This is a genomic window from Skermanella rosea (assembly GCF_016806835.2).
Classification (GTDB): Bacteria; Pseudomonadota; Alphaproteobacteria; order Azospirillales; family Azospirillaceae; genus Skermanella; species Skermanella rosea.
In genome coordinates, this window is the sequence record NZ_CP086111.1 from 2763583 (window position 1) to 2821253 (window position 57671).

Genomic DNA, 57671 nt, shown 5'->3' on the forward strand with positions numbered 1-57671 from the left:
ACCGGCCGGCATCATCATCCTGGTGACGGGTGCCGGCGGCGTGTTCAAGCAGGTCCTGATCGACAGCGGCGTCGGCCAGGTGCTGGGCGACATGATGTCGGCGTCCGGCCTGCCTTACCTGGTCCTGGCCTTCGTGGTGGCCGCGCTGATCCGGGTGGCCCAGGGGTCCGCGACGGTCGCCATGGTGACGGCGGCCGGTCTCGTCGGCCCGATCCTTCAGCAGAACAATGTCGAAGGCTCGCAACTCGCGCTAGCGACCATCGCCATCGCGGCGGGCGGCACGATCCTGAGCCACGTCAACGACAGCGGCTTCTGGCTGGTCAACCGCTTCTTCGGCCTGACCGAGAAGGAAACCCTCCAGTCCTGGACCGTCGCCGTGACCATCGTGTCGCTGGTCGGCTTCGCCATGGTCCTGCTGCTCGGCGCCATCGTCGGGTGATCCATCGCCGGCCGATGGCGTTTTCCGAGCCGTCATGTCGCCTGAGGTCAGGCGCATGACGGTTCCGGTCAAGCGGGCCGCCGCCGTTGCCGCAGACTGGGGCTCCGGTCCGGGACCGTTCCCGGCCCGGAGCCCCAGCAACGCCGAGCAGCGGTACCCGCCATGGCCTCATCGACAGAGATCAACCGCCGGGTCGTCATCACCTGCGCCGTGACCGGCGCCGGCGATACGGTCGGCAAACATCCCGCCATCCCGGTCACCCCGGAGCAGATCGCGGACGCCGCGATCGAGGCCGCATCGGCAGGCGCCGCGGTCGCCCATATCCATGTCCGCGATCCCGGAACCGGCAAGCCCAGCCGCGATCCGGCCCTGTACCGGGAGGTCATGGAGCGGATCCGGGCCAGCGGGACCGATGTCATCGTCAACCTGACCGCCGGCATGGGCGGCGACCTGGTGATCGGTCCGGACCATGACCCGGCGCGGTTCGGTCCCGGCACCGATCTCGTCGGAGCCGAGGCGCGGGCGGCCCATGTGGCCGAACTGCTGCCCGAGATCTGCACGCTGGACTGCGGCTCGCTCAATTTCGGCGACGGCTCGCTGGTCTATGTCTCGACGCCCGACATGCTGCGCCGCCAGGCCGCGATCATCCAGCGGCTGGGCGTCAAGCCGGAGCTGGAGATCTTCGATACCGGGAACCTGTGGTTCGCCAAGCGGATGCTGGACGAGGGGCTGCTCGACGCGCCGCCCCTGTTCCAGTTCTGCATGGGGATTCCCTGGGGCCTGCCGCCCGAGCCGAGGATGATGCTGGCGCTCCGCGACATGCTGCCGGCCGGCAGCGTCTGGGCCGGTTTCGGCATCGGCAGGATGCAGATGCCCATGGCGGCGCAGGCCGTCCTGCTCGGCGGCAACGTCCGCGTCGGGCTGGAGGACAACCTGTACCTGGACCGCGGAGTCCACGCCAGCAACGGCAGCCTGGTCGATCGTGCCGTGACGATCGTCGAGGCGCTGGGCTCGCACGTGGCCGGCCCGGCCGAGGCCCGCGAGATCCTGGGCCTTCCCGTTCCCCGCCGATAAGCGATTTTCCAGGAAGAAACCGAAATGACCGATTCTCTCCCAATTCGCATTCTCGGCCTGATCGGCGGCGGCGTCATCGGCAGCGGCTGGGCGGCCCGCGCCCTCGCCCACGGGCTCGACGTGGTCGCCTTCGACCCGGCGCCGGGGGCCGAGGACGCCCTGCGGGCCGCGGTCGCGAATGCCTGGCCGGCCCTGGAACGGATGGGCCTCGCTCAGGGCGCCCGACGGGACCGGCTGCGCTTCGTCCGTTCCGTCGCGGAAGTCGCCGCGGAAGCCGACTTCGTCCAGGAGAACGCGCCGGAGCGCGAGGACCTGAAGCGCGGGTTGCTGGCGGAGATCGACGCGGGCTGCGCCCCTGGCACCGTCATCGCGTCCAGCTCCTCCGGGCTGCTGCCGTCGCGGATCCAGGCCGATTGCCGGCATCCCGAAAGGGTGGTGATCGGCCACCCGTTCAACCCGGTCTACCTGCTGCCCCTGGTCGAGATCGTGCCCGGCGGGCTTACGTCCCCCGATGCCGTGGACCGGGCCGCCGCCTTCTACCGCTCCATCGGCATGCGGCCGCTGAAGATCCGCAAGGAGATCGAAGGCTACCTGTCCGACCGCCTCCAGGAGGCGATGTGGCGCGAGGCGCTCCACCTGGTAGACCAGGGCATCGCCACCACCGAGGATATCGACGATGCGATCATCTACGGTCCCGGCCTGCGCTACGCCTTCATGGGGACCTGCCTGACCTTCCATCTGGCCGGCGGCGAGGGCGGCATGGCCCACATGCTGGACCAGTTCGGCCCGGCCCTGAAGCTGCCCTGGACGAAGCTGGTGGCCCCGGAGCTGACGCGGGAACTCCGCGACCGCATGGTGGAGGGAACGGCGGCCCAGGCCGACGGCCGGACCGTCAAGGAACTGGAGCGCTGGCGCGACGACTGCCTGGTCCGCCTGATCGAGGTCCTGGCCCCCCTGCGGCACGAGCGCCGGGCGGAGCCCGCGGATCCGGTCGCGCCATGAGCGGCGCGGGGCCGCTGCGCCTCCACCGCGCCCGCGTCGTTCCGGAATGGATCGACTACAACGGCCATCTCAGCGAAGCCTACTACGTGCTGATCTTCGGCCATGCGACGGATGCCCTGCTGGACGCCGTCGGCATGGACGGGGAGTTCCGGGCCCGGACCGGCCGCTCCGTCTATACGGTGGACGCCCGCATCCGCTACCTGGGCGAGGTCGCCTGCGGCGAGGAGGTGGAGATCCGCACCTGGATCGCCGGTGCCGATCCGAAGCGCATGCTGGTCCACCACGCCATGCACCGTGCCGGATCCGACGAGCCGGCGGCGCAGGCGGAGCTGGTGCTGCTCTCCGTGGCGAAGCCGGGGCCGCGCGCCGCACCGTTCGATCCCGCGGTGTTCCGGTCCGTCCTGTCGCTCGCCGAAGCCGGCGGGGACGACTGCCCCGTCCTGCCGGATCGCTGGGTTCCGCCTTCACGTCAACGCACTCAAGAACAGGGAGAATGAACATGCCTCCGAGAACCGCCCGCCTGATGGCCGCCGCCGGCATCGCCCTTTGCGGCGCCTCCCTCTGGCCCGCCGCGGCCCCGGCCGCCGAGCCCGCCGAATGCAGGACGGTCAGGATGTCCGATCCGGGCTGGACCGACATCACCTCCACGACCACCACGGCCTCGGTCATCCTGTCCGCCCTGGGATACCAGCCGTCCGTCGTGAACCTCTCGGTCGCCGTTTCCATCGAGGGACTGCGCTCCGGGAACATCGACGCGTTCCTGGGCAACTGGATGCCGGCGCAGGAGGAAATGACCCGCAAATACATCGACGGCGGCCAGATCGACGTCGCGACCGTCAACCTCGAAGGCGCCACCACGACGCTGGCGGTCAACAAGGCGGCGGCCGATGCCGGGGTGAAGACCTTCGCCGACCTCGACAAGCACGGTGACAGGTTCAACCGCACCATCAGCAGCATCGAGCCGGGATCGTCGGCCAATGCGAAGATCCACAAGATGATCGAGGACGACGCCTACGGGCTGGGCGACTGGAAGCTGATCGAATCCAGCGAGGCGGCGATGCTGGCTGCGGTGGACCGGGCCGTCCGCCGCGACGACTGGGCGGTGTTCCTGGGCTGGGCGCCCCATCCGATGAACGTCAAGCTGCCGATGGGCTACCTGGACGGCGGCGAGGAGTATTTCGGCCCCAACCGCGGCAGCGCCACCGTCCGGACCCTGACCAGGGCCGGGCTGGGTGAGGCCTGCCCCAATCTCGGCACGCTCCTGAAGCAGCTCGTGTTCTCAGTCCCGATGGAGAACGAGATGATGGTCATGATCCTGAACGACCGGATGGACCCGAAGGAGGCCGTCGAAACCTGGATGCGCGGGAATCCGCAGGTGCTGGATACCTGGCTGGCCGGGGTCACCGGTTTCGACGGAAAGCCCGCCCTGCCCGCCGTGAAGTCGGCCCTTGGCATTGCCTCCTGACCGGTTCGCCCCCGGGGTCGCCGAGGCGCTGCGGATCGCCGCGGCGCGCACGCCCGCCACGGGCGGCGGGATCGCGGCCCTGCGCGACGCCTACGAGACTGAACGATCCTGGTGGAACCGGCCGGTCATCGACCTGCATTCGGTGACCGACACGGTTCTGGACCTGGAGGCCGGACCGACCGGCGTCCGGGTGTACCGCCCGGATGCCGGCGAGTCCCTGCCGGGGCTGGTGTTCCTCCACGGCGGCGGCTTCGTCGTCGGTTCGCTCGATTCCCACGACCGGATCATGCGGCAGCTCTGCCGCCGGTCCGGGGCGGTGGTGGTCGGGCTGGACTACCCGCTCTCCCCGGAGCATCGGTACCCGGCGGCGCTCGACACGGTCGAACAGGCCGTCGTCGCCCTCGCGGAAGGTCTGCCTGTTGCCGGCATCGATCCCGGCCGGCTGGGCATAGGCGGCGATTCCGCCGGCGCCCACCTGGCGCTGGCCGCGGCGCTCCGCCTGCGGGACCGGCGGCCGGACGCCGTCAGGTTCATGCTGCTGTACTACGGCCTCTACGGGCTGGAGGAGTCGGAGTCGCGGCGGCGCTACACCGACCCGGTCTACGGCCTGCCCCCCGACGAACTGCGGTTCTACGAAGCCTGCTACCTGGGCCCGGGAGCGCCCCCCGGCGGTGATGCGATGGATCTCCTAGCGGCCGACCTCGCTGGCCTGCCGCCCGCCTTCGTGGGCGCGGCGGCCCTGGATCCCCTGCGCGACGACAGCCTCGCCCTTGCCGATTCCTTGCGGAGGGCCGGCGGACGCGCCGAGTTGCGCGTCTACGACGGCGTTCCCCACGGTTTCCTGCACTGGAGCCGGCTGGTTCCGACTGCCGTCCAGGCGCTGGAGGACGGCGCGCGCGCCGCCGCGGCCACGCTGTTCAGGCTCCCATCCTGACCATCGTGGCGACGGGCGCGGGCTGAAGCCGTGCCGTCGCCCGGTCCCGGCTGGGACTGGCCCCGGCGTGGCGCCGGTATGTCCGGGAGAACCCCTCGTAGCTGCCGAAGCCGCAGGCGACCGCGATCTCCGCCAGTGAATGGCCGGAATACAGCACCAGCGACCGCGCCCGCTCGACCCTCAACCAGAGATAGTAGCTGGTGGGCGACTGGCCGAGTGCTCCGTGGAACAGCCGCTCCATCTGCCGGAGCGACAGCCCGGCCCGGTCGGCCAGAGTCTGGAGCGCCAGGGGTTCCTCCAGGTTCCGCTCCATGATGCGGACGGCGGCGGCCAGCTTGGGATGGCAGACGCCCAGGCGCTGGGGCACGTCGGCCCGCTGGCTGGACCCGGCGTCCCGGATGGCGGGATGGATGAACTGATCCGAGACGCCGACGGCGACGCGGTGGCCGCAATCGATGCGGATCAGGTGGAGCATCATGTCCAGGGCCGCCGTGCCGCCGGCGCAGGTCAGCCGCCTGCGGTCGATGACGAAGATCGACGGCTTGACCTCCACCCGGGGATACTGCTCGGCCAGGCTGTCCAGGCACTCCCAATGGGTCGTGGCGGCATGCCCGTCGAGCAGGCCGGTGCGGGCCAGCAGAAGGCTCCCGCTGTCGATGGCGCCCAGGATGGTGCCCTGCCGGTCGAACCGGCGCAGCGGAGCGGCCAGGGCGTCGCTGAAGGAATCCTGGGGATCGAAACCGGCGCACAGGATCAGCATGCCGGGCGTGCCGACCTCCTCCAGCCGCCGGTCGGGGACCAGGGTCATGCCGTTGCTCGCCATCACCGTGCCGCCGTCCGCCGAAGCCGTGCTCCAGCGATAGCAGGACCGGCCCATCAACTGGTTGGCGACCCTCAGCGGCTCCACGGCGCAGGTGAAGGCCAGCATCGAGAACTTGGGAAACAGCAGGAAGGCGATGTCCCGGCCGGTCTCGTCGAGGGATGGCGCGCTGGTGACGGACGGCATCGCGTTCAGGCCCGGAACCGGAAGAATGGTCGAAGCATCGTCCATTCTGCCGGCAAGCCTGGGCGGTCACGCAAGGGGTTTTCAGGGGGTTCTACGCCTGTCCCGCCTTGCCGGCCCGGGGAAGCCGGATCAGGCGCGACGGCCGCAGCAGGTTGTTGCGTTCCAGCAGCGGATGGGCGATCGCCGCGAAATGGGCATCGATCCGCTTCAGGTCGCGCACGGCGTCGAGATGCAGGCTGCTCGTCTCGGCCTGCAGACCCATGTCCGGCGTATGGGCGAACTCGTTCTCGGCGGCGGCCCGCTCCAGGTCGCGGAACCTTTCCTTTCCCTCGACGAGCCTCAGGGCCGATTGCAGGTCCTCGCCCATGAAGACGGCCACCGCCAGCCGGAGCTGGGCCAACAGGTGGTCGTGCATGGCCTCCGCTTCCTCGACCTGCTGTTCCGTCAGGCACAGGCGCCGACGCATGCGCTTGGCGGCGAGGTCCAGGACCCCCTTGTCGATGATGTCCCCGGCATGCTCCAGGTTGAGGGCGACGGTCTGCACATGGGCCAGCCTCGAGCATTCCTCGCCGCCGAGCTCGCGCTGGCTGAGTTCCGACAGGAAGCGCTTCAACGCCCCGTGCAGCCGGTCGAGGACGTCGTCCTTGCGCCGCAGTTCGTCGAGCAGCCGGTAGTCGTCGCGGCGCAGCAGCTCCCGCGATCCCCTCAGCATCTCCTCGACGGTGTCTGCCATGCGGAAGGCTTCCCGGGCGGCGTTGGCGAGCGCGACCCGCGGCGTGGCGAGCGAGCCGGGGTCCAGGTATCGGGCGCTCCCGGCATCCTCCGGCACCGGGCGGTCCGGCAGGACCCGTTCCAGCAGCCTGGCCTGAAGCGACAAGGCAGGGAGGGAGAGGGCCGCCAGGGCGAGGTTGAAGACGAGATGGAACGTCACCGCGAGCCAGGCGGGATCCTGGCCCGCCACAAGCGGGTGACCCGCCAGGGCGGGCAGCAGGGGCAGGACGAGGATGCAGCCCACGATCCGGTTGGCGATGTTGCCGACCGGCAGGCGCAGCGCGCTGCGCTCGCCCGATGCCGCTGCCAGCAGGGGATTCAGCGCGCTGCCGAGATTCGCGCCCAGCACCATGACCAGGGCGGCGTAGGGCGTGACGAGCCCCGCGCCGGCCAGCGAGGCGATCACCAGGATGGCGGCGACGCTGGAGTGCATCGCCCACGCGATCAGCGCCGCCGCGGCCAACACGGGCAGGGGCTCGCGGGTCAGGGCGGCGATCAGCTCCTTCGCCTCGGGGGAAACGCCGGTCGGCACGATGGTCTGGACCAGCAGGTGCAGCGACAGCAGGACGAACCCCAGGCCGATCGTGATCCGGCCCAGGTTGCGGCTGCGCGTCCTGGTCCCGGTCCTGAAGACGACGAGTCCGGCGAAGATCAGCACGGGATAGACGACGGTGATGTCGAACGACAGGGCCCAGGCGACCAGCGCGGTGCCCACGTTGGCCCCCAGCATCACGGCCAGCGCCGGGACCAGCTCGATCAACCCGCCGCCCAGGAAGGAGGTCGTCATGAAGGCGGTGGCGGTGCTGCTCTGGAGCGCCAGCGTGACGCCGGTCCCGGCGAGGCAGGCGGCCAGACGGTTCCGCAGCGCCCGGCCGAGCAGGCGGCGGAGGTCGCCGCCGAAGGCGCGCATCACGCCGCTCCGCACCATGTGGACGCCCCAGAGCAGGAGCGCCACCTCGCCCAGAAGCTCCATCAACGCATGGGTGGCGGGCATGGCGGACATCCTGGACTCCCTACCCCGCTCCCGATCGGCGGGTTCCTGTTCGTTGCTTAGAACTCAATCGGCCATGCGCCCCTGTTGTTCCACCCCGTCGCCGTCCCGGCGGCGATCAGCCCTACAGTCCGAACCGGGTCGGGCTCAGGTTCAGGGTTTCGCAGACCTGGCGCGCGGCGGCGACCTGCGCCGGCGCCAACTCCCCCTCCGGCTTCCCGCCGCCGAGCAGCGCTTCCATGAGCTCCGTCGCCGCCCGGGCGTCACCCTTGACCGGATGCAGGGCCTGCAAGGCGGCCACCTCGCCTTTCTCCCGGTCTTCCCGGAGATGGGCGAGATACCGGTCGAACGCCTCGGCGGCGCCGTTTCCGGCCTTCGCCACCCGCGACCGGACGGCCCCGGCGTCGGCTCCCTCGGCCACTCCCAGCAAGGCCCCTGCTGCGGCCAGCGCGGCGCCGCTCCTGTCGTCCGTCATTTGTCCCCCGTCCAAAGCCGGCCAGCGATGCCTGGCCCGCTGCCTGCAACAGGGCAGCCGGGAAATCGGCGCATGTCACCGGCGGGCCGGGACGGTCCGGCGCTTTTCCCTGTTGCATCGGCGATGGAAGAAACAATGCCCGATCCCTGGCCGACCACCGAGGCCGAGGCGCGCGTCGTGCAGGAGGACCTGCGCGGCCGTGTCGTGACCCACGACGATTTCCCTCCGCTCCGCCGCATCGCGGCCGTCGACGCGCATTACAGCGACTCCGACGGCCTGACCTGGGCGGCGGTGGCCGAACTCGACCCGGAGACGCTGGAGCTGATAAGGTCCGTCCTGCTGGCCCGGCCGACGGTCTTTCCCTACGTGCCGGGATACCTGTCGTTCCGCGAGGTTCCGGCCATGGCGGCGGCGGTCGGCCTGCTGCCGGAGCCTCCCGACCTCCTGGTCGTCGATGGGCAGGGCTTGGCGCACCCGCGCCGTTTCGGGCTCGCTTGCCACCTGGGCGTGGTGACGGGGCTGCCGGCGATCGGCGTCGCCAAGTCGCGGCTGGTCGGCCGCTACGAGGAACCGGGGCGCGTGCGCGGCTCCTCCTCGCCCATGTTCCACCGGCGGGAGCTGGTCGGGGTGGCGCTGCGCACCCGAGACGGCACCAATCCGCTCTTCGTGTCCGTCGGCCACCGGGTAAGCCTGCCCACCGCCGTGGACCTGGTGCTCCGCTTCGCGCCGAAATGGCGCCTGCCGGAGCCGATCCGCCTCGCCGACGCCATCTCGCGCATGCACCGGTGAGCCGGACCAGCCGCCGGCCGGCGAATACGACCTTGAATAACAATGAATAACAAAGGGAATACCGCCACAAAGAGCGCTTGCGGCGCAGGGGTGATACTTTATCTTGGCATCGGATTTCTGGCACGGTGCGCATCAAGGGTACGGTGATCCAGGCCAGACTTGCCGAAGCGAGGGGCTCTCCGATGGCGCTCATCAAGAAATCGACATACGACAACCGGCGCCCCGCCGAGCCGGCGGAGAACGCGACCGCCCGCCCCGGAGCGGCCCAGCCGCTTCCCCATGCGACGCCGCAACGAGCGCGTGCCCGGACCTATGCACGCCAGCAGAAGATCGCGGAGCGGATCGCCGCCGCCAGCACGGAGATCGCCTCCTCCACGTCCGAGGCCGCCTCCGCGGCGGAAGAGCTCCGCCGCAGCATGGAGCAGATCGCGGGCGGCGCGCAGCAGGCCTCCAGCGCCGCCCAGGAGTCGCTCTCCGCGGTCAGCAGCATCGCCGCGCTCCTGGCGAGCGCCCGCACCATGGCGACCGCGTCGCGCCAGAGGACGGAAGCCCTGCAGGTCCTGCTGGGAGAAACGGGCGCCCAGATTACCGCCTCGGTCGGAGGCATCGCCGCAGCGGCCCGGCGCCAGGCGGCTGCCGTCACGCTGATCGAGGAGTTGAAGGAGCTGGCCTCCAGCATCGGGTCGATCGTCCGTACCGTCGGCTACATCGCCGACCAGACGGACCTGCTGGCGCTCAACGCGGCGATCGAGGCGGCCCGTGCCGGTCAGGCGGGCAATGGTTTCGCCGTCGTCGCCGACGAGGTCCGGGCCCTTGCAGAAGTCGCGGAGAAGAGCGCCAGGGAAATCGTCGACCTGGTCGGGGAGATCCAGACGGAGATCGCGTCGCTGGCCGAGGCGATCACCGCGACGGCCGAAACGTCGATGCGCGAGGTCGAGAACGGCACCAAGGTCGTCGCCACGATCGAGCAGGTCCGGACGGACATGGGCGAGCTGGCCGCGCTCAGCCTCGACATGGTGGCGGCATCCCAGGAGGCGGAACGGGCATCGGTGGAGGTCCAGCGCGGCGCCGAGCAGATCGCCGCGGCGGCCGAGGAGCAGGCGGCGGCCACGGAGGAATCCCTGCGCAGCCTGGCCGAACAGAGCCTCGCCCTGGAGCAGGCCCAGCTGGCGGCACAGGAGCTGTCCTTGCTGTCCGACGAGCTGCGCCAGACCAGCGACCTGATCCGCAACGCGGAACAGGTCGCCTCCGCCTCGGAGGAACTGTCCGCGACCGTCCAGGAACTGTCGGGAGCCGCCGTCCAGATCATGGCCGCGGTCGACCAGATCAGCCGGGGCTCGGGGCAGCAAGCCGCCGCGACGCATCAGTCCAGCGCGGCGCTCCGCCAGATCGAGGCCGCGGCGCGGCGCACCCGCGCCAGCACCGGCGGCGCGGTCGAGCGGGCCGCGGCCATGTCGGCGCTCCTGGCCGAGGGGCGGCGGAACATCACCTCCCTGATCGACGGCGTCGGACAGGCCGTCACCCATACCCGCGACAGCCTGAACCGCATTGGGTCGCTCGAGCAGATGGTGCGGCGTATCGAAAAGATCGTGGACGGCATCAACTCCGTCTCGATCCAGACCAACATGCTTGCGATCAGCGGCTCGGTGGAAGCCGCGCGCAGCGGCGACGCGGGACGCGGGTTCTCCCTCGTCTCCTCGGACATCCGGAGCCTGGCGCGGGACTCGGCCGAGAACGGCGACCGGATCAAGGATACGGTCCGCGCGATCCAGGACCAGGTCCAGGCAGTCAGGCGCGAACTCGAACTGACCCTGGTTGCCAACGAGGTCGAGGTGCAGAAGAACCGCGACATCGTCGCAACCTTCTCCGGCGTGGAGGCCGACATGGCAACGGTCCGGAAGAGCAACGAGGCGATATTCCGGGATTCCGACGTCATCCTGCAGGCGGCGCAACAGGCCGCTGCCGGCACGCAGGAGGTGGCCGCCGCGGCGGAGCAGGCCAGCCGGGCCACCGCCCAGGCGGCAACGGCATCGCGGCAGCAGGCGCGCGGAGCCGAGGACCTGGCCGCGGCCATCGAGGAAATGGCGTCCCTCGCTGACGAACTCCAGAACTCGGCCGGCTGACGTCGAGCCGGAAGGACCCCATGTCCCCGCCCTCCTCCGCACAGGCGCTCGCGCCCGCCCCGTCGGTTCCGGAGCCCCCTGACCGCCGGCCGCACCTGGTGTTCCGCGTCGGCGGCCTGCGCGCCGCCCTGCCGCTCCAGGAGATCCGGGAGATCGTCCGCCGCCCGGACGTGCTGGACGTCCCCTTGAGCCCCCCGACCATCGAGGGGCTGATCAACCTGCGCGGCACCGTCACCGTCCTGCTCAACATGCAGCGCCTGCTTGGACAGCCTGCCAGCCCTCCGGACGACGGGGGCCGGGTCGTCGTCCTGGACGCCGGCACGCGTGTGGGGCTCCAGGTCGATCAGGTCGCCGGCATCGTCGATTTGGCCAGCGGGCAAGTCGAGCGGACCGACTTGGCCGATGAGCGCGACCTGTTCTCCGGCACGGTCCCGGGTGACGGGGACGAACCGGCGGTCTCCGTGCTGGCGCTCGAACGGGTCCTGCGGCGGGTCTCGGCGGCGGTCGCCCGTCCCGCCGCGGCGCCGGCCGGCAGGACCGCGCCGGCCGGCACCGCGGCGGGGACGCGGCCCGTGCCGGAACCGACATCCGGGACGGCGGCCGCAACCCGCATGCTGGTCAGCTTCGAAGCCGACGGCGAGGAATACGCGGTGCCGGTTTCCGCGGTGGACGAGGTGGTCCGCACCCAGGCCCGGACGGTGCGCATGCCCCACGCCGACGGCAACCTGCTGGGCGTCGTCACGGTGCGCGGGCGGCTGATCCCCCTGTTCGACCTGGGGACGCTCCTGGGGTTGGACCGGGCGCGCCCGGGGGGCGGAGAAGCCGACGCGGCCCGGGTCATCGTCCTGTCGTTCGGCGGGATGCGGGCCGGACTGCTGGTGGACAGGGCCTGCGAGATCCTGCGCGTGCACCCCGGCCAGATCGACCCGGTGCCTGCGCTGCTCCGCCAGGATGCCGGGGAGATCGAGGGGATCTGCCGGCTCGATCAGGGCCGCAGGCTCGTTTCCATCCTCGATCCCGACCGCCTCTTCCGGTCGGAGGGAGCGCGGCGCGGCCTCACGGCCCATTCCGATCAACCAGACGCCGACACACCGGAGGAAGGCATGGCCGATCGCGCCGCCGTCACGGAATCTTTCGTGATCTTCCGGCTCGGAACCGTCGAATACGGTCTTCCCTCGTCCTGCGTCGAGCAGGTCGCGGCGGTGCCTGACCAGCTGACCCCGGTCCCGAAGGCGCCGGACTTCATCGAGGGGGTCATCAATCATAGGGGCAGCGTGCTGCCGGTAATCGACCAGCGGCGGCGTTTCGCCCTGTCCGGAACGGCCCCGGAGCGCAGCCGGCGCATCGTCGTCACCCTCATGGAGGCGGCCCGCGCCGGGATCCTGGTGGATGCGGTGACCGGCGTCCTCAGGATAGCGGCCGATGCGATCGAGCCGGCGCCCGACCTTTCCGCCGAGCAGGTGGCCCTGATCTCCCGCGTGGCCAACCTTGGCGGGCGGATGATCCTGCTGCTGGAGCCCGGGCACCTGCTGGCCCGGCACGAGGCGGACCAGCTCTCCGACCTCGACGGCGCGGCGCCCGCCCAGGCGTCCGTCTGACGCGCCGCCATGATCCGTCTGCTCATCATCGACGATTCGGCCCTGATGCGGAAACTGCTGGCCGGCATCTTCGAACAGGAAGGCGACTTCGAGATCCGGACGGCCCGCAACGGCGCCGAGGCGCTGGATCTGGCCCGGAGCTTCGCTCCCCAGGTCGCGACTCTCGACATCAACATGCCGGTGATGGACGGACTGACCTGCCTGAGCCGCCTGATGGTCGAAACGCCGCTTCCGGTCGTGGTCGTGTCGTCGCAGACGCCCGAGGGGGCGGAGACCACGCTGGAGGCACTGGCGCTCGGCGCGGTCGACGTGATCGCCAAGCCGGAAGGCACGGTTTCGCTGAGCATCGACCGGATCCGCCCGATGCTGGTCGAGACGGTGCGGGCCGCGGCGGGCGCCCGTCTGCGGCCGACGCTGCGGCTCGCCGACCGGATCCGTCACCGGATGAGCCTGACGGCCGCGCCGGACCGGCCGCCGCCGCCGGCCTTGCCGAGGCGCCATACCGGGCAACCCGAGCCGACGGCCGGTCTCATCCTGATCGGCGCGTCGACCGGCGGGCCGCAGGCGCTCGAGACGATCCTGACCGGCTTTCCCGAGGACCTGCCCTGGCCGGTCCTGGTGGCCCAGCACATGCCGGCCAGCTTCACAGGAGCCTTCGCCCAGCGGCTGGACCGGATCTGCCCGCTGCCCGTCGAAGAGGTCCGGCAATCCATGCCCCTGCTGCCCGGCCGCGTCCATGTCGCGCGGGGCGACGCCGACCTGATCGTCGCCCGGCGGCCCGCCGGGCTGATCGCCACGCCGGTCCCCTCCTCGCCGACCCACCGCTGGCACCCGTCGGTCGACCGGATGGTGACCAGCGCGCTCAACCATGTGCCGGCCGGCCTGCTGGTCGGCGTGCTGGTCACCGGCATGGGCGACGACGGTGCCGTCGCCATGGCGCGGCTGAGCGCGGAAGGCGGCCACACCATCGCCCAGGACGAGGAGACCGCGGTGGTCTGGGGAATGCCGGGCGCCCTGGTCAGGCTCGGAGGCGCCGACACAGTCGCCCCGCTGCCGGAAATCGCGCGGGCCGTCGCCAGGGCGGTCGCCCGGGCCGGTTCGCGCGGGAGCGAGGCGCCATGCCGCTGATCCGCCGCGGCCCGCCCGGCCCCGCCGGGGAAACGCCGGCGTCGCCCGACGCGGCCCGGCAAGACCTGCTGAGCGGGGATCCGCTGGTCCGCAGGCGCGGCGTCCGCAGTCTCGGCGACGGTCCGGAGGCCGTGCCGACGCTGATGGAGGCGCTGCGACGCGAAGGGGATCCCGCCGTCCGCGAGGCGATCTTCACGGCCCTCGCCGCCCTTCCGGAGGCCGCGGAACCGTTGGCCTCGCTGCTTCGGTCGCAGGATGCCGGCCTGCGCAACGGCGCGATCGAGGCGCTGCAAGCCCTCCCCGGCCGAGCGCGTTCCCTGCTCCCGGGACTGCTCGCCGACCGCGACGCGGACGTGCGCCTGCTGTCCGCCGAGATCGCCCGCGGCCTTCCGGCCGCCGAGGCCACGGCGCTGCTGTGCGGTCTGCTGGAGCGGGAGAACGACGTGAACGTCTGCACGACCGCCGTCGAGATCCTGGCCGAGATCGGCACTCCGGATGCCGTGCCGGTCCTGCGCGGATTGCCCCGGCGGTTCCCGGGAGCCCCGATCGTGGCCTTCGCGGTGGATGTCGCGACCAAGCGCATCGCGGGCGCGCAGAACTGACAACCATGCCCGCCGACAAGCCCGACCAGCCGGGCAGCCCCGACATCCGGATCGCCGATCACGAGTTCCGGCGGTTCCGCGACTTCCTCTACCGCCGCACGGGCATCGTCTTCGGCGATGCCCAGCGGGCCTATGTGGAACGCCGCCTGGCCGACCGGATCCTCGCCGCCGGCTCGCGCGGCTTTTCCGAGCATTTCGCCCGCCTGCTGGTCGAACCGGACGAACTGGAGCGCCTGATCTCCGCCTTCACGGTCAACGAGACCTATTTCTACCGGGAGGATTACCAGCTCCGTTGCCTGACCTCCACGCTGCTCGACCGGATCACGGCGCGAAAGCGCCGCGGCCAGCCGATCCGCCTGTGGTCGGTCCCGTGCTCGACCGGGGAGGAACCCTATTCGATCGCCATCTGGCTGCTGGAGAACTGGCCCCATGTCGATTCCTGGGATATCGAGATCGTCGGCTCCGACATCGACGTCCAGGCCTTGAAGACCGCCCAGGACGGCGTCTATTCGGAACGGTCGCTGATGCGCCTGTCCCGTCCGCTGGTCGCCAAGTATTTCACGGCCCTGGACGACGGGCGGTATCGCATCGACGAGGCGCTGCGGGGATCGGTCCAGTTCAGCCAGGTCAACATCATCGACCAGGGCGACACGGGACTGTGGCGCGACATGGACGTGATCTTCTGCCGCAATGTGCTGATCTATTTCGACGACATGGCCCGGCGCACCGCCGCGAACAATCTTTACGACAGCCTGACGCCGGGTGGATACATCTGCCTGGGCCATACCGAGTCCATGAGCCGGATATCGCCCCTGTTCCATGTCTGCCGGTTTCCGGAGGCCATCGTGTACCAGAAGCCCGGGGAGGGCGGCCATGATTGACCGGCCCGCGCGGCCGCGCGTCCTCGTCGTCGACGATGGCGCCCTGATCCGTCTCTATTACCGCGAGACGCTGGAGGCCGCCGGCTTCGAGGTGGCCGAGGCCCTCAACGGGATCGAGGCGCTGGAAAAGGTGCTGTCCGAGCCGTTCGACCTGCTGGTGGTCGACATCAACATGCCGAAAATGGACGGCATGTCGTTCCTGCGGAACCTGCGCGGCGAGACCGCTTCCGCGGCGGCCGTCCCCGCCCTGGTGATCTCCAGCGAAGCGGGCGAGCAGGACGCCGACGACGCGCGGGCGGCGGGGGCGAACTACTATCTGGTCAAGCCGGTCTCCGCAGCCGACCTCGTCCTTCACGTCGCCGTGCTGACCGGGGTGACGGCATGAACGCACTGCTCGAACAGTTCCTGTCCGAAGGCCGCGAGCTCATCCAGGAAGCGACCCACGGGCTGATCGCGCTCGAACGGACGCCCACCGGCGACGGGGTCGCCCTGGTGTTCCGCGCCTTCCATACGCTGAAAGGCTCGTCCGGCGTCTTCGACGTCCCGCCGATGACCCGGATGCTCCATGTGGCGGAGGATGCCCTGTCCGCCGTTCGCGCGGGTCGTGCCGCGATCAATGCGGCGCTCATCGACCTGCTGCTGGAGAGCCTGGACCGGACAGCCGCGTGGCTGGATGCCCTGGAAGCGCAGGGCGCGCTGCCGGCCGATGCAGACGCGGCGGCGTCGGACCTGGCCGACCGAATCCGCCGGCTCGTCGTGGGGAACACGGACACGGCGGAAGCACCGGACGCCCCGCCCCCGGACGACCTGCCGGTCTTCACGGGGGTCGAGCGGTCCACCGCCCTCGACCTGCTGCGGCAGGGGGGTGGCGGTACCGGCGTGTTCAGGATCGTCTACGACCCCGATCCAGGCTGCTTCTTCAACGGCGAGGACCCGCTGAAGCTGGTCAGCCGCCTGCCCGGCCTGGCCGCCCTGCGGATCTCCCCGCGCGAGGACTGGCCGGCGCCCGAGACCCTCGACCCCTTCCTGTGCAATCTGCGGATCGACCTGCTGGCCGTCGGCGAGGAGGCGGCGATACGTCATGTGTTCCGCCTGGTCGCCGACCAGATCCGTGTTTCCGCAATCGATCCCGAAATCCTCGACCCTGGACCCGCTCTCCCGCACCCGCCCGCCGACATCGTTGAGGCCGTGCTGGACGAGCAGCGCCGCCTGCTTGCCGCCGCGACGCCGGAGAACGAGATGGCCGGACGCTGGGGATCGGCGGCGACCGCTGCGGCCAACGCGCTACGGCATGGGGGCCGGGCCGATCTGGCGGACGCCGTCGGGGCGGCGCTCGTCCGATCGATGGAATGGCGCGACCCCGCCCCTCTGGCCGAGGCCTTCGACCATGCCATCCGCGCCCGTCGACCCGCCGCCCGCGACCGGGATGTTCCCTCCTCCCCGGCGCCACCTCCCTCATCGCGCCTGCTGAGGGTGGACGAAGCGCGCATCGACCGCCTCTTCGCCCTGGTCGGGGAGATGATCGTGGCGAAGAATTCTCTGGGCTGGCTGGCCGGACAGGCCGAGCAGCCAATCGGATCGAAAGACATCGTGCGGCCGCTCCGGGATCTGCACGGCACGATGGACCGGCTGGTGCGCGACATGCACGACGCCATGGTGCGGATCAGGATGGTGCCGGTCGGCCAGGTCTTCGACCGCTTCCCCCGGTTCGTCCGCGACCAGTCCCTTCGCCTCGGGAAACCGGTCGACCTGGTGATCGAGGGGGAAGAGACCAGCGCCGACAAGACCGTGGTCGAGACGCTTTACGAACCGCTGCTGCACCTCGTCCGCAACAGCCTGGACCACGGGATCGAGTCGCCGGAGGAACGACGCCGCCACTCCAAGCCGGACCGCGCCACCCTGACTTTGCGGGCCTTCCACTCCAACGACCGCATCGTGGTCGAGGTCGGGGACGACGGCCGCGGGATCGATCTCGCCGGGGTCGGCCGGAAGGCCGTCCAGGCCGACGTGATCGACGAGGCGCAGCTTGCCGCCCTGGAGGATGCCGAGGCCTCCCGCCTGATCTTCACGCCGGGCCTGTCGACGGCGGAGGAATCATCCGACCTGTCGGGCCGCGGCATGGGCATGTTCGCGGTCCGCATGGCGGTCGAGCGGCTCGGTGGCGGCATCGCGGTGGAAACCACCCGTCATCGCGGGACGAACATCCGGCTGGAACTGCCGTTGACCCTGGCGCTGCTGCGGATCGTAACGGTCGAGGCGGGCGGAAGGCGGTTCGGCGTTCCGCTCGATGGCGTCGCGGAAATGATCAGGCTGCCCAGGGACCGGGTCCAGCGGATCAAGGCGCAGTCGGCCTTCGCATGGCGCGACCAGGTTGTCCCGCTGCATTCCCTCGCCGGCCTGCTTGACCTGGAAGATGATCCGTCCGCACCCCCGGAGGCAAGAATGGTGCTGGTCGTCAGGACCGATGACGGAGACTTCGGCCTCGCGATCGACGGGATCGGTGATCGGCTGGAAGTGGTCCTCCGCCCGATGGACGGCGTTCTGGCCGGCATTCCAGCCTATCTCGGAACGACCCTGCAAGGCGACGGCCGGGTGCTGCTCATCCTGAACCTGAAGGAGATCCTGCCATGAGCGTCCGGCTCGCCGACGGGATCATCATCCTTGAAGGGGAGTGCCAGGTCGACGAGGCCGAACCGCTGCTCGAATTCCTGCTGGCGGACCCGGGCGCCGCAGTCGACTGGTCCGGCTGCACCCATCTTCATACTTCGCTGGTCCAGGTGCTTCTTGCCATTCGGCCTAGGATGATCGATTCCCCTGAATCGGAGTTCGTCCGGAAGTGGATACTCCCGACATTAAATTACCGCTGATCAAGAATATCCGTTCGTCTTGGGACGAATGTGGCAACCATCCCGCTGCACTGCCATATTCATCTGGAATCCCACCGGGCGGGGTTGCATTATTTGGCATCAATGTGGCGCGCCGGGCACGCCGAGTTCCGAGGTAGAATTGGGCGGCATTTTTCTCTCCGAAAAGACGCATTACCGGAGAGGCGGGGCTAATTGGTCATTTTGGAGAAATCATAGTATGGCGCGAACCGTATTGGTTGTGGATGACAGCAAGCTGGCCCGTATGGTGGTCAAGCGCATCCTCGAAAAAACCCGATCGGACTGGCTGATCGCGGAGGCCGCCAACGCGCAGGAAGCCCTCGGCCTTCTGGCCGAAACGAACGTCGACATCGCCCTGATAGACTTCAACATGCCGGACCGCGACGGCCTGTCGCTGGCCGAGGAGATGCGCGCCGCCAATCCCGACATGCCCATGGCGATCATCTCGGCCAACGCGCAGGACGCGATCCTCGCCCGCGCGCGGGAACTGGATACCGCCTTCGTGGAGAAGCCGCTGACCGAGGAGACGCTGGCCAGTTTCCTGTCGGGAGCCGCCCTCAAGCTCAGGCGCGCCGGCAAATGACGCTGGAATTCGACGGCGACCGGATCGCGCTGACCGACCTGGAACGCGACGCGCTGACGGAGATCATCAATATCGGCGTCAGCCGGGCCGCCAAGAACCTCGGTCGGATGGTCAAGGACCAGGTCCACCTGTCCGTCCCCCGCACCGAGATCATGAGCCGCGACCAGGCCGTCGGCTGGCTTTCCCATAGGGAGAACAGCAGCCTTGTCGCCGTGGGGCAGAACTTCCGCGGATCCTTCTCCGGCCAAGCCCTGCTCATCTTCCCCGAAGCGAAGAGCCTGGAGTTGGTCCGCACCATCCTGGACGATGGCTTGTCGCTCGAGGAGATCGTGGACCTGGAGCAGGAGGCGCTTGCCGAAGTCGGCAACGTGGTGCTGAACGGGTGTCTGGTCGTCATGGCCAACATGCTCAAGCAGGCGCTCGACATGTCCCTTCCGCGCGTCATGCGCGGCAGCAGCCAGGTCGTGCTCCTGGGAAGCAACGTGGACGATCCGGGCGAACTGGTCCTTTTCCTGACGATCGATTTCGCCGTACGTGCCCGCAACATCAACGGCTATATCGCCCTCTTCATGGATTTTCCGTCGCTCAGCGCGATCAAGTCGCTGATCAGCGACTACATCGACGGGTTCGAAGACAAAGAATGAGTCCCTCGTCCGACTCCATCCAGCACAAGAACCTGGTCCTGGATGCGCTCGACTCCGGAATCATCATCCTGGGCGGCGACCACCGGGTCCTGACCTGGAACGTCTGGATGGAACGCACCACCGACGTGGCCCAGACGACCCTTATCGGACGATCCATCTGGGACGCGTTCCCGGCGCTGCTCGACACCCGATTCGGTGACGCGATCAGCGACGCGCTCGACGCCGGGGCGTCCAGCATCCTCACCCACTCGCTGCACGCAAGGCTTCTTCCCCTGCACCTGCCGGACGGCCGGCCGCTGCTTCACGACCTGATCATACGCCCCCTGCCGTCGCAGTCCGGCCGGCACTGCCTCATCCAGGTCAAGGACGTGACCGTGACCGTCGAGCGGGAACGCCTGCTGCGCGAGAGGCGCGACGCAAAGTACAGGGCCGTCGTGGACACCGCGCAGGACGCCATCGTCACGACCGATGCAGGGGGCACGGTGCAATGGATGAACTCGGCCGCGGAGCGCACCTTCGGCCTGGCCTCGCAGGACGCGGTCGGACAAGACATCGCCCATCTGCTCTCGCCGGGCGGGGAAGTCCCATGGCCGCGCAACCTGGAGGCCCTGGCACTGCGGGAATCGTCCGCGCAGCCGGTCGAGCTGACGGTTGAGCGCCATGACGGAACGGTGCTCAACCTGGAACTCTCGCTTGCCCGCTGGCAGAGCGAGAACCGCAACTTCGTGACCGGCATCCTGCGGGACGTGACGGAGCGGCGACGCGTCCGGGACGCGCTGGAACAGGCCGTGACCGACAAGACGGTGCTCCTCCGGGAAATCAACCACCGGGTCAAGAACAGCCTGCAACTGGTGTCCGGGCTGCTGAACCTCCAGATGGCAAGCCTCATCGACCAGTCCGCCCGCTCGCTGCTCAGGGAAGCGTCCGACCGGATTTCCGCGGTGGCACGGGTGCACCACCGTCTCTACCAGACCGACAGATTCCGCACCCTGGACTTCGCGGCCTTCCTGGAGGAGATGTGCGACGACCTGATCAAGGCGTCGGGCGAGCGCGTCTGCGACATCGATCTCGCGACCGAGCCGCTGGAGGTCAGCATCGATCACGCCGCCCCGCTCGGCCTGATCACCAACGAGCTGATCACCAACGCCATCAAGCATCGCGGCGCCGATCCCGCCGTCATCAAGGTAACCCTGGAATGCTGGCCGGACGGCTACGCCCTGACGGTGAGCGACCAGGGGCCGGGGCTTCCCCCCGGTTTCGATGCCGCCAAGTCCCGGACCCTCGGCATGCGAATCGTGACGGCCCTGACCCGCCAGATCGGCGGCATGATGGAAATCCCGCCGGTAGACCGCGGCGCTACCTTCCGCATCACCGTCTCCGGCCACCAGCACTCCTGCACCGATCCGGAGGACGGCGCCCCCTGACGATCGGCCCGCCCGGCAGGGCGGTTGCCGTCGTCACGCACCGGCGTCCCGGCAACGACGGCCATGGCGGACTGTTCATCAGAACCGCAACAACGAGCCCGTCATGATCGTCCGCAACCGTCCGTCGGCCTTTCAACTGTTCTTCATCATGAAGGGGTCGATCGTCCCGCGCATAAAGTGGCAGGTACTCTCCACCGTGGCCGTGGCCATCCTGGTGACGCTGGCACACGGCACCTTGTTCAATCACAAGGTGACGCTGACCCCGATCCCGTTCAGCCTTATCGGACTGGCGCTCGCCATCTTCCTCGGATTCCGAAACACCGCGAGCTACGACCGCTGGTGGGAAGGGCGCAAGCTCTGGGGTGAACTGCTGATCAGCGCCCGCTCCGCGACGCGGCTGATCGTCAACCATGCGCGGCCGACAGGGCAGGATGCCGAGAAGATCCGGATCATAGTCCGGCGGCTGATCGCATTCGCCTACGCCCTGAAGCACCATCTGCGCGGAACCCGCGACGACCAGAGCAGGCGCTACCTGCCCGAGGCGGATGCCCGGTCCATTGCGTCGTCGGCCAACGGCCCGGACCATCTCCTGCACCTCCTCAGCCGGGATGTCGCAGCACTCGGCGCGGCAGGCCACATGGACCCCATGCTGGTGGCGCAGCTGGAGCAGAACTTGACCGCCCTGGCGGGTGTCCAAGCGGGCTGCGAACGCATCCGGCACACGCCTCTGCCGTTCTCCTATGCCCTGCTGCTCCACCGGACCGCTTACCTGTACTGTTTCGCCCTGCCCTTCGGGCTTCAGGACACGACCGGCTTCATGACTCCCTTCGTCGTCGGGCTGGTCTCCTACACCTTCTTCGGGCTCGACGCGATCGGGGACGAGATCGAGGAGCCGTTCGGCCTCCTGCCAAACGATCTCCCCCTCGAGTCGATGTGCCGGCGGATCGAGATCGACCTGCTGGCCGCACTGGGCGAAACCGAACTGCCGCCCCCGCTGAAACCGGTCGACTATTGGCTGGCGTGACTCGGCCCCGGTATCGGAACGATCCTCACATTCGTCGATTGTAAAAGAAGAGACGAAGGGATGGCCCGGCACGATGAATGCGAGGACAGGATCAGGCGCCGCCTCCAAGGATGGCGGAAATCGGTCGAAGCCCTGTCGGGGAACATTGGTCACATTCCCGACCACGGCCGACCGGAGCCGGCATGAGGCGGAGACGGGCACGCTGATCGCCCGCAAATTGGCGGCAATCAAAGGCTTCCGGTTCGCGGGAGACTTCGAGGCGTCCCGGCGCCACGCTCCGCCGGTCTACTATGTCCCCGACGACACCCTGGTCGGTGCCGGCATCGCGGACGAGCTCGGCATAGCGACCGAGAACGACCTGTTCGGCGGCATCGTGCCCTACGCCTTCGTCGCCACCAAGGCCATCTCCCATCCGACGGTGGAACCCTCCGCCACGGCGCCCGAGGGCTGGTCGCATGAATTCGGGCAAAGGACACGGGATGCCGTCCTGTCCGGCTTCACGGTCTTCACCGCAGGCGACGCGGACGTCGCGTGCCGCCGCCTGCTGGCCGACGGGCCGGTCCGGATCAAGCCCGTCCGGGAAAAGGGCGGCAGGGGCCAGACCGTCGTGCGCACCGCGGACGAGCTGGCTCCCGCGATCTCGGCCATCGATCCGCAGGAGCTCGCGGCCTGCGGGCTGGTGCTGGAAGAGAACCTGGAGAGGGTCGAAACCCACAGCGTCGGCCAGGTCCGGGTCGCCGACCTGTTGGTCAGCTATTTCGGAACCCAGCGGCTCACCCGCGACAACCGGGGGAACCTTGTCTACGGCGGCACCGACTTGCTGGCCGCACCGGGCGGTTTCGACAGCCTGCTGTCGCTGGCACTGCCGGAGGGAGGACCGGAGGCAGTCCGCCAGGCCGGCACCTACGACACCGCCGCCATGGAATGCTTCCCCGGAATGGTCGTCTCGCGCCGGAACTATGACGTCGCGATCGGATGGGACGCCAGGGGCCGACGCCGGACCGGCGTGCTGGAGCAATCCTGGCGCATGGGGGGAGCCACCGGTGCAGAACTGGCGGTGTTCGAAGGCTTCCGCGCCGACCCGTCCGCCCGTTCCTTGCGAGCCGCGACCGTGGAACTCTATGGCGAAGGGCATTCGCCGCCGCCATGCGCGACCGTCTATTTCAGCGGAACCGACGAGCGCGTCGGGCCTCTCCTCAAATACAGCATGTTGGGACGCCATGACGACGACCAATGAAGCGATCGACATCCATGTCGACGGCCAGAGCATTGCCGGAACCCTCGTCGCCCCCGCCTCCTCCTTGCCCGCCGTCCTGTTCGTTCATGGCTGGGGCGGGACGCAGGAGCAGTATCTGGCGCGGGCGCGGGAGATAGCGACGCTGGGGTGCGTCTGCTTGACGGTGGATCTTCGCGGGCACGGGCGGACCGAAGGGCAGTACGAGACAGTGACACGCGAAGACAACCTGACCGACCTGCTGGCCGCCTACGACGCGCTAACACGCCACCCCCACGTCGACCCGTCGGCGATCGCGGTGGTGGGCAGCAGCTACGGCGGTTACCTCGCCACGATCCTCAGTTCCCTGCGGCCGGTCCGCTGGTTGGCCCTGCGCGCGCCGGCTCTCTACCGGGACGAGGACTGGAATCTTCCCAAGGAGCGGCTGAACCGCGACGAGATCGCCGCCTATCGCCGGACGCGGGTACGGCCGGAGGACAACCGCGCCCTGGCGTCCTGCGCCGCCTTCCAAGGCGACGTGCTGGTGGTCGAGTGCGAGCACGATGCCATCATCCCGCATCCGGTCATCGCCAACTACCGCGCCGCCTTCGATAGAAGCCGCTCCCTGACCTATCGCGTGATCGAGGGTGCCGACCACGCGCTGTCGAACCAGACCTGGCAGGCGGCTTACACCTCCCTTTTGGTCTCCTGGGCAGCCGAGATGATCCTGGGATCGCGCACCAATGGCGGGGCTCCTCCGGCACGGGCTCGGGCCTAGTGGTCCCGCGCAGTGTGCGGCGTGCCGTAGGTCGGCCTTCGGCCGAGGCCGACCTACGATGAATCAATCAAAAAACACTGTGCCGAGCCACCAGCCCTCTTGGCAGCCTGTTGGTGCCGACGATGATGTCATCTTATGGCAAAGCTTGATTTACCACCCATCGACCGAAGTCGCAGCATAACAATCGGTCATGACTCTCATTAAGTGGCAAATGCCGCTCCAGCATCAGGCACGTACTTGTTCCGGATCAGGGTGTTTTTCACGTTCGCCAGTTCGGAGACAAATCAAGTTGAGTTTCACAAAACTAAACATTGTCCAGTCGCCCTGGCGAACTACTTCCATTCGCGACCGAGAAATACCGGGCCAGTGCGTAAGAGGGAGCAGTGAAGAGATCCGTATATGAGTCGACGCCAAGGCAGGTCCGCACGGAAATGGATGCACTGCCGACCGACGAGCGGTTGGCCATCATGCTGGTTTGCGTCGAAGGCCTGAGCTACCAGGAAGCGGCGGCGCAGCTCTTCACGTCGGTCGAGGAAATCAAGATCCGCCTGCTTCGCGGCCGCTTGGCATTGATGGGAAAACTGGCGGTCAAGGAGCGATGACTTACCCGATCCGGCAACGTCCGCCATCCTGGAGATTGCCGAGGACAGGAGATCTCAGATATCCCCGCTCCGGACGGCGCCCGAGAAGAACGGGGAGAGCCTGAAAGCGGGCGCGAGTCCGTACAAGGCTCTTTCGCGATGGCCGGCTGCGGGCCGTCGTTCTTGGATGCGTGCCGGCCATTTCGATCCGACATGGCGAAAAAGGATGACCGGGAATATCGTGTTGCCCGAACCGTCATGTATACGGGCGGTAGATCAGTGGGAGGGACGAACCGGAATGAGGAGCCGGCAACGACGCGTATGAAGACAGGGACAGCGACGCCCATCCGGTTCAGGCCTTCCCCCGACAGGTTAGCAAGAAAGATACTGTCCCTGATGGACTCATACGACGTCCGGCACAAGCGGCGCATTAGAAACAGTCTTTGATTTATCTACCGGCCAACAAAGCCGTAGAGCTCGTTGACTTGACCATTGAAGCGTCGGTGTAGAATTGAATGGAAGATCAAAATGGATACTCGGCGATCAAGTGATCACGGAAGCGGAGCAAGGTGCCGTCGGCGCCTGCTTGCCGGAGCCGTTGCCGGCGGGTCCCGGCAATGACAAATTTTCGTACGAAGTGGGGAAAAAGTTGCATTCTGAATCGTCATAAGACTAGGGTCCGATACGCTGGACCAACGTCGCCGGAAGGCCTGACTTGATGGTTTGTCTTCGTTGCGCCTTACCCTTTGGGGAATGGCACGCTTCCCCGACCAGGGAAACGGTGGTTCGGGATCGTGCCAGCCGATTGCCGGAACATCCATGCAGACCACATGTTGAACTGAATTCAAGGAGATGATTGCGGCGCTGGCCAATCGAACAGCCTTGGTACCTTGCAGTGCCCAATCCGCAGGAGAATTTTTATGCACGATCTGCTTGTCGCTGGACAGCTCTACAGCACCGTAGAGGGCAGCCTTGATGAAGGTCTGATCATGGCTTACGTCGATGGTGAGTTGGACCAGGATGGGCGAAGCTATGTGGAAGCCTTGCTTGCGGGCAATGCCGAGGCGAGGGAAATGGCGGAACTCCTGCGACTGAGTTCCACCCTTGTAAGATCCGCCTTCGTCGAAGAACCGGAGACGCCCACGGCCCGCCTTTCCGTCGTTCCATCGCACACCTCCGGCGCCTCGAGGCCGTCGGTGCCGAGCAGACGCATGCAAAGAAATGCTTGATTGAGGCCGGCTGTCCGGCGCCCTTCCGTCGCCACGGTGGCGCCACCGTCCGCTCATGGCTCGAGCCCGCATCGCGGAAAAAGGAATCTGGAGACCCGCCAAGCCCTTGCGTAGTTTTCGACGCAAGGGCTTTTTTCACTTTCCATGCACGGCTGAAGGCGGCGCGCCAAAGGCAAGCCAACCGAGCCGGCCTCCCATCGAACCGTCGCAGAGGTCTACAACTTACCAGTCACCGACTTAAGTAATATTCAAACTGGCGTGCGGACTTACCTCTCCGCCCTTCGTATATGACCTATCGCAACCTGCCCACTGCCGGCAAAGCACTTGATTCCGCAACACCGAATGTGTTTTCCATTTTATGGATTTTTTCTCGAATAGCTGGATGGTGCCGTGTCACAAGGAAATTCGCTCTTCTGCGAAAAATGGGTAGCTCTGAAATCCCTCCAGAAGAATCCCCAAATTTATCATAACATTTTCCCATTAAGCGTCTGCCGAGACCGAAAAGGCCAAGTTGCCGCGGCGATCTCGCATAATAATTCCGATTGGTACTGGAACTGGGTGGCGGGACCGTGAGAGACAAGATTGTTGCCATTCTGCCGAAGTTGCAGCGCTTCGCACGGGTCCTGACGGGGTCGCGGGATGCCGGCGACGAGTTGGTGCAACGGGCATGCGAACGTCTCCTGCGCAAGCCGGAGGCTTACGACGGCATTCTTTGCCTGGAAAGCTGGATGTACCGCGTGATCAACAATGCCTGGATCGACGAGAAGCGCAGCGCGCGCAACAAGCTGTCGGATCCGATAGAAGCCGGCCTGGAGATCGTCGGGGAGAACGGCGAGAACACGGTCGATGTCCGATCCACCCTGGCCCGGGTACGCCTGGAGATGGCACGGCTGCCAGCGGAACAGCGGGCCGCCCTGATGCTCGTCTGCGTCGACGGGTTGAGCTACCAGGAAGCGGCCAACGTGCTTGGAATCCCGATCGGCACGCTGATGAGCCGCCTTGCCCGCGCCCGCCTTGCCCTGGCGGAACGGATGCGGCAGGCCCATTCAGACAGGGCTTGCACCCCTGTGGGCAAAGTTGGCTGACCCTCTAAAGAATCCAGCAGCCTTTCTGAGCCTATGAGCGAATATCGAGTTCGAGTATCGCCTGAATCGGCGACCATGGAGGGGGTAACCGGCTGACCGCCAAGCTCCGGCTATTTTATGGAACTGGCTCCCGGCGGCGCTCCTGCGTACGGAATGTCCATGATAGAACTGACAGATGAAATCCTCGTCGCGTATGTCGACGAGGAATTGCCCCTAGAGGCGAGGTTGGCCGTAGAGGCCGCCATTGCCCGCGACCCCGTCGCGCAGTCCAAGGTCAGGGACATGCGCGAAACCGCGGCCCTGCTGCGGTCCGCCTTCCCGGAAGAGGAGCCGAGGGACGGCACGGACAATGTCGTCCTGCTCAAGCCCAGGCCCAAGTCGCACCTGGCAAGGAACCCGATCATCCTGGCGGGCCTCGCGGCGGCCGCCATGGTCGCCCTCGTCATCGGCACCGGTCTCTCGGCTTATCCGTCGCACGGCGGGCGCGCCGACTTCATGGCCGACGTCGCGGCCTATCATTCCGTTTACGCAGCGGAAACAGAACATCTGGCCGAAGTCCCCGCATCGCGGAAGGACCATATCGAGGAATGGCTGGGTGCCCGCATCGGACTCCAGTTCACCGTTCCCGACCTGTCGTCCGAAGGCTGGATGTTCGAGGGCGGCAGACTGCTGGCGGAAGCCGATCAGCCGATCGCGCAGCTGCTCTATTCCGCCCCGCACCGGCAGCCAATCGCCCTGTGCATCACCAGGTCCGACCAGACCGAGAGCAGCAATCCGGTCCAGTACGATCCGGGGAAAGGACTGAAGGTTGCCGCGTGGGACGATAGCGGGTACCTATACATTGTAGTGGGCGCCCTTGCTCCGACCGAACTCGACCGACTTACGCAGGAGGTCAGGGATCACTTCCAGCATGCCTGATAAGCGAATTCGAGTTTCCGGTCTCTTTGGTGGCATCCCGGCGGAAACGGTCTGTCCTCAGGAATACGCCGCCGGCCGGATCGTCATCGCATCGAGGGCACTGCCTGGTCAAAAGCTGGAGGAAGTCATGGGGAATCCCCGCCAAGAGGCTCATAGCCTGAAAGCAATCCGTCCGATTGCCGGACGCCGGATACCCGACCGCCGCACGGGCAACCGCAAGCGTCCCTCCGCGGCCGCAGGCTTCACCCTCCTGGAACTGCTGGTCGTGCTCGTCATCCTGGGGCTGCTGGCCTCGGTCACCGCACCGGCCGTCGCGCGTTATCTCAGCGGGGCCAAGGTGGACGCCGCAAAGCTGCAGATCCAGAATCTGTCGACCACTCTCGACATGTACCGGCTGGATACGGGAAGCTATCCGTCCCAGCAGGACGGCTTGAAGGCCCTGGTCGAGCGCCCGTCGAGCACGCAGCGCTGGAACGGCCCCTATCTGCGGAAGGCCGACATGATCAAGGATCCCTGGGGTCAGGAATACAAGTACCGGACTCCGGGAGAGCGCGCCGAGGTCGAGGTGTTCACGCTGGGCGCGGACAAGGCGGTCGGCGGCACCGGGGAAAACCAGGACCTGGGCAGCTGGTGATCCAGTCACCGGTCCCCGTCCCCTTCCGATCATGAAACGACCCGCCGGCTTCACCCTGCTCGAACTGCTCGTCGTCATAACGATAGCCGGGCTGGTGATGCTGGCGGCCCCGCGCCTGGGGGGATCATGGGCCGAGGGCGCGAAGGAAAGGGCCGCCGTACGGGAATTGGGGTCGGCGATGTCCCGCGCGCGCTACATGGCGACGGCGACGCGAAGCCCGGTCGAAGTGCAGTTCGACCTGAAAGCCCGGGAATGGCGAGTCCAGCCCGGCGGAAAAGGGGGCCGCCTGCCCGGTTCCGGTGTCCAGGTTCTCGGAATCGACGGCGGCGCGCCGGGCGACGCCGCGACGGCCGCGATCCGGTTCTATCCCGACGGGGGTTCCTCGGGCGGGACCGTCCTCCTGGATCTGCCCAGCGCCAGCCGCGGGCAGGCGCGGATCGCGGCGGACTGGCTGAGCGGCAGGATCCAGGTCGATGACTGACGTCCTTCCCGTCCGCCGGCAGCCCCGGGCCCTCGGCCGCCGCGCCGGATTCAGCCTGATCGAGGTCCTCGTCGCGCTTGCGATCCTGGGCATCGCGCTGGGTGCCATGCTCCCGCGCCTTTCCTTCGGAAGCCTTGCGTCCGAACGCGCCGAACGCACCGAGGAAGCGGTGATGCTGGCGGAAAGGCTCCTGGCCGAGGTGGGGCGGACCATGGCGATGCCGTCCGGAACGCCCCTCGACGGCACCAGCCCCGACGGGTTCTCCTGGCGCATCGAGACTTGCTGCGTGCGGGCGCTGAGGGACGCCACCGGACGGAACACCACCGGCATCGCCGATGTCCGGGTGGAAGTGTCCTGGCTATCGATGCGGGGCAGCAGGAACATCTCGATGGTGACACGCCGGATGATGCCGGGAGAGGCGAGATGACCCGTCGCCCCGGATTCACGCTCCTGGAGATGCTGGTGGCGATGACGCTCATCGCCTTCATCATGGTCGCCGGCCAGCAGGTGATCGCCCTGGCGGCCCGCGCCGCGGCGCCCCGGGGCGACGGCGGCCATATGTTCCTGACGCAGCGCCAGATCGCCGATTGGCTGGAAACGGCCCTGCCGGTCCGATCGGACCGGCGTGACCGCGCGCCGCTGATCTTCGCCGGAGACCAGACTTCGCTGCGCTTCGTGACCGTCCTTCCACAACGCTTCGGCGTCGCGGGGCCGAACGTCGTCACCCTGGGCGGTGCTCCCGGCGGCCTGCTTGCAAGATGGCAACCGCTCCGCCTCAGCGGTGAGCAGCAGGGGAACGAGCGGCTGATCCTGGAAGGTGTCGAACGGGTCTCGTTTCGCTATTGGGACGGCACCGGCGGGTGGCGTAACGCCTGGCCCGCCGGCCAGCGCCTGCCCGATCTGGTCGAACTGAGCGTGAGCGGCGGTCCCGCCGAGGAGTGGCCGCCGATCGTCGTGGCTCCGCGCAACCGCTGACGTCTAACCGTCTATGGAACGCCAGCCGTACCAGGCGACGGGCTGGCGCGTGTCGCCGGTTATCCTGAAGGATGCCGCGCGCGTCATCTTGATCCCGCTGGGCAGCGCCGCCTCGGCCGTCACCGAGAACATGCGCCGTCGCGAGGGCGCCACCCCGCTGAGCAGCCCGGCAGCCTCGACGGCGCTGCCCAGCCGCTGAAGCCCCGGCGGACTGACGACCGGATCGAACTGTGCCCGTCCGCTGTGCACCGTAAGGAACGGTGCCGCCGCCGCAGCCAGTTCCGGCGTCATGCCAAGGACCTGTTCCAGCTCGCCCACCGTGTCGAAGACGCTGTCCTTCGCGCCCGCCGCCAGTCCGGCCGCGGCATATTCCGGGTCCTCGGCACCGTTGGCCCGGCGCAGATTGTCGATGTCGCGGAAGTCGGCGATGCGTTCGGAAAGCTCCACCGGATCCCCGACGGCGAGGTCCGGGTCGTCCCGTGCCAAGGCTTCGAACAGAAGCGCCAGCAGTTCGGGCTGGGCGCCGTTGAGGTCGATCTTGCCGTCCTCGTCCTGGATCGTCACGTGGATCGGGATATCGTCGATGCGCAGGTCCAATTCCTGCACGCCGGCGAGGTCGGTCACCGGCTGCCCCGAACCGAGGCGTTCCACCATCCGGAACGCCGCCTCCTCAACGGCACCGTCGGCGGCGGCCCGGACCCTGCCCATGTCCAGCGCCCACCTGCTCCGATCGATGTCGAAGCCGGTACGCGACGCCACGATCGCGGTGAACAACCCGACCACCATGACGATCCAGAATACCGCGATCAGGGCAAAACCGGGTCTGCGCATACCATTGCCTCGACGATGCCGACGGGATCCTGAGGTGCCGGCCGTCGTTCGGCCATGGCGAAGCGGCCCCCGGCAAGCAGACGCGCCGATGCCGGGGGCCGCTTCGCTTATCCCACCCGCAGGTGGCGGAACTTTGACGGGACGATGCCGAACACTGCCGGCATCATTCCCGATCAGCTCTTCTTCTGGCGGAAATCGTCGTGGCAGCCGCCGCATGCCTGTCCGACCTGGGAGAACTGCTTGGCGATCGCCGCCCGGTCTTCACCCTGGGACGCCGTCGAGAGCCCGTCGCTTGCCGTCACCAGCCGGTCGGCGGCCTGCTCGAACCGGCCCCACTGCTGCCAGATCTCCGGTTTGGCTTCGCTGTCCTCGATATTGCCGATGCCGGTCGCCGCCGGGAACAGGCTCGGCACGATCTTGTGGGAAGCCTGCGAGATGGCCGCGGCCCCCTCGCGCACTCCCTCGATGCTGCCGCCCTCGTTCTTGACGTAGGCCGAGATCTTCTTCATGGCGTCGCCCATGGACTTCATGGCCGACTCCCGCTCCTTCACGACCGCCTGAGGGTCGGCGGATACGGGCCGGGGCGACTGGGCGGCGGCCTGCCCGGCTGCGGCCGAGATCAAGCCTGCCGCCATGGCGGACAACACCACCTTGCGAAGGCTGCGGCTGCCCGTTTCAAACCTGGTCAATACGACTCTCCTTGTGTTGAACCAACTGCAGGACGATCGTCCCCGGGCCGTTCATCCGTCGGCAGGCGTGATAATCCGTCCTGGTGCACGCGTCGCTTCACTGGACCGGAAGCCCCTGCCGGGTGCCCTGGATAGGCTCCCGGTGGACGACCGGCAGCAAAGCCTGCATACGCGCCCGCAGTTCGTTGGTCATGTCGCGCGCATCCTGGGTCGACTGGACGATCCGGGGGCGCAGCAGGATCAGCAGTTCGGTGCGCCTGACGTCGGTCGCCCTGGTGCCGAACAGCGGCCCGACGACCGGCAGCCTGGACAGGTAGGGGACGCCGTCCATGCCGGCGGTGGCGCCGTCGCGGATCAGGCCGCCCAAGCCGATGGTCTCGCCGCTCCTGACCGCCACCGTGCTTGCGATCCGGCGCTGGGCGATGGTCGGGGCGTCGATCTCGGACGTGGTGGTCACCGTCGCCTCGGAGACGTTCTGCTCGATCTCCATCCTGACCATGCCGCCCTCATTGACCCGCGGGACAACCTGGAGCGTGACGCCGGTGTCCACGTACTGGACCGAATTGACGATCGGCGCGTCGGGATTGACGACGCTGACCGCCTGCTGGACGGGGATCGGCACGCTGTCGCCGACCTGGAGCAGCGCGGTCTGGTTGGTCAGCGCCAGGACCTGCGGCGACGAGATCACCCGCACGTCCGTGACCGATTCCAGCGCGCGCAGGACGACCCGCGCGTCCGGCGTGTTGAAGGCGACGGCGAAGCCCGGCAGCGCGGGCTGCGGCGTGGCACTCGCGCTCTGGCTCAGCAGGGCCTGGAAGTTGCCGCTGTTGAAGAACCATTGCAGGCCGTACTGGAGCGTATCGTTCAGGGTCACCTCGGCGATGGTCGCCTCGATCAGCACCTGGAGCGGCTGGGTGTCGAGCTGGCGGAGCGCGTTCTCGATGCGGCGGTATTGCTGCCGGGTACCCTGGACGATCAGTGCGTTGCGGCTGTCGTCGGCGATGATCCGCAGGCCCGGTGCCGCCACGGCCGTGAAGCCGCTGCCCTGCCCGCCGACACCGCCGTCGACCCCGCCGCCGAAGCCCGTGCCACCCTGGCCGCCGATGCCGCCGCCGCCCAGGGGATCGCTGCCGAACCCTCCCTGGCCGCCCTGTCCCAGTCCTCCCTGACCCAATCCACCTTGCCCCAGGCCGCCCTGGCCCAATCCTCCCTGCCCAAGCCCTCCCTGCCCCAGCCCTCCCTGGCCGGAGAATCCGCCCTGCCCGCGCCGGGTCAGGCTGGACTGCGTGAGTTGGCGCGACTGGAGCCCGGGAGCCACCCCGCCGATCTGCTGCCCGGTCGGTTCGGCACCGAAGATCTGCCCCAACGCCGTGGCGAGATCGGCGGCCCTGCCGTTCTGGACGGGATAGACGAAGAGTTCCGGGTCGGACCCGCCGCCCTCCTGGTCCAGCCGCTCGGCCCAGTTCAGCATGCGGTCGATCATGTCGGCGTTGCGCGTCACGATGACCAGGGCGCTCATGCGCTCGACCGGCACGAAGCGGACCTCCTGGTTCCCCTCCTCCGACCCGAAGATCGCCGTCAGCTCCTCGGCCATCGCCGCGGGAGCCGCGTAGCGGAGCGGCTTGAGCGCGAAGGACATGCCCTGAAGCTGGTCCAGGTCGATCGCCTGCACGGTCGCTTCCATCAGGTCGAGCTGCGGCCCCGATCCGGCGAGCACCAGCAGGTTCCGCTTGGGATCGACCGACACCACGGCCCCCCGGGGCGTCAGCGGCGCCAGCAGCTCGGACGCCTTCGAGGCCTCGATATGCCGCAGCGGCAGGACCCGGATTCCCATGCCCGGACCGCCGGTCAGGGTCGGGCCGTTGGTCAGGGCCGACTCCGCCGGAACGACCTGATAGCCGTTGGGGAACGGGACCAGCGCGACGCCGTGCATCTGGAGCACGCGCTCGACCAGCGGCAGGACGTCGGCCCGCGGGATCGCCCCCCGGGTATCGACGCTCACGGTTCCCTCGATCCTCGGATCGACCGCATAGGTCAGCCCGAGGATGTCGCCGAGCACGGCGCGCGCGAACTCCCTGATGTCGGTGTCCGGAAAATTCAGCTCCACGCTCTCGCCGGTCGGCGTCGGGCGCGTCGCGGTCGCCGGCATCTGGATGCGCAGCCCGCCCCGCTCGACATAGGTCGGCCGCCTCGGCGGTTCTTCCCGGCCGCCGGGAGCGGGTCCGAGACCGCCGGGCGGAACGAGCGACGTCGGCTGACCCGATGTCCCGCCGTCCGGGCGCATCAATTCGGACATCCGTTCGTCCAGGTTGTTCCGCGCCGTGCCCTGCGCGCATCCAGCCAGAAGGGCCAGGACGGCACAGGCGGAAATTCCCAGTCGGAGACCGGATGGAGCGGGTCTTTGCTGTGTCGTCATCGATCGTTCACCGACTAAAAGCAACCAGGGTTCAAGGGAAGACCTGTGTCGGAAACCGAAACTTCCGTCGGTCACCGAGCCTTACACTCGCCGATGGAACCGGCTCATTTGTTCTATCACTCATGATCCGGTTACGAGAAAAGCTCATCGGAAGGGTAGTGGAGGTAGGTTCCGTCACTCTTGTTCGGAAATCCCAAGCGTCGACCGGGAACCAAAGATATCCATCATTCGAGTGAACGGGCGAAAAAGGAGTAGATCCAGACTGGTCTCCCGGGCTCAACGTCTTGCGCAGCTTGGCTTGCAAGCGGCGCGTACTTCATCTGCTCTCCTCCGGTTCAGCAATGTTTTCCCATTGCATTCAGCCGGAAGTATCCTGGACAGTGCCGCCCCGAATCGGTGCGGCAACTCCCCGGCAGGTGGAAAATGCATGCCGGCGTTCTGCATGACCAGTACATCTTTAGGCACATTTGGGGGATCGAGGTCCCGACGGCCCGCCACGATGCAGCGCAGCCACAAGGCAAAAGGGCGTAGTGCGGGAATAAATTCGACCGCTGCCCGTCACCACACGGGTATCATCGCGCCGATGCAGTGATCCTGCACGTCCACGAAAACGGACCGGAATAAGCAGGTGGAAGGGTTGGAGTTACTTCTGATTGCGTCAGCCCCGCTGTGCGGCGGTATCGTCGGCGTGCTGGTCGACCGCTATCCCGCTCCGCCGGGCGGGGATGACGCATGCCCGGAGGGTGCCGAGGGAGAGCCCGCCGCCCTGCGCAGCCTTCATCCTTCCATCGAGGCGGCCTGCACCCTGGCGGCCATCGTGGCCGCCGTCCTCCTGCCGACGCCCCTGTCGGTCTTCGCGGCCATCCTGGGCTGGGCCCTGCTCGGCCTGGCGCTGATCGACCTCCGCTACCTCGAAGTCCCGGACGCGGTTTCCCTGCCACTCATTCCCGCCGGTTTGGCGGTCACCTGGTGGGTGGAGCCGCAGGCGGTTCCGGCACATGCCGCCGCCGCCGCCATCGGTGCCGGCGTCATCTGGCTGCTGGGCGCGGCCTACCGCACCATCCGGGGGCACGAGGGCATCGGCGGCGGGGATGTCCGCCTGTTCGCCGTGGCCGGTGCCTGGGTCGGGCTGGTGGCCCTGCCGGGCGTCCTGTTCCTGTCCGGCGTCTTCGGCCTGCTCGCCGCGGCGTTGCTTGTCCGCGGCGGCCGGGTGGAGCCGGACGGCCGCATTCCATTCGTCCCTGCATTGTCCGCCGCATTGTGGGTGGTTTTCCTCGTTCCCGAACTGGTGCAGCCATGATGAGCCTCGCAGACAGCCCGATCGCCATGCCCTCCGCGGGGATTCCCGCGGACGCTCCCCAGGATGCGTTCGCGGCCGACCTGCTCGCGTCCGGACATCTGTCGCCGGCATCGCTGGAGCGTGCCCGCCGGGCGGCGTCGGAAAGCGGGATCGGTCTGCCGACCGCGGTCGTCAACCTGGGCATCGTCCCGGAGACCATCGTCGCCGAGGCGCTGGGCCGTGCGCTCTCGCTCCCCCTGGTCGAACCCCACGAGTGGCCCGACGAGGCGGTGGGCGAGGCCAGTCCGCGCTGGATGGAGCAGGCCCGGATCCTCCCTCTCCGGGTGGAGGAGGATCATGTCGTGGTGGCGTCGGCCGACCCGACGGATTCCGGCGCGCTCCAAGCGGCGGGACTGCTGTTCGACCTGCCCGTCAGGATCCGGATCGCGACCCAGTCCGATATCCGGAAGGCGGTGGCCAAGCTGCGCGACGGAGCCCCCTCGGACACCCACGTCACGACCGTGGCCGGCGACGACGATCTCCAGCGCCTGAAGGACTTGGCGAGCGAGGCGCCGGTCGTCCGGTTCGTCAACCACATGATCGTCCAGGCGGTGGAGAGCCGCGCGTCCGACCTCCATCTGGAAAGCCACGAGGGCGGACCGGTGCAGTGGCTCCGCATCGACGGCGACCTCACCCAGACCGAGGCGCCCGCGCCGGTCCTTCACCGGGCCGTCGTGTCCCGCATCAAGATCCTGGCCGGCATCGACATCGCCGAACGCCGCCTGCCCCAGGACGGCCGCATCAAGATGACCGTCGGCGGCCGTCAGGTCGACCTGCGCGTCGGCATCGTCCCGACGCTTCACGGCGAGAGCGTCGCCATCCGCGTGCTCGACCGCAGCTCCGTGGCGCTCGATTTCGGAAAGCTCGGCTTCACCGGACCGGTCCTCGACAAGTGGCTGGAGGCGGCGAACCGGCCCTACGGAATCGTCCTGGTGACGGGGCCGACCGGCAGCGGCAAGACGACCACGCTCTACAGCTCGCTGCTCCGCGTCTTCGTGCCGTCCCGCAAGTACTTCACCATCGAGGACCCGATCGAGTACCAGCTGCCGGGGGTCAACCAGACCGAGGTCAAACCCGGGATCAAGCTGACCTTCGCCTCGATCCTGCGGGCCTTGCTGCGGCAAAATCCGAACGTCATCCTGGTCGGCGAGATCCGCGACCGCGAGACGGCGCAGACCGCGATCGAGGCGTCGCTCACCGGCCACCTGATCATGTCGACGCTGCACACCAACGACGCGCCCGGCGCCATAACGCGCATGCTGGAGATGGGCGTCGAGGATTACCTCCTGGCGTCCACCCTCAACGCCGTGCTGGCGCAGCGGCTCGTGCGGACCCTGTGCCCGGACTGCCGCGAGCCCCATCCCTACGCGGACGCGATCGTCCAGCGGTTCGATCTCGGCCGCTTCGCCGACGGCGGGCGGGCGCAGCCGATGCACGCGCCCGGATGCCCGACCTGCCGCGGCACGGGCTGGCGCGGCAGAACCATGATCACCGAGCTGATGGTCATGACCGACCGGATGCGCGCCGCGGCCATGGCCCGCGGCGAGGCTTCCCGGCTGGCCGAGATCGCGCGGGAGGAGGGCATGGAGACGCTGTTCGAGAGCGGCCTGCGCAAGGTCGCGGATGGCTCCACGACGGTGGAGGAGGTCCTGCGGGCGACCCTGCAGGGGGCCTCCTGATGCCCGTCTTCCAGTTCGAGGCGGTCGAGCGCGACGGCAAGGTCGCCGTCGGCACCCTCAGCGCCGCGGACAGCGAGGCGGTCGCGCGCCAGCTCCAGGAACGGGGCGCCGTGCCGCTCCGCATCGAGACGGGCCAGGCCGCCGCCTCCGGATTCGCCATCAGCCGCAAGTCCCTGCCGGCAGCCAAGCTGTCGCGCTTCGCCCGCGAACTGGCGCTCCTGCTCGATGCCGGCCTGCGGCTCGACCAGGCGCTGGCGTCGGTCGCCCGGTCGCGCGACCTCAAGCCCATGGCTCCGGCCCTGGCCGTCGTGCTGGAGCAGGTCCGGTCGGGCATCCCTTTCAGCGAAGCCCTGGAGCAGCGGCCGGAGATCGCGCCCCCTTACGCCATCGGCATGATCCGCGCCGGGGAGGCGGCCGGCGCGCTCGCCACCATCCTGCGCAGCCTCGCCGATCTCGCCGATCGGCGCGCGAGGTCCGCCAAGGCCGTGCGGGCCGCCCTGACCTATCCGGCGATCCTGGCGGTCACGGCCGCCGTCTCCATCGCCACCCTGTTCACCGTCGTGCTGCCCCAGCTCGAGCCTCTGTTCGAGGGGGCCGGCGACCGCCTGCCGACCATGACCGTCGTGGTGCTGGAGGCCAGCCGCCTGTTCCGCGAATACGGGCTCTATGCGCTGGGCGCGCTGGTCGCGGCGGCGATCGCCATCCGCGTCTCGCTGAACGCTCCGGAGACGCGCCGCGCGCTGCACGGGGTGCTGCTGCGGGCGCCGGTGGCCGGCAGCCTGATTCGCCGGATCGAGGGCGGCCGGTTCGCCCGGCTGTTCTCCACCCTGGTCGGCGCCGGCCTGACGGCGGCCAACGCGCTCGAACTGGCCCGCGGCGGCGCCACCAACATGGCGTTCGCCGATGCGCTGAAGGATGTCCGCGGCGCCCTGGTCGAGGGCCGCGGCATCGCCGAGCCGCTGGCCGCCACGCGGATCTTCCCGGCCGTCCTGCTCGACCTGGCCCGCGTCGGCGAGGAGAGCGGACGGCTCGGCGAGGTCCTGGGACACGCCGCCAACATCCTGGAGGAGGAGGCCGAGAGCGAGATCCAGCGCGGCATCGCCCTGCTGGCGCCGCTGCTGACCATCGGCCTGGGCGGCGTGATCGCCTTCGTCATCGCGTCCGTCGTGATGGCGATCCTCAGCATGAACTCGATCGCCATGTAAGGGGACGCGGCGGAACGGCGGACAGGTCGGACCCGCCGCCCGCCGCTCCGGGTCAGGCCGCTCGCGGCCGTCGCCTGCCGGCGACCAGCAGGTAGTCCAGGACGGCCATCACGACCAGCGAGATCCCAACCAGGGGGAACAGGATTCCGCCGATCATCAGGATCGCCAGGACGCCACGCAGGACACCCCGTTCCGCGGGCATGGGCGGGACGCCGAGCGAGCGGGCCGGCCGGCGCTTCCACCACATGACGCCGGCGGAGACCGACAGCAGGACGATCGCGACGCAGACCAGCAGCATCACGACCTGGTTGGCGACGCCGAACTCCTGCCCCATGTGGACGTTGATGCCCCATTCCAGCGCGCGGCCGAGCGGGCCGTAGTCGGCATAGCTCATGTCGATCAGCGGCTTGCCCGAGTACTGGTCCAGGTGGACCACCCGCTGCTGCGACAGGTCGTCCGGGTAGGCCGACCCGGTATAGACTCCCGTAGGGCCGCCGGGCAGGCCGACCGCGTATCCCGGCGCCATGCCGAGCCGGTCGAACGCCGCGACCGCGCCGTCCAGCCCGATCGGCCCGCCGCCCGCCGGGGCGGACTCCGGCATGCGGGCCTGCTCCAGCGACCAGCTCGTCGGTCCCGACGCGTGCGCCAGATGCTCGTCGGACATCGGCACGGCGACCCGCACGCCCGCGGGATAGCCGAAATTGGAGCCGTTGGCCCATCGGTTCACATAATCGCCCCAATAGGCCGACCACGGCATCCCGGTGACCGCCAGGAACACGATGAAGCCGCCGACGAAAATCCCGGTCACGGCGTGCAGGTCACGCTAGAATACCCGCTGGTGCCGTGTGCCGCGGACCGTCACGACGCCGCCTTCCCGTTTGCGCGGCCACCAGAGATAGATCCCGGTACCGACCAGCAGGATGGTCCAGCCGCCGGCGATCTCGATGGCCGCATTGGCCACGGGTCCGAACCAAGCGAGGCTGTGCAGCTGGCGGACCACCCACATCACCGAGCCCTTGTCGGGGATATCGCCGAGTACCCGCCCGGAGTAGGGATCGACGAAGACCGACAGCTTTCCTGCCGCCGTCTTGACGCCGACCTCGGCGGAGGACTGCGGATCGGCCGGCGGCGTGTACTTGACCGCGGTGCCAGGATAGGCCGCCAGTGCGGCGTTCACCAGGACCGATGGCGCCGCCCGCTCCGCGGCCGTGACTTCCACCTGCTCGAGATCGCGGTAGAGGAAACCATCGATCTCGTCCCGGAACAGGTAGGCCGCTCCCGTCACCGCGAGAAGGATGAGGAACGGCAGCACCAGCAGGCCGGCATAGAAGTGCCAGCGCCAGACGGCGCGGTAAACGCTCGAAGAGGAGATGGATACCGGCCGCGACGGGACGGATCCGAGGGAAGTTTCTGTCATGGTCGAATTCCGATGGCATGACGCGCGCGGGCAGGCTCACCGCCACGCGGGGCGTCCTTGTAATTCTCGAGTCAGCTGGTTCGCGATCAAGCCATCGGAGGGGGAGCCCGCGGGCGCAGCGCCGTCAGGAAGTGTCTTGCCGCCTGCGTCCCGTCGCGCCGGGCATCGTCCACCGCTGCGGGCTGCGGGCAAGGTGCTGCGGGTTGGTCGTCCGTCGGCGGCAGGGGCGGAGCGGTTCCCGAGCAGACGGCGCACAGATTGCAGATTTGCCCGGATTGACCATGTCCCGGCTTCTCCTGCGAAGCCGGCTTGAGGCCGTGCTCCGCGTGCCGGTGTGCCGACGGCGCATCGGCCGTCCGGGCTGCGGCGCGGTGGTCGCCGGACAGGAGCGGTGCCGCCGCATGGCGGTCGCCCATCGGCACGTGGCCGGCCAGGATCAGCTGGACGGCTGCGGCGAACAGCGCGAGCAGAACGATGGCGACGCGCGAGCGATTCCTGCCGGCAACGGACCGAACTCCGCCATGCCTTGGAACAAGCCTCGAAGCTTTGCCGCGGGATCTCGCCATCGATCCGTCTGCCTGACGATCCGCCGATAGGGTGGATTAACAGGTGCAGGACGAGTGGTCTAGCGAACTTATTCCGTCCCTACGACCAAGTTCGGGCGCCGACGCGGAAAGCGCTCGGCCGAGCCGCCTAAGTCGCGCACCGCGAATGTCCAGGACCCGAAAGTAGGGGGTCCAACCACATGAAGGGACATGCCCCTATAACCGTCGGAAGGAACTATCTCCTGGAGCGGTAATCCCTGGAATAACGGGAATATGGACTCACGCGGTTCGTCATCACCACGAACACGGCAGAGAAATGGCGAGGCCGACGTGTCCGGAAGTCAGAAAGACATCGGGTTCATCGGCGTCCTTATCCGGAGGAATGATAAAAGTTCAAGAACCCGGCTTTCATTTTTGACTATGTAGTATAAGTTGCTGTAACTGGCCAAATTCACAGTCTGCAGCGGCAAACCAAGCATACATCACCAGCACAATCCTGACGGAGCAAAGGGATTCCTTTTGTCCGATCGTCCGAACGCGTGCCGTTCTGAGCAGAATTCAAGGAGTGAGAACTAATGCGCAGGCGCGAATTCCTCAAGTACGGCGGTGCCTTTGCGGCGTTTGCCACGACCTCCACCTCCCTTCCGACGATCCTTTCGGCGCAGACGTCCGAAGATGCACCGACCGGCGAAGAAGCCGATTTCGATCTGGAGATCGTCGACGTCGACGTCGAACTGATCGACGGCAGCATTGTCCCGATGTACGCCTTCTGCCACGCCGGAAAGCCCCCGACCATCCCCGGCCCCATCCTCCGGGTGACCCAGGGCGACACCGTCCGCATCGACATCCGCAACTCCAGCGCCCAGTCCCACGGCTTCCAGATCATGGGCCAGAGCAATGCCGTAGTCTCCGGATTGGCTCCCAGCGACGGCGACGGCGAGGACAAGGCGCGGATCGAGTTCGTCGCGACGAAGCCGGGAACCTATTTCTACGTCGATTGCGACAACTCCCCGATCAACCGCGTGCTGGGACTTCACGGGGCGCTGATCGTGGAGCCGAAGAACGGCTATGCCGACGGTGCGGCCCGAAAGAAGCCGATGCCCTATGCTCCGGGCGCGGCCACGCCCGCCATGAAGTCGCTGTTCACGGCGTTGGGTGAAGCGACGATCGACGGCAAGCCCGCCCGCTTCCCCGGCAAGCCGTGGCAGAAGGGACGGGAATATGTCTGGATCTTCAACCAGATCGACCCGGTCATGTGCCGGCGGATCGGAGCCGGGGAACTGGTGACGCCGGCCGAGTTCCAGAGCCAGTTCCATCCCCGGTACTTCACGATCAACGGCCTGTGCGGGCTGGACTCCGCCCATGACAAGGCGACCTGCCCGACCGGCCATGTCGGCGAGCCGGCGCTGATCCGCAGCATGAACGCCGGCCTGGCGACCCACAGTCCGCATATCCACGGAAACCACGTCTTCGTTCTGACCGAGAGCAACAACAACGGCGTCCCGATATACCAGGCCAGCCTGAGGGAGCACGATGTCTGGACGATGCCGCCGATGGAGATCAAGGACGTCCTGCTGCCGTACACGGCGCCGCCCGACGTGCCGCCGGCACCCTGGCGGATGGTTCAGGAGAAATACCCTCTGCGCTATCCGATGCACTGCCACAACGAGATCTCCCAGACCTCCGCAGGCGGCTCCTATCCGATGGGCCTGGTCACGGACTGGCATATCGACGGTCCGTTGAGCACCAGCTGAGCCGTCGGACGGCCTTCCGGACCGCTCCGGCAGGCCGTCCGTCCCGCATCCCGAGATACGCCACGCCCCGGTTCAACCGATAGAACGCCAGACGGACTCGCCGCGACGGCGCTGCGCAGAGTCCCGAGCGTCCTGGAGAGCAGAGAATGACGACCATCTACCGCCCGATCTCCGATCCCCTCGAGTTCGATACCTTCGGCTGCCATCCCTTCGAGAACGACCCCGCCACGCCCGACCGGACCAGCCGCCAGGTTTTCCTGCGCCGGCAGGTGGCCGACTGGAACGTCGACATGAAGGACGGTTCGCAGATCCAGTTCTGGGGCTTCAAGGATCCCGACGTTTCCGGCAGCGATTCCCCCTGGCCGTCCAAGATGATCCGGGTGAAGCAGGGCCAGGTCTTCCATTGCGAGTTCAAGCCGACCAAGGGTGCCCATACCATCCATTGGCACGGCATCGAGCCCACTTCCATGAACGACGGGGTCGGCCACACCTCGTTCGAGGTCAAGAGCAGCTACACCTACCAGTGGTGCGCCCATCAGGCCGGCACTTATCTCTACCACTGCCACAAGAACACGATCCTTCATTTCGAGATGGGCATGTACGGCGTGCTCATCGTCGATCCGCTCACCAAGAGCCCGGACACGAACAACCCGAACTACCTCTACGACCCCGTCGCGGGTGACTCCGCGCCCGGCATCACCCTTGGCGCGCCCTACTCCGCCGAATCAATCCTGGTCTTCGACGATGTCGACCCGGTGTGGCACAAGCTCGACCACAATGCCGGCATGTGCGGCGACGATGTCGGCCTGGACAAGTTCAACCCGACCTATTTCCTGATCAACGGCGTCCACAACGGCAGGACCCAAACGGACTCGCGGACCGTCACGCGGATGACCGCCGGGCGCAACCTGATGCTCCGCATCGCCAACGCCTCCTACAGCCGGCTGCATATCACCCTGCCGTTCAACTGCTACATCGTCGAGGTGGACGGCCGTCCCCTGCGGACCAACCGCGCCAAGGGCTGGTTCTCGACTCCGGAGTACAAGGCGGCGGGCAGCAAGCTCGAAGTCGCCGTCGCCCAGCGCTACGCCATCTGGGCACCCCAGGTTCCGCGCGGCGATCATCTGATCACCGGCAGCTTCCATCACTGGATCACCAACAAGCGGCACTTCGACGGCACCGCCAGCGCCAAGGTCGTGGCTCTCTGAGCGGAAGGAGTTTCGAGCATGCGAACCATCACTTTGCCGAAGGGTGCCGGGCGGGCGGCGATCCTGGCCGTGCTGCTGGCGGGCGGTTCCGCCCTCTGGCTCGGCACCGCAGCGCCTTCCGCCCGGGCGGAAGGCGGCCATGCGGGACATTCCGAAGCGGCGACCCCGGAGGCCGCCGCGGCTTCCGCGAGCCACGGCGGATACGGCGCCCACAGCGGCTGGCCCGAGCCGCATCAGCTGGGCGGCGACTTCAGCCTGACCGACCATACCGGACGCAAGGTGACGCTGGCCGATTTCAAGGGCAAGGCGACCGCCTTCTACTTCGGCTACACGCAGTGCGACGACATCTGCCCGATCATCGGCACCAAGCTGGGCATGGCGGTCGACCTGATGGCCGACAAGGCCGACCAGGTCAACATCGCCATGATCAGCGTGGACGACCGCAACGACGGGCCGGAGCAACTCGCCTCCTTCGTCGCCAAGCAGCATCCGCGCCTGATCGGCCTGTCCGGCAACCGGCGGGAAATCTACGAAGTCGCGGCGAAGTACCGGGTCCGCCGCGACTACGTGATGCAGAACCAGCTTGCCAAGGAAGGCGAGCAGCCCGCCGGTGGCCATGACGCCGCGGAGGCGACTTCGCATGCTGGCCATGGCTCGGCTGGCCACGGCCAGCACGGGGAGGAAACGACTCCGGTCACTCCGGTCTCCGCCGACGCAGGCACCGCGGCAGCCGCTTCGGAGCCGGCGAACGAGCCGCGGAAGCCGGGCGAGCGTATCAGGATCCGGTCGGCCTCCGACGACGCGACACGGCTCCACAACATGGCGATGGCGCACACCACGCACATCTACCTGTTGAACAAAGAGGGCCAAGTTGTCCGATATATTTACCCAAGTATGTCGCCCGAACAGCTTGCCAAGCGCCTCACCGACCTGATCAATGAAGGCTGATCGCCGTCGACACGACACGGCGGATGATCGCGATTGGAGAAGTTGTTCATGGCCGCGACTGGCACGCTTACAGAGACCGCATTGAAGGGCTGGCGCTGGTGGACCGGCGAGTTGAGCTCCCTCGTGCCGCGCAGGCTCCGTACCCTGGTGCAGTCGAAGGACCTCCGCGTCGAGCTTGCGGCGGACGCGATCACCGTCCGCCGTTCGGCCCGCTCATCGTCGACCTTTTCCCTGCCGCTAGCGCCGGATGACAGGGAAGCCCTGAAGCGGTTGCTGAAGCGCCGCCGCATCGCGGTCGTCTTCGCGGCGGGCCGGGCCGTCACCTGTCCGGTGGAACTGCCGCTCGCCGCGGAGCGTTCGGCCCTCCAGGCCCTTCGCTTCGAGGTCGACCGGCGAACCCCGTTCAAGGCGGACCAGGTCCATCTCGGGTATCGCGTCCGGCAGCGCGACGCCGCCGGCCGGCGGCTCGTCTTGGACATGATCTGCGTTCCGAAACGCCTGCTCGACCCGATCCGCGAAATCCTGGCGGACGCCGAGGCCTCCATCGGGTCCCTGTCGGTCGACCTTCCCCAGGGCACCGTCGATCTCGGCTTCGGCGCCGCCCGGCCCGCGGCCGGCGGCGCCGGCCGGATCGTCGCATTGGGCTGGGCGATCGGCCTGGGCGCGGCCCTGGCCGGCGTCCTGGTTCCCCTGGTCCGTCTGGAGACGACGGCCGAGACCCTGGAAGCAGAGGTGGCCGACCTGCGCCTGAAGGCCGCGAAGGCCGGCGACCTGGAGCGCCGCATCTCCGAGATCGCTGCCCGCGAGCAGGCGCTGGACGCTTTTCTGGCCGACAAGGTTCCGCTCGTCCTGCTGGCGGAACTGGCCCGCATCACGGGCGACGATACCTACCTGACGGGCTTCCGGTTCGACGGTCGCACCGTGCAGATCGACGGTTCGACCAGATCGGCCGCCGGCGTCGCCGAGGTGATCGAGGGGTCGGCCCATTTCCGCAACCCGGTCTTCCGCACGGCAGTCGTCCCCTCGGGCGATGCGGGCGAGGATTTCTCCCTCAGCTTCGAGCTGGAGCGTGCGGCACCGGAGGGCCGATGAACACCTTGACCATTTCACCCCGACTTTCGAAGCTGCTGGCGCTGACGATCCTCGTCTCACTGGTCATGGGATCGGTCAATCTCGTCGTCATTCCCTTGCTGGACCGCTTCGAGGCGGCCCAGGCCAGGCTGGCCGACGCCGCGGCCTGGCGGGCGCGCCTGACTGCCGCGGTTAAGCGGATTCCCGTGCTGGAGCAGACGCTGCAGGAAACGCAGGACGCCGCAGGCAGCCGCAAGGGCATCCTGCGCATCGAGAACGAGGCTCTCGGGTCCGCCGAGTTCCAGAAGCTCATCCAGAAGCTCGTGGCGGAATCCGGAATCCAGCAGCGCAGCATCCAGCCGGTGCCGGCACGGCGCGAGCACGATGCGGTCCAGCTGGGCATCCGCGTGAGGGCCGCCGGCGACGAGGCATCCTTGGCAAGGCTTCTCGGTGCCGTCCAGCAGCACGATCCGTCGCTCGCCGTGCGCAGCCTTCACATCGCCGCCGATTCCAGCCGGGGAGACCCGTCCGCAGAGCCCCCCCGGATCGACATTCAGGCGGATTTCGACATCCTGGCCATCGAGGACCGCAAGTAATGAGCCCTTCCTCCCCCCTTCTCATGTCGTTGTTCGCCATGGCAGCCGGCGGCATGGTGCTGGCCCAGGGACTGGGCTGGCAACCGGAAGAGCCGGCGGTGAACATTCCGCCGGCATCGTTCGAGGCGGAGCGGGTTCGGTCCCATGACACGGGCGGCCAGGTCGCCGCCGACATCGACGAGCTGCTGCAGAGGCCCGCCTTCACGCCCGGACGGCGCCCCCACGTCCCGTCGGCGGCCGAGGCCGCCGCGGAGGCGGAGCCGGCCCAGGCCGACGTGCCCGTGCCGCAGGTTCTCGGCGTTGCCGTCTCGTCGGCCCGGGCGGTGGCGGTCGTCATGGACGCCGACGCCGGCCGGACCCGCCGCGTCGCGCCGGGGGACGAACTCGCCGGCTGGCGCGTCGTCGCGATCGACCGCGAAAGGGTGACCTTCGGATCTGACGCGGTGCAGGCCGTCGTCTACCTGAAGCGGTCGGGCGACCAGCAGCGGGTGGAGGTTACGCCCACCGTGTCCGAAGTCGCCGAACGGGATCCGCGGGAACCGTCGCAGAAGCCGGAACCGGGCCCCCTCTTCTGAGACGTCCTGATCAAACCTGACGGGAGGCGCACCAGCCCTGCGGCCGCTGCCGACATGCCGTCAGGTCCAACCTGAACAGGTACCCGGGTCACGGGAGAGTATCCCGAAGTAGCCCGACCGGATCCGGATAGATATAAGCCCAATAAAAGGACAAGTGCCGGGAATTTCGTCGTCGATGGATCGTCATCCCCCTGAACGCGTCCCCGGTCCGTAAACCGGCATAGACGCACCCGTTGAACCGGTTTCAGGGAAACGTCATTCATGCGGCTCGCCCCACGCCACTGGCTCTTGTCAGCCTCGACATGTCTCATTACCGCTGCGACGGTGACAGGCCTCTGGTCGTCGCTGGCGGTCGCTCAGACCGTGTCGGATGATCCGGCCGACGAGATCGAGATCATCGACGAGATCGAGGACACGGAACCCGACGACGAGGTCATCGACGTCAACGAACCTGATGACCGTCCCCTGGCATCCCTGAAGGGTTATGCACCGCCGATGCCCGACCTGACCGGCATCGTCAGGAACGCAGCCTGGGCCAAGGCCGCCGGCAAGGCGCTGTTCTGGGACCAGCAGATCGGAAGCGACACGGTGGCCTGCGCCAGCTGCCACTTCCGGGCCGGGGCCGATCCGCGCGTGACCAACCAGCTCAACCCCGGCCTCAACGCCGGAGACAAGATGTTCGGCTCCACGGCCGGCACCGGGCTGATGGGCTCCGGCCAGCCCGCCGGCCCCAACATCACCCTGAAGCCCGAAGACTTCCCGTTCCGCAAGCTGCAGAACCCGAACAACGCCAAGAGCAAGGTGCTGTTCGACACCAACGACGTGTCGGCGTCGCCGGGCACCTTCGCCGGCGACTATGTCGGCACGATCGAACGGCCCAAGCAGCGGCCGCGGGCCACCAATACCGATCGTTGCAGGATGACCACCGACGAGGTGTTCAACGTCCTCGGCCATGGCACGCGCAAGGTCGAGCCCCGCAACTCGCCGACCGTCATCAACGCGGTGTTCTATCACCGTAACTTCTGGGACGGCCGGGCGAACAACCTGTTCAGCGGCGTCGGCGTGTTCGGCCGGCGCGACATCCGCAACGATCCGGCGGCGCGCCTGCTTGTCTTGAAGCCGGACGGCTCCGTCGCCTTGCAGAACGTCCGGCTGGAGAACGCGAGCGCCGCGTCGCAGGCGGTGGGTCCGCTGCTCAGCGACTTCGAGATGTCCTGCACCGCGCGGACCTTCGCCGATATCGGCCGCAAGATGATGGCCCAACAGGCGCTCAAGCTCCAGACGGTCCACATCGGCGACAGCCTGTTCGGATCGGGCGGCCCGGTCGGCGACATCATCAGCGCTTCGAAGATCGGCCTGAAGCACACCTACGGCGAAATGATCCAGCGGGCATTCGCCAAGCGTTTCTGGGGATCGCCCGACCGCTTCAAGTTCGTGACCAACCCCGAAGACGGGTCCGTCAGCCTGGTCAAGGATCCCAACGGCTACACCCAGATGGAGCTTAACTTCCCGCTCTTCTTCGGCCTCTCGGTCATGCTGTACGAGGCCACGCTCATCTCCGACGACAGCCCGTTCGACCGCGGCCAGCTCACCGCGCAGCAGCAGCGCGGCAAGGAGATCTTCGAGGGCAAGGGCAAGTGCATCGCCTGCCACGACGGCCCGCTGATGTCGAAGGCGGCCCATGTCTCTACTCCGGGAAAGCAGCCCAAGCTGGTCGAGCGCATGCCCATGAGCGACGGCAACCCCTCGCTTTATGACAACGGCTTCTACAACATCGGCGTCCGGCCGGTGCAGGAGGATCTGGGTGTCGGCGGCACGGATGCCTGGGGCAAGCCGCTCTCCTTCTCCCGCCAGTGGGTCCAGGGGCGGAAGCTCGACTCCTTCCTGATCAACGCCTGCGACTTCGAGGTTCCGTTCCCCGGGCAGGAACTCGTCGGCTGCAAAGGGGACGTCGTTCCGCCGGGCATCAACCTGAGGGACGAGCGCCTGGCCGTGAACGGCGCCTTCAAGACCCCCACCCTGCGGAACGTGGCGCTGACGCCCCCCTATTTCCACAACGGCGGACAGGCCACGCTGCAGCAGGTCATGGCCTTCTATAACCGCGGCGGCGATTTCAGCAGCGCCACCAAGTCCCCCGACGTGACCCCGCTGGGCCTGACCCTGGCCGAACAGGATGCGCTGGTGGCCTTCATGCAGTCGCTGACCGACGAGCGGGTCCGGTGCTCGCGCGCGCCCTTCGACCACCCCGAACTCCTGGTCCCCGACGGCCACAAGCCCGATACCGTGAAGGCGGACGGCCGCCTGGCCGACCGGCTGCGGGTGCTGAACGCCACCGGCGCGGCCGGCTACCCCTCCGACAAGTGCCCGTCCAACACCGGCAACCTCTTCGACATGGCACGCAACATCAACGGCCTGCCGATCAAGTAAACGGAGCTGCGAGGACGATCCATCGGGCGGAAGCCCGGGCCAGGCGGCAACCGCCCGGCCCGGGCTTCTTTCCTTTCCGGAGCGCCTTCATGCACAAGTACGCGCTCGGCTCCGCAGGCGCCGACGTGACCCGCTCCAGGGCAATGCCCGGCCCAGGTCCCTGCTTGCGCCGCATCTCGCGATGAACTGCTGCCGGGAATGTAAGCTCCCCGATACCGGCGGCTTGACGGTCGGGACAGGTCATCGATCAGCGCCACCGGGTTCATCAAGACAGGCCGGCCGTATTGTCGGCCGGCCTGCTGCCGGTAAGCTGGACACTCGCCGCGCAGCCATGCGAAGCGAAAGGGGCACGGCTTGATCAAGCCGTGCCCCCTCAGTTTCCCTCGAATGCTTCGATCAGGTTTGCCGGACCATCCGATCCGCGCCCGTGGGATCAGTCGATGCGGATCTCGACATCGGTGAGCGGAGCCCCGACGGTCTGGCCGTTCACGGTGTACTGGGCGCGCACCTTGGCAGGGCACCCCAAGGTCGTCGTGATCCGGGCGTCATAATCATAGACACCGAAGGTTTGCACGTCGGCCACCGCTGCAGCGGTCCCGTAATCCGCCCGTACCACGCCGTCCAGGGCCGGCTTGAAGATATTGACGTTGCCCGTGGCACCGTTGGTGGCATTTGGATTGTGGATGCTGCCGCGGACTTCGAGATCGATCGAGTTGGCGTCGCGCTGGCGGCACTGGGCCCGCTGGATACTCACGGCGGGTGCATCGGGGTTGACCAGTTCACCGGCATCGGCCTCGATGGTAAAGGCAAGAAACACCTTCTGCCCGTTCACCATGCCGTAATGCCCCTCTGCCGCCACGAAGGTGCCCGGCCCGATCGAGACCGGTTTGATACGGAAACCATAAGCATTCATGATCGGCGAGCCCTTGTAGCGTTCATCGTACAGGGGATGGGTCGAGGAGCCGTTCTCATACAGGCCGTTGGTTTTCGGGTACGCCGGGTAAGAATTGGCGGTCGAAGTGCTCGGCAGGAGGATAACCTTGCTGCCCTCGATATCGAACCACTTGTCCCTTGCCGTATTGCTGTTCTTCCGAACGGTTCCGAGAAGGACGTTCTCGGCCGTGTCGGCGAAGATGGTGTCAGCGGTGACGATCCCGGTCGGATTGCCGGCGGCGTCGGGCGGGCCGGCGACGCTGGTCCCGGTCACGATGCCGGTCCCGCCGATGAATCCCGGTCCTTTGGTGAAGCCCGGGATCTTGTCAGTGCTCTTCAGCTGAGAGATCGACAGATCCCCCGAAATGCTGGTGATCCTGGTCGCCGACGTCATGTTGACCCAGACGCCCATGATCTTCATGCGATGCACGCCTGCGGGTGTCGTATCGAAACCTTCGATCTCGCCTTCGATCTCCACGTCTTGGGGTCCGGGTACTGCCTGCGAGAAGGCCGGCGTCGGCGTCGTCATGACCGTCGTTGCGAGCAGGCCCGGAGACAGGAGTGCGGTCGTCAGAAGCAGGGACTTACCAAAGTTGCGCATATTCAATTCCTTGGTATCACTCCATTTATTGGAGTGCTTTGATGAAGTTCTAAAAGGCCGATTTGCCGTATTGATACCCCCTGGATGGCTGCCCAGGAGCTTTGGCAAGAAGAAGAGAAGTGACGGGAAGTCGAATGCTCAACCAGCGACAAGGCGGTCGCCGCTGCGATCGATGCCGTCCCGAACAGGACTGCAACGGATCACCGATCGATCAGCAAGATGCAATCAGAACCTCCCGGATAGCTGTCGTTAATTACACGACGAACTGGAAAGTTTGTTATTCCCGGAATTTTTGAATCTTCATGGGGTACATCCCGACGATACTGCCCCGTACTGTCCCGGCTATTCCGAACGTTAGACGGCGTGTCCGCGGCATACCACCGGCAGGAAAAAGGCCGGGACGAGCCCGGCCTTCAAGAAGTTCACCGATGTGCCGATACAGTTTCAGTCGATGCGGTTGTCGACGTCGGACGTGGCCTGGATGTTGACGATGGCGCCGTTCGCATTGGTGGTCGTCACCGGCCGCCGGGTGTTCGGATCGAGCAGCCGGGCGGCGATCGTGGCAGGGCAGCCGTCGCCGGCCTGGGAGCCGGTTTGCGCGTTGGTGAGGCGCGCATCGACCCGGTAAAGGGCGAACCGTCCGTCCTCGGCGTCGGGAACCGACGTCACATTGATCGGGTAGACGAATCGCGCCAGCCCATTGCCTGCGACGCGAAAGATTTCGATACCGGCCGCGGGCGATGCCGTGGTTCCCATGTAGGTGGCGCCACGGACCTCCAGTTCGATGTCGTTCGGAGCACGCTGCCTGCATTGCGCCCGGAGGATGCTGATCTTGGGTACCGTCGGATTCGTGATCTCGCCCCCCGTCACCTCCAGATCCCACAGGTAGAGCTTGCTGTCCTCGTCGGACCACCAGCCTTCCGCGGCCACGGGCGTGCCGGGGACGATGCTGTTGCGCGCGAGCGGGAACCCGAAGTCGTTCTTCAACGGGTTGCCGGGGACACGGGGATCGAAAGGCGACTTGTTCGCGGGGAACGAGTTGGTCCCGGCGCGCGGGGGCATCAGGACGATTTCCATGCCGTCCAACTTGAGCGTGCCGCCGCTGTTCTGGGTGATGTAGCCGAGAGCCACATTCTCCTCCGGGTTCAGCGATATGTCGGAGGCCGTGACCTTCACACCGTCGCTTTCACCGATGACGATCGCTGTCCCGTTAAGGAACCCCATCGGCTTTCCCGGAAGGTTGCCGGTCACCGCGTCCGTCCAACTGATGTTCGGGTTCGTCGGTGTGGAGATCTTCGCATCCGACGGAACATGGATAACCGTTCCCATCACCGTCATGGTCCGTCCAGTCGCGTCCATGTACTGGATCCTGCCCTCGATCTCGACCTCTACCGGGGCGAACGGGGCGGTCTGCGCCTGGACGGCCCCCGAAAGGGAAATGACGGTCGCCGATGTCAGAAGTGCCGTCTTGACGACGGTCGTGAAAGAACGACTTGTCAGGCTGCGCATAGGCAAATCCTCTGTATCGCTCCCGCACCGGGGAACGTTGAGATGAAGGATCAGACTGTAGGGGTGACTTCTTCCGGACCGCTTGTCATGCGACCATGTCGGCGGGAACTGGCGATAGTCGAACCTTCGACTGAGATTCAGCCGCTTCGCCCGGTCATCGAAAACATGCGATAAGCGTCTCCCTATGGCCCCTATCGCCGGGATGACGAATTGGCAGAACCATTAATTCCCGGAGTCTTGCATCGCTGAAGGATTACGCCCTTCATGCATTCATATTACGTTGCACAACCCTTGGCGAACGCCTGAGAGTACTTTGTTTCATTTGGAACGATCGGAGGGGCGCGATGATCATCCCGAGCCGACCCGGTCCCTCGATACCGCCATTTACCTGGATCAAGGCAAGCCGTCGCGTCGGCGCCTAGAGTCGACGGAAACGCACCTGCGGAAGGCTCCGGAGGTTCCAAGGGAGGATGACGGCAATGGCTTTCCAGGACATTCTTGCACATGTCCGTCCCTACGGATCGATCGAACCCGTGGAGGTCGCCCTGCGGCTCGGCGGGCGGTTCGATGCGCGGGTCACCTGCCTCTACGCGCTGGAGGACGTCGCGCGGATGCGGGCGATCCTGACGGAAAACTCGGCGCCGCTGCAGACGCTGATAGAGCGTGACTACGCGGCGGCCGCCGAGGCGGAACGGCGGATACGCTCCCTGGCGGAGCGCGAAGGCGTCGATCTCGCCTGGAGCGCCTACGAGGGCGACGCCGCCGACCTGATCGCCATCGTCAGCCGCCTGCAGGAGCTGGTCGTCGTCGGCAAGACCGAACCCGGCGAAAGCTGGGGCGTGGTGGAGGAGATCGTGACGGTGCCGACCGGCCGCCCGATCCTGGTCGTGCCGTCCACCGGCCCCTTCTTCGACACGGGCAAGTCCGTCCTGGTCGCCTGGAACGGCAGCGCCCAGGCCGCGGACGCCGTGATGCGAGGCACGCCTTTCCTGACAGGGGCGGAGCGTGTCGTCGTGCTGTCCGGCAGCGAGGAGCGCGAGAAGCTGCCACCGGTGACTCCCCGGCCCGAGCCGGACGTGATGGCCTACCTGAAGCGCCATGGGATCGCGGCCGAGCTGCGCCGCACCGACGTCTCCGGTGCCGACGCGGGCTCGGCGATCCTGGACGCGGCCCGCGACGTTTCGGCGGACCTGATCGTGATGGGAGCGTTCGGCCGCTCACGGCTCCGCGAATGGGTCCTGGGCGGGGCGACGCGAACCGTGCTGGACTACATGGACGTTCCCGTCCTCATGGCCCATTGACCCGGGGGCCGCCGGCGCGCATCCGTCGCGCACCGGCGGCAGGCGGCCCGTCACCCGGCATCCCGGGCCGGACGGCCGAGCCCCTGCTCCAGTTCCACGACCGCGCGCAGCGTCTTCAGCACGCTGTCCGGCGTCAGGCTGATGGAGTCGATGCCGAGCCGGACCAGGAACTCGGCGATCTCCGGGTAGTCCGACGGTGCCTGCCCGCAGATCCCGCAGGGCCGCCCGTTCCGTTTCGCGCCTTCGACCGCCTGCCGCAGGAAGGCGAGGACGCCGGGGTCCCGCTCGTCGAAATCGAAGGCGACCAGCGGGCTGTCCCGGTCCACGCCGAGGGTAAGCTGGGTCAGGTCGTTGGAACCGATGGAAAAGCCGTCGAACAGCTTGGAGAACTCGTCCACCAGAAGCACGTTGTTCGGGATCTCGCACATGACATAGACCTCGAGCCCGTCGGCCCCCCGCTCCAGCCCCTGGCGCGCCATCGCCCCGATCACCCGCTCCGCCTCGTCCAGCCGTCGGCAGAACGGCACCATCATCTTCACGTTGGTCAGCCCCATGTCCCGGCGCACGCGGGCGAGCGCCCGGCATTCAAGGGCGAACCCCTCCTCGTAGGCCGGATGGGCGTAGCGCGCGGCGCCCCGGAAGCCCAGCATCGGGTTCTCCTCGACCGGTTCGAACCACCGTCCGCCGACCAGAGACGCGTACTCGTTCGTCTTGAAGTCCGACAGGCGGACGATGACCGGGCGCGGATAGAAGGCCGCGGCGATCGTCCCGATCCCTTCCGACAGGCGCTCCACGAAATAGGCCCCGCCGTCCGCGTGCTGCCGGATCAGCCGGGCGATCCGGCCGCGCTCCTCGTCGTCCTCGACGCGCTCCGGGTGGATCAGCGCCATGGGGTGCGCCTTGATGGACTCGGCGATGATGAACTCCATCCGGGCCAGCCCGACGCCGTCCACCGGCAGCCGCGCGGTCTGGAACGCCTGGTCGGGGTTGCCCAGGTTTACCATGATGCGCGTCCGCGGCCGGGGCAGCCGGGTCAGGTCGATGCGCTCCACCCGGAACGGCACGACGCCGTCATAGACAATGCCGGTATCGCCTTCCGCACAGGATACCGTCACGGTCTGCCCGTCGGCCAGCGCCTCGGTCGCGTGCTCGGCCCCCACGACAGCGGGGATCCCCAGTTCCCGCGCGACGATGGCGGCGTGGCAGGTGCGGCCGCCCCGGTTGGTGACGATGGCGGCGGCCGTCTTCATCACCGGTTCCCAATCCGGCGTCGTGGTGTCGGCGACCAGCACCTCGCCGGGGCGGAACGACGCCAGGTGATGGGCGTCGGTCACGACCCGCACCGGGCCGCAGGCGATGCGCCCGCCGACGGCGCGGCCGGAAGCCAGGGGCCTGCCCTTCCCCTCCGGCACGAAGCTCTCCAGTTCCAGCGCGCTGCCGCGGGAGGCGACCGTTTCCGGCCGTGCCTGGACGATGTAGAGGCCGCCGTCCAGCCCGTCCTTGGCCCATTCGATGTCCATGGGCTGGCAGTAGTGGTCCTCGATGCGGATGGCGATCCCGGCGAGCCGCAGCACTTCCGCGTCGGTCAGGCAGAACCGCTCCCGGTCGGCGCGGGGCGTCGGGACGACGCGCGTCGCCTCCCGCGAGCGGCCCGGCCGGTAGACCATCCGCACCTGCTTCTCGCCCAGCCGGCGCCTCAGGACCGCCCGGTAGCCGTCCCGGAAGGTGGGCTTGTGGACATAGAACTCGTCAGGATCGACCGCCCCCTGGACGACAGTCTCGCCCAGCCCATAGGCGCCGGTGATGAAGACGGCGTCGCGGAACCCCGATTCCGTGTCGAGCGTGAACATCACCCCGGCCGCCGCAAGATCGGACCGCACCATCTTCTGCACCCCGACCGAGAGGGCCACCTTGAAATGGTCGAAGCCCTGGTCGACCCGGTAGGAGATCGCGCGGTCGGTGAACAGCGAGGCGTGGCACCGCCGCACCGCGTCCAGCAGCATCGCCTCCCCGGCCACGTTCAGGTAGGTTTCGTGCTGGCCGGCGAAGCTGGCGGTGGGCAGGTCCTCGGCGGTGGCGGAACTGCGGACCGCGACCGTCAGTCCCTCGCCGTACTCGGACAGCAGCCTGCGCCAGGCGGCCTTCACCTCCGCCTCGATGCGCGGAGTCAGCCCCGCGGCATAGACGAGTTCCCGGGCCCGAGCCCCCGCCCGGGCAAGGCCGGCGACATCCGATTTGTCCAGCCCGTCGAGCAGGCCGTGCAACTCGTCCCAAGCCCTCGCCTCGGTCAGCGCGTCGCGGAAAGCGTCCGCGGTCAGGGCGAAGCCGTCGGGCACGTCGACGCCGAGCGGCTTCAGGTTCCGGTACATCTCGCCGAGCGAGGCGTTCTTGCCCCCCACCGACGGGACGTCCTCGCGTCCCAGTTCGGAAAACCAGCGGATATAGGCCTCGTCCGGCATCGCCGCCTCCCCTACTATAATACCCTTTTATGCCGTCGGGGAGGATAGGCGGGTCAGCCGCGGGCGCCTTAACCTCGATCAAGGCCGTCCGTGACCGGATGCGATGACGTTGCTCGCCGCTGCACGGAGAACGCCGGACGGAAAGACGAGGAGAGACCCATGATCGACGAGTTCACGCGTCGCAGCCGGATCGCCTATTTCTCGATGGAAATAGCGCTCCGCCCCGAAATCCACACCTATGCCGGCGGCCTCGGCATCCTCGCCGGCGACACGGTGCGGTCCTGCGCCGACCTGGAGCTTCCCGTAGTGTTCGTTACCCTGATCAGCCGGATGGGCTATCTGCGGCAGGAGATCGACGCCGGGGGCCGGCAGGTCGAGCATCCGGACCCGTGGGAACCGGACCGCTGGGCGCGGAAGCTGGGCGCCAAGGTCGCCGTCGTCATCGAGGGGCGGGACGTCTGGATCCAGCCCTGGCTGTACCGTCACCGGGGAACCCTCGGCTATGAAATCCCCGTTCTCCTCCTCGACACCGTCCTGGACGAGAACGCGCCGGAGGACCGGGACATCTGCGCCAGCCTCTACGGCGGCGACGACGCCTACCGCCTGAGCCAGGAGATCGTCCTGGGCATCGGCGGCTATCGCCTGCTGCGGTCGCTCGGCTTCGATATCGAAACCTACCATATGAATGAGGGGCATTCGGCCCTGCTGGCGATGGAGCTGCTGCACGGGCACCGCCGGCCCAACGGCGGCCCGTCGGACCATGCCGGGTTCGACCCGGACATTGCGCGGCAGCAGTGCGTCTTCACCACCCATACGCCGGTGGAGGCGGGCCACGACCGGTTCCCTTACGACCTGGTGATGCGCAAGCTGGACGGCACCCTCGACATTCCGGCGCTCAAGGCGCTGTCGGGTCCCGACTGCCTCAACATGACCCGGCTGGCGCTGAACCTCAGCGGCTACGTCAACGGCGTCGCCAAGCGGCACGCGGAGATCTCGCGGCAGCTGTTCCCCGGCTACCGGGTCCATGCCATCACCAACGGCGTCCATGTCGAGACCTGGACCTGCGACAGCTTCGCGCGGCTTTACCAGGACCACTTCCCCCAATGGCGCCACGAGCCCGAAGCGCTGATGCTGGCCGACGGCCTGGACGACGGGGAGGTCTGGAAAGCCCACCGGCAGGCCAAGCTGGCCCTTCTGGACCGCATCGCCGAGGAGACCGGAACCCGCCTGGCGCCGGATGTCCTGACGCTGGGCTATGCCCGGAGGATGACCGGGTACAAGCGCCTCGACCTGCTCTTCACCGATCTCGACCGGCTTCGGGCGCTGGCGCGCGGGCATGCTTTCCAGGTCGTCATCGCGGGCAAGGCCCATCCCCGCGACGAGGGCGGCAAACGCATCATCGAAGCGCTCCACCGCTGCCGGGACGCCCTGGCCGGTGACGTGCCGGTAGTCTTCCTGCCCAACTACGACATGGACCTGGCCCGTTCCCTCATCTCCGGCCCGGACGTGTGGCTGAACACGCCACTGCCGCCGCTGGAGGCGTCCGGGACCAGCGGCATGAAGGCGGCACTCAACGGCGTGCTGAACCTGGGAGTGCTTGACGGCTGGTGGATAGAGGCGTGCATCGACGGAACGACCGGCTGGGCCATCGGCGACGCCGACCTCGGCACCGCCGGAGACGACGCCGAGGATCTCTACCGGAAGCTGGAAGCCGATGTTCTGCCGCTCTTCTACAGGGACCGGGCGCGCTGGGTCTGGATGATGAAGCAGTCGATCAGCAAGATCGCCAGCCAGTTCAACAGCCAGCGCATGATGCGGAGATACGCGTCGGAAGCGTATCTCCGCTGAGGCCGTCTGGTCCGCCGGGGCGGCATCAGCCGCCCGCCTGCGGCCATTCCAGCTCCCGGACGGACCGGCCGAGATAGCTCCTGGCGATGGCGTCGGCAGTGGTGGCGAGAAGGGTTTCCCGCTCGCCGTGCCTCTCCCGGCAACCGACCCGGTACATCGTTCTCGCCAGCTCCCTGATCCACTCGCGGGTCTGTTCGCCGTCTCCGAACATGGCCCGGAAAAGGCGGACCGAGGCCATCGCGTCGGCGACCAGCAGGTGTTCGTCACGTTCCCGTCGCAGTTCCTCTTCCGTCAGGGTCATCGCGCCCTCCCTGGATAAATGCATGTCTGTGCGAACGAAGTCCGGTCCGGGGCCGGCTTATGCCCCGGCCACCTGGACGATGTGCTTCCGACCCTCTCCGTCGACGGCTTCGAACACCATGGCCCCATGGGGGGATTCGTCGACATAGATCTCCTGCGGATGCCGGATCAGATGATCCAGCCCGTCCAGGGCGATCTCCAGCAGCTGATCCTTCGAATCATAGGTGACCCCGACGATCGGGAGCCCCTGCGCCGCGAGCTGGGCTCCGATATCCGGCCCGATCACCT

53 protein-coding genes and 1 pseudogene (2 of these 54 only partly in view) are annotated in these 57671 nt (G+C 67.6%); 41 read left to right on the forward strand and 13 right to left on the reverse strand.

Going from position 1 to position 57671, the window contains the following annotated elements; all coding sequences use genetic code 11:
* The 6 genes from JL101_RS12730 to JL101_RS12755 form a co-directional block, all read left to right on the forward strand.
* A protein-coding gene (locus JL101_RS12730) for a GntT/GntP/DsdX family permease (RefSeq protein ID WP_203095405.1) crosses the window boundary here: on the forward strand, positions 1–439 show its end. Its footprint begins 905 nt before the window's first position; the window shows 439 of its 1344 coding nt (coding positions 906–1344); its start codon lies off the left edge, out of view; it ends in the stop codon at positions 437–439.
* A 162-nt stretch (positions 440–601) separates the two neighbouring features.
* The gene (locus JL101_RS12735; protein ID WP_211111079.1) at positions 602–1513 is read left to right on the forward strand and encodes a BKACE family enzyme; all 912 of its coding nucleotides are present in this window, start codon (positions 602–604) and stop codon (positions 1511–1513) included.
* Positions 1514–1537: 24 nt separating this feature from the next.
* Positions 1538–2515 (forward strand): L-carnitine dehydrogenase, encoded by a 978-nt coding sequence (locus tag JL101_RS12740; protein ID WP_203095406.1) that lies wholly within the window; start codon positions 1538–1540, stop codon positions 2513–2515.
* Positions 2512–3012 (forward strand): thioesterase family protein, encoded by a 501-nt coding sequence (locus JL101_RS12745; protein WP_203095407.1) that lies wholly within the window; start codon positions 2512–2514, stop codon positions 3010–3012. The genes JL101_RS12740 and JL101_RS12745 overlap by 4 nt, the downstream gene beginning before the upstream one ends.
* Before the next feature lie 2 nt (positions 3013–3014).
* A complete protein-coding gene (gene choX, locus JL101_RS12750; protein WP_228435431.1) occupies positions 3015–3980 on the forward strand; it encodes a choline ABC transporter substrate-binding protein in 966 nt (321 codons plus the stop codon).
* A complete protein-coding gene (locus JL101_RS12755) occupies positions 3964–4914 on the forward strand; it encodes an alpha/beta hydrolase fold domain-containing protein (RefSeq protein ID WP_203095409.1) in 951 nt (316 codons plus the stop codon). Before choX ends, JL101_RS12755 begins: the two co-directional genes overlap by 17 nt.
* On the opposite strand, the gene JL101_RS12760 is transcribed toward JL101_RS12755, so the two are convergent.
* The 3 genes from JL101_RS12760 to JL101_RS12770 form a co-directional block, all read right to left on the reverse strand.
* A complete protein-coding gene (locus JL101_RS12760; protein WP_203095410.1) occupies positions 4898–5965 on the reverse strand; it encodes a GlxA family transcriptional regulator in 1068 nt (355 codons plus the stop codon). The two genes, JL101_RS12755 and JL101_RS12760, sit on opposite strands and share 17 nt — an antisense overlap.
* 46 nt (positions 5966–6011) lie before the next feature.
* Positions 6012–7685, reverse strand: coding sequence for a Na/Pi cotransporter family protein (locus JL101_RS12765; protein ID WP_203095411.1), 1674 nt, complete (start codon positions 7683–7685; stop codon positions 6012–6014).
* 121 nt (positions 7686–7806) lie between these two features.
* Positions 7807–8157 (reverse strand): tellurite resistance TerB family protein, encoded by a 351-nt coding sequence (locus tag JL101_RS12770; RefSeq protein ID WP_203095412.1) that lies wholly within the window; start codon positions 8155–8157, stop codon positions 7807–7809.
* A 135-nt stretch (positions 8158–8292) separates the two neighbouring features.
* Between JL101_RS12770 and nfi the strand changes: the two genes are divergently transcribed.
* The 23 genes from nfi to JL101_RS12885 all read left to right on the forward strand — a co-directional run bounded on the left by nfi (position 8293) and on the right by JL101_RS12885 (position 29732).
* Positions 8293–8946, forward strand: coding sequence for a deoxyribonuclease V (nfi, locus tag JL101_RS12775; RefSeq protein WP_203095413.1), 654 nt, complete (start codon positions 8293–8295; stop codon positions 8944–8946).
* Between the two features lie 182 nt (positions 8947–9128).
* The gene (locus JL101_RS12780; RefSeq protein WP_203095414.1) at positions 9129–11069 is read left to right on the forward strand and encodes a methyl-accepting chemotaxis protein; all 1941 of its coding nucleotides are present in this window, start codon (positions 9129–9131) and stop codon (positions 11067–11069) included.
* A 20-nt stretch (positions 11070–11089) separates the two neighbouring features.
* Positions 11090–12667 carry a chemotaxis protein CheW gene (locus JL101_RS12785; protein ID WP_203095415.1) on the forward strand — a complete coding sequence of 526 codons (1578 nt, stop codon included), beginning with the start codon at positions 11090–11092 and terminating at the stop codon, positions 12665–12667.
* Positions 12668–12676: 9 nt separating this feature from the next.
* Positions 12677–13795 (forward strand): chemotaxis-specific protein-glutamate methyltransferase CheB, encoded by a 1119-nt coding sequence (gene cheB / locus JL101_RS12790; protein WP_203095416.1) that lies wholly within the window; start codon positions 12677–12679, stop codon positions 13793–13795.
* Positions 13786–14397 (forward strand): HEAT repeat domain-containing protein, encoded by a 612-nt coding sequence (locus JL101_RS12795; protein WP_203095417.1) that lies wholly within the window; start codon positions 13786–13788, stop codon positions 14395–14397. The genes cheB and JL101_RS12795 overlap by 10 nt, the downstream gene beginning before the upstream one ends.
* Positions 14398–14402: 5 nt before the next feature.
* Positions 14403–15278: a CheR family methyltransferase gene (locus JL101_RS12800; RefSeq protein WP_203095418.1), complete on the forward strand. Its 876-nt coding sequence runs from the start codon at positions 14403–14405 to the stop codon at positions 15276–15278.
* Positions 15271–15663, forward strand: a complete 393-nt coding sequence (locus JL101_RS12805) for a response regulator (protein ID WP_203095419.1) — start codon at positions 15271–15273, stop codon at positions 15661–15663. Before JL101_RS12800 ends, JL101_RS12805 begins: the two co-directional genes overlap by 8 nt.
* On the forward strand, positions 15660–17909 hold the full coding sequence (locus JL101_RS12810) for a chemotaxis protein CheA (protein WP_203095420.1): 2250 nt from the start codon (positions 15660–15662) through the stop codon (positions 17907–17909). The genes JL101_RS12805 and JL101_RS12810 overlap by 4 nt, the downstream gene beginning before the upstream one ends.
* Positions 17906–18145: a hypothetical protein gene (locus tag JL101_RS12815; protein ID WP_203095421.1), complete on the forward strand. Its 240-nt coding sequence runs from the start codon at positions 17906–17908 to the stop codon at positions 18143–18145. Before JL101_RS12810 ends, JL101_RS12815 begins: the two co-directional genes overlap by 4 nt.
* A gap of 217 nt (positions 18146–18362) precedes the next feature.
* On the forward strand, positions 18363–18746 hold the full coding sequence (locus JL101_RS12820) for a response regulator transcription factor (RefSeq protein WP_203095422.1): 384 nt from the start codon (positions 18363–18365) through the stop codon (positions 18744–18746).
* Complete coding sequence (locus JL101_RS12825) at positions 18743–19390, forward strand: chemotaxis protein CheX (RefSeq protein ID WP_203095423.1); 648 nt, start codon at positions 18743–18745, stop codon at positions 19388–19390. The genes JL101_RS12820 and JL101_RS12825 overlap by 4 nt, the downstream gene beginning before the upstream one ends.
* On the forward strand, positions 19387–20814 hold the full coding sequence (locus tag JL101_RS12830; RefSeq protein ID WP_203095424.1) for a sensor histidine kinase: 1428 nt from the start codon (positions 19387–19389) through the stop codon (positions 20812–20814). Before JL101_RS12825 ends, JL101_RS12830 begins: the two co-directional genes overlap by 4 nt.
* A 103-nt stretch (positions 20815–20917) precedes the next feature.
* Positions 20918–21838 carry a bestrophin family protein gene (locus tag JL101_RS12835; protein WP_203095425.1) on the forward strand — a complete coding sequence of 307 codons (921 nt, stop codon included), beginning with the start codon at positions 20918–20920 and terminating at the stop codon, positions 21836–21838.
* A 145-nt stretch (positions 21839–21983) separates the two neighbouring features.
* Positions 21984–23075, forward strand: a complete 1092-nt coding sequence (locus JL101_RS12840; RefSeq protein ID WP_203095426.1) for a DUF3182 family protein — start codon at positions 21984–21986, stop codon at positions 23073–23075.
* Positions 23059–23829 (forward strand): alpha/beta hydrolase family protein, encoded by a 771-nt coding sequence (locus JL101_RS12845; protein WP_203095427.1) that lies wholly within the window; start codon positions 23059–23061, stop codon positions 23827–23829. Before JL101_RS12840 ends, JL101_RS12845 begins: the two co-directional genes overlap by 17 nt.
* A gap of 431 nt (positions 23830–24260) precedes the next feature.
* On the forward strand, positions 24261–24431 hold the full coding sequence (locus JL101_RS12850) for an RNA polymerase sigma factor (protein WP_203095428.1): 171 nt from the start codon (positions 24261–24263) through the stop codon (positions 24429–24431).
* 899 nt (positions 24432–25330) lie between these two features.
* The gene (locus JL101_RS12855) at positions 25331–25639 is read left to right on the forward strand and encodes an anti-sigma factor family protein (RefSeq protein WP_203095429.1); all 309 of its coding nucleotides are present in this window, start codon (positions 25331–25333) and stop codon (positions 25637–25639) included.
* Positions 25640–26181: 542 nt separating this feature from the next.
* The gene (locus JL101_RS12860; RefSeq protein WP_203095430.1) at positions 26182–26724 is read left to right on the forward strand and encodes an RNA polymerase sigma factor; all 543 of its coding nucleotides are present in this window, start codon (positions 26182–26184) and stop codon (positions 26722–26724) included.
* 117 nt (positions 26725–26841) lie between these two features.
* Positions 26842–27642, forward strand: coding sequence for an anti-sigma factor family protein (locus JL101_RS12865; RefSeq protein ID WP_203095431.1), 801 nt, complete (start codon positions 26842–26844; stop codon positions 27640–27642).
* Between the two features lie 127 nt (positions 27643–27769).
* Complete coding sequence (gene gspG, locus JL101_RS12870; protein ID WP_203095432.1) at positions 27770–28276, forward strand: type II secretion system major pseudopilin GspG; 507 nt, start codon at positions 27770–27772, stop codon at positions 28274–28276.
* Positions 28277–28307: 31 nt separating this feature from the next.
* On the forward strand, positions 28308–28757 hold the full coding sequence (locus JL101_RS12875) for a GspH/FimT family pseudopilin (RefSeq protein ID WP_203095433.1): 450 nt from the start codon (positions 28308–28310) through the stop codon (positions 28755–28757).
* Positions 28750–29184 (forward strand): type II secretion system protein, encoded by a 435-nt coding sequence (locus JL101_RS12880; RefSeq protein ID WP_203095434.1) that lies wholly within the window; start codon positions 28750–28752, stop codon positions 29182–29184. Before JL101_RS12875 ends, JL101_RS12880 begins: the two co-directional genes overlap by 8 nt.
* Positions 29181–29732, forward strand: a complete 552-nt coding sequence (locus JL101_RS12885; protein WP_203095435.1) for a type II secretion system protein GspJ — start codon at positions 29181–29183, stop codon at positions 29730–29732. Before JL101_RS12880 ends, JL101_RS12885 begins: the two co-directional genes overlap by 4 nt.
* 3 nt (positions 29733–29735) lie before the next feature.
* Here JL101_RS12885 and JL101_RS12890 read toward each other — a convergent pair whose 3' ends face one another.
* The 3 genes from JL101_RS12890 to gspD all read right to left on the reverse strand — a co-directional run bounded on the left by JL101_RS12890 (position 29736) and on the right by gspD (position 33548).
* Positions 29736–30563: a type II secretion system minor pseudopilin gene (locus JL101_RS12890; protein ID WP_203095436.1), complete on the reverse strand. Its 828-nt coding sequence runs from the start codon at positions 30561–30563 to the stop codon at positions 29736–29738.
* Positions 30564–30736: 173 nt separating this feature from the next.
* Positions 30737–31252, reverse strand: a complete 516-nt coding sequence (locus tag JL101_RS12895) for a c-type cytochrome (protein ID WP_203095437.1) — start codon at positions 31250–31252, stop codon at positions 30737–30739.
* A gap of 97 nt (positions 31253–31349) precedes the next feature.
* The gene (gspD, locus tag JL101_RS12900) at positions 31350–33548 is read right to left on the reverse strand and encodes a type II secretion system secretin GspD (RefSeq protein ID WP_203095438.1); all 2199 of its coding nucleotides are present in this window, start codon (positions 33546–33548) and stop codon (positions 31350–31352) included.
* 757 nt (positions 33549–34305) lie between these two features.
* Between gspD and JL101_RS12905 the strand changes: the two genes are divergently transcribed.
* The 3 genes from JL101_RS12905 to JL101_RS12915 are packed head-to-tail and all read left to right on the forward strand — an operon-like array spanning position 34306 to position 37891.
* Complete coding sequence (locus tag JL101_RS12905; protein WP_203095439.1) at positions 34306–34968, forward strand: prepilin peptidase; 663 nt, start codon at positions 34306–34308, stop codon at positions 34966–34968.
* Positions 34965–36686 (forward strand): GspE/PulE family protein, encoded by a 1722-nt coding sequence (locus tag JL101_RS12910; protein WP_203095440.1) that lies wholly within the window; start codon positions 34965–34967, stop codon positions 36684–36686. Before JL101_RS12905 ends, JL101_RS12910 begins: the two co-directional genes overlap by 4 nt.
* A complete protein-coding gene (locus JL101_RS12915) occupies positions 36686–37891 on the forward strand; it encodes a type II secretion system F family protein (protein WP_203095441.1) in 1206 nt (401 codons plus the stop codon). The genes JL101_RS12910 and JL101_RS12915 overlap by 1 nt, the downstream gene beginning before the upstream one ends.
* A gap of 52 nt (positions 37892–37943) precedes the next feature.
* On the opposite strand, the pseudogene JL101_RS12920 reads toward JL101_RS12915, so the two are convergent.
* A pseudogene (locus tag JL101_RS12920) lies at positions 37944–39308 on the reverse strand (PepSY-associated TM helix domain-containing protein).
* Positions 39309–39394: 86 nt separating this feature from the next.
* Complete coding sequence (locus JL101_RS12925; protein WP_203095442.1) at positions 39395–39874, reverse strand: hypothetical protein; 480 nt, start codon at positions 39872–39874, stop codon at positions 39395–39397.
* 554 nt (positions 39875–40428) lie between these two features.
* On the opposite strand from JL101_RS12925, the gene JL101_RS12930 reads away from it, so the two are divergent.
* The 7 genes from JL101_RS12930 to JL101_RS12960 all read left to right on the forward strand — a co-directional run bounded on the left by JL101_RS12930 (position 40429) and on the right by JL101_RS12960 (position 48432).
* A complete protein-coding gene (locus JL101_RS12930) occupies positions 40429–41607 on the forward strand; it encodes a multicopper oxidase domain-containing protein (RefSeq protein ID WP_203095443.1) in 1179 nt (392 codons plus the stop codon).
* 146 nt (positions 41608–41753) lie between these two features.
* Entirely contained in the window at positions 41754–42815 is a 1062-nt protein-coding gene (locus JL101_RS12935) for a multicopper oxidase domain-containing protein (RefSeq protein WP_203095444.1), read from the forward strand.
* A gap of 18 nt (positions 42816–42833) precedes the next feature.
* The gene (locus JL101_RS12940; protein ID WP_203095445.1) at positions 42834–43763 is read left to right on the forward strand and encodes an SCO family protein; all 930 of its coding nucleotides are present in this window, start codon (positions 42834–42836) and stop codon (positions 43761–43763) included.
* Positions 43764–43811: 48 nt separating this feature from the next.
* A complete protein-coding gene (locus JL101_RS12945) occupies positions 43812–44855 on the forward strand; it encodes a PilN domain-containing protein (RefSeq protein WP_203095446.1) in 1044 nt (347 codons plus the stop codon).
* Positions 44852–45430, forward strand: a complete 579-nt coding sequence (gene gspM / locus JL101_RS12950) for a type II secretion system protein GspM (RefSeq protein WP_203095447.1) — start codon at positions 44852–44854, stop codon at positions 45428–45430. Before JL101_RS12945 ends, gspM begins: the two co-directional genes overlap by 4 nt.
* The gene (locus tag JL101_RS12955; protein WP_203095448.1) at positions 45430–46005 is read left to right on the forward strand and encodes a hypothetical protein; all 576 of its coding nucleotides are present in this window, start codon (positions 45430–45432) and stop codon (positions 46003–46005) included. Before gspM ends, JL101_RS12955 begins: the two co-directional genes overlap by 1 nt.
* A gap of 363 nt (positions 46006–46368) precedes the next feature.
* Positions 46369–48432: a cytochrome-c peroxidase gene (locus JL101_RS12960; RefSeq protein WP_203095449.1), complete on the forward strand. Its 2064-nt coding sequence runs from the start codon at positions 46369–46371 to the stop codon at positions 48430–48432.
* A gap of 433 nt (positions 48433–48865) precedes the next feature.
* Here JL101_RS12960 and JL101_RS12965 read toward each other — a convergent pair whose 3' ends face one another.
* Positions 48866–49966, reverse strand: coding sequence for a hypothetical protein (locus JL101_RS12965; protein ID WP_203095450.1), 1101 nt, complete (start codon positions 49964–49966; stop codon positions 48866–48868).
* Between the two features lie 444 nt (positions 49967–50410).
* Positions 50411–51475 (reverse strand): hypothetical protein, encoded by a 1065-nt coding sequence (locus tag JL101_RS12970; protein WP_203095451.1) that lies wholly within the window; start codon positions 51473–51475, stop codon positions 50411–50413.
* Positions 51476–51954: 479 nt separating this feature from the next.
* On the opposite strand from JL101_RS12970, the gene JL101_RS12975 reads away from it, so the two are divergent.
* Positions 51955–52776, forward strand: a complete 822-nt coding sequence (locus JL101_RS12975; protein ID WP_203095452.1) for a universal stress protein — start codon at positions 51955–51957, stop codon at positions 52774–52776.
* Positions 52777–52826: 50 nt separating this feature from the next.
* Here the strand turns inward: JL101_RS12975 and ppsA are convergent, their stop codons facing one another.
* Positions 52827–55235 (reverse strand): phosphoenolpyruvate synthase, encoded by a 2409-nt coding sequence (ppsA, locus tag JL101_RS12980; protein WP_203095453.1) that lies wholly within the window; start codon positions 55233–55235, stop codon positions 52827–52829.
* A gap of 159 nt (positions 55236–55394) precedes the next feature.
* Between ppsA and glgP the strand changes: the two genes are divergently transcribed.
* On the forward strand, positions 55395–57083 hold the full coding sequence (glgP, locus tag JL101_RS12985) for an alpha-glucan family phosphorylase (protein WP_203095454.1): 1689 nt from the start codon (positions 55395–55397) through the stop codon (positions 57081–57083).
* Between the two features lie 25 nt (positions 57084–57108).
* Here the strand turns inward: glgP and JL101_RS12990 are convergent, their stop codons facing one another.
* The gene (locus JL101_RS12990) at positions 57109–57384 is read right to left on the reverse strand and encodes a hypothetical protein (protein ID WP_203095455.1); all 276 of its coding nucleotides are present in this window, start codon (positions 57382–57384) and stop codon (positions 57109–57111) included.
* 57 nt (positions 57385–57441) lie between these two features.
* Positions 57442–57671, reverse strand: the 3' portion of a protein-coding gene (locus tag JL101_RS12995) for a DUF5335 family protein (protein WP_203095456.1). The gene runs 88 nt beyond the window's last position; the window shows 230 of its 318 coding nt (coding positions 89–318); its start codon lies beyond the right edge, outside the window; it ends in the stop codon at positions 57442–57444.

Bases quoted from the DNA above. Each gene is read 5' to 3' on its own strand.
- JL101_RS12735 (WP_211111079.1), top strand. From the start codon at position 602: ATGGCCTCATCGACAGAGATCAACCGCCGGGTCGTCATCACCTGCGCC.
- JL101_RS12740 (WP_203095406.1), top strand. From the start codon at position 1,538: ATGACCGATTCTCTCCCAATTCGCATTCTCGGCCTGATCGGCGGCGGC.
- JL101_RS12745 (WP_203095407.1), top strand. From the start codon at position 2,512: ATGAGCGGCGCGGGGCCGCTGCGCCTCCACCGCGCCCGCGTCGTTCCG.
- choX (WP_228435431.1), top strand. From the start codon at position 3,015: ATGCCTCCGAGAACCGCCCGCCTGATGGCCGCCGCCGGCATCGCCCTT.
- JL101_RS12760 (WP_203095410.1), bottom strand. From the start codon at position 5,965: ATGGACGATGCTTCGACCATTCTTCCGGTTCCGGGCCTGAACGCGATG.
- JL101_RS12765 (WP_203095411.1), bottom strand. From the start codon at position 7,685: ATGCCCGCCACCCATGCGTTGATGGAGCTTCTGGGCGAGGTGGCGCTC.
- JL101_RS12770 (WP_203095412.1), bottom strand. From the start codon at position 8,157: ATGACGGACGACAGGAGCGGCGCCGCGCTGGCCGCAGCAGGGGCCTTG.
- nfi (WP_203095413.1), top strand. From the start codon at position 8,293: ATGCCCGATCCCTGGCCGACCACCGAGGCCGAGGCGCGCGTCGTGCAG.
- JL101_RS12780 (WP_203095414.1), top strand. From the start codon at position 9,129: ATGGCGCTCATCAAGAAATCGACATACGACAACCGGCGCCCCGCCGAG.
- JL101_RS12785 (WP_203095415.1), top strand. From the start codon at position 11,090: ATGTCCCCGCCCTCCTCCGCACAGGCGCTCGCGCCCGCCCCGTCGGTT.
- cheB (WP_203095416.1), top strand. From the start codon at position 12,677: ATGATCCGTCTGCTCATCATCGACGATTCGGCCCTGATGCGGAAACTG.
- JL101_RS12795 (WP_203095417.1), top strand. From the start codon at position 13,786: ATGCCGCTGATCCGCCGCGGCCCGCCCGGCCCCGCCGGGGAAACGCCG.
- JL101_RS12800 (WP_203095418.1), top strand. From the start codon at position 14,403: ATGCCCGCCGACAAGCCCGACCAGCCGGGCAGCCCCGACATCCGGATC.
- JL101_RS12805 (WP_203095419.1), top strand. From the start codon at position 15,271: ATGATTGACCGGCCCGCGCGGCCGCGCGTCCTCGTCGTCGACGATGGC.
- JL101_RS12810 (WP_203095420.1), top strand. From the start codon at position 15,660: ATGAACGCACTGCTCGAACAGTTCCTGTCCGAAGGCCGCGAGCTCATC.
- JL101_RS12815 (WP_203095421.1), top strand. From the start codon at position 17,906: ATGAGCGTCCGGCTCGCCGACGGGATCATCATCCTTGAAGGGGAGTGC.
- JL101_RS12820 (WP_203095422.1), top strand. From the start codon at position 18,363: ATGGCGCGAACCGTATTGGTTGTGGATGACAGCAAGCTGGCCCGTATG.
- JL101_RS12825 (WP_203095423.1), top strand. From the start codon at position 18,743: ATGACGCTGGAATTCGACGGCGACCGGATCGCGCTGACCGACCTGGAA.
- JL101_RS12830 (WP_203095424.1), top strand. From the start codon at position 19,387: ATGAGTCCCTCGTCCGACTCCATCCAGCACAAGAACCTGGTCCTGGAT.
- JL101_RS12835 (WP_203095425.1), top strand. From the start codon at position 20,918: ATGATCGTCCGCAACCGTCCGTCGGCCTTTCAACTGTTCTTCATCATG.
- JL101_RS12845 (WP_203095427.1), top strand. From the start codon at position 23,059: ATGACGACGACCAATGAAGCGATCGACATCCATGTCGACGGCCAGAGC.
- JL101_RS12850 (WP_203095428.1), top strand. From the start codon at position 24,261: ATGGATGCACTGCCGACCGACGAGCGGTTGGCCATCATGCTGGTTTGC.
- JL101_RS12855 (WP_203095429.1), top strand. From the start codon at position 25,331: ATGCACGATCTGCTTGTCGCTGGACAGCTCTACAGCACCGTAGAGGGC.
- JL101_RS12865 (WP_203095431.1), top strand. From the start codon at position 26,842: ATGGAACTGGCTCCCGGCGGCGCTCCTGCGTACGGAATGTCCATGATA.
- gspG (WP_203095432.1), top strand. From the start codon at position 27,770: ATGGGGAATCCCCGCCAAGAGGCTCATAGCCTGAAAGCAATCCGTCCG.
- JL101_RS12875 (WP_203095433.1), top strand. From the start codon at position 28,308: ATGAAACGACCCGCCGGCTTCACCCTGCTCGAACTGCTCGTCGTCATA.
- JL101_RS12880 (WP_203095434.1), top strand. From the start codon at position 28,750: ATGACTGACGTCCTTCCCGTCCGCCGGCAGCCCCGGGCCCTCGGCCGC.
- JL101_RS12885 (WP_203095435.1), top strand. From the start codon at position 29,181: ATGACCCGTCGCCCCGGATTCACGCTCCTGGAGATGCTGGTGGCGATG.
- JL101_RS12890 (WP_203095436.1), bottom strand. From the start codon at position 30,563: ATGCGCAGACCCGGTTTTGCCCTGATCGCGGTATTCTGGATCGTCATG.
- gspD (WP_203095438.1), bottom strand. From the start codon at position 33,548: ATGTCCGAATTGATGCGCCCGGACGGCGGGACATCGGGTCAGCCGACG.
- JL101_RS12910 (WP_203095440.1), top strand. From the start codon at position 34,965: ATGATGAGCCTCGCAGACAGCCCGATCGCCATGCCCTCCGCGGGGATT.
- JL101_RS12915 (WP_203095441.1), top strand. From the start codon at position 36,686: ATGCCCGTCTTCCAGTTCGAGGCGGTCGAGCGCGACGGCAAGGTCGCC.
- JL101_RS12925 (WP_203095442.1), bottom strand. From the start codon at position 39,874: ATGGCGAGATCCCGCGGCAAAGCTTCGAGGCTTGTTCCAAGGCATGGC.
- JL101_RS12930 (WP_203095443.1), top strand. From the start codon at position 40,429: ATGCGCAGGCGCGAATTCCTCAAGTACGGCGGTGCCTTTGCGGCGTTT.
- JL101_RS12935 (WP_203095444.1), top strand. From the start codon at position 41,754: ATGACGACCATCTACCGCCCGATCTCCGATCCCCTCGAGTTCGATACC.
- JL101_RS12940 (WP_203095445.1), top strand. From the start codon at position 42,834: ATGCGAACCATCACTTTGCCGAAGGGTGCCGGGCGGGCGGCGATCCTG.
- JL101_RS12945 (WP_203095446.1), top strand. From the start codon at position 43,812: ATGGCCGCGACTGGCACGCTTACAGAGACCGCATTGAAGGGCTGGCGC.
- gspM (WP_203095447.1), top strand. From the start codon at position 44,852: ATGAACACCTTGACCATTTCACCCCGACTTTCGAAGCTGCTGGCGCTG.
- JL101_RS12955 (WP_203095448.1), top strand. From the start codon at position 45,430: ATGAGCCCTTCCTCCCCCCTTCTCATGTCGTTGTTCGCCATGGCAGCC.
- JL101_RS12965 (WP_203095450.1), bottom strand. From the start codon at position 49,966: ATGCGCAACTTTGGTAAGTCCCTGCTTCTGACGACCGCACTCCTGTCT.
- JL101_RS12970 (WP_203095451.1), bottom strand. From the start codon at position 51,475: ATGCGCAGCCTGACAAGTCGTTCTTTCACGACCGTCGTCAAGACGGCA.
- JL101_RS12975 (WP_203095452.1), top strand. From the start codon at position 51,955: ATGGCTTTCCAGGACATTCTTGCACATGTCCGTCCCTACGGATCGATC.
- ppsA (WP_203095453.1), bottom strand. From the start codon at position 55,235: ATGCCGGACGAGGCCTATATCCGCTGGTTTTCCGAACTGGGACGCGAG.
- glgP (WP_203095454.1), top strand. From the start codon at position 55,395: ATGATCGACGAGTTCACGCGTCGCAGCCGGATCGCCTATTTCTCGATG.
- JL101_RS12990 (WP_203095455.1), bottom strand. From the start codon at position 57,384: ATGACCCTGACGGAAGAGGAACTGCGACGGGAACGTGACGAACACCTG.